The organism is Achromobacter marplatensis, assembly GCF_002209535.1.
Taxonomy (GTDB): Bacteria; Pseudomonadota; Gammaproteobacteria; order Burkholderiales; family Burkholderiaceae_B; genus Achromobacter; species Achromobacter marplatensis.
In genome coordinates this window covers 55605-113275 of record NZ_NJIG01000017.1, presented here as the reverse complement: position 1 = coordinate 113275, position 57671 = coordinate 55605, and the positions used below count along the sequence as shown (strand labels likewise).

Annotated in this window: 40 protein-coding genes and 1 pseudogene (1 of these 41 only partly in view); 13 read left to right on the top strand and 28 right to left on the bottom strand. The window is 66.9% G+C overall.

What is annotated here, in order from left to right; genetic code table 11:
* A protein-coding gene (locus CEY09_RS26545; protein ID WP_088590900.1) for an ABC transporter ATP-binding protein crosses the window boundary here: on the top strand, positions 1-190 show its final stretch. It extends 605 nt beyond the left edge of the window; 190 of the gene's 795 nt are visible here — the last part of the coding sequence; its start codon lies off the left edge, out of view; its stop codon occupies positions 188-190.
* Positions 191-201: 11 nt separating this feature from the next.
* Entirely contained in the window at positions 202-645 is a 444-nt protein-coding gene (cynS, locus tag CEY09_RS26540; RefSeq protein ID WP_006222009.1) for a cyanase, read from the top strand.
* A gap of 28 nt (positions 646-673) precedes the next feature.
* On the opposite strand, the gene pdxK is transcribed toward cynS, so the two are convergent.
* From pdxK to CEY09_RS26465, 15 genes are all read right to left on the bottom strand, one after another.
* The gene (gene pdxK / locus CEY09_RS26535) at positions 674-1537 is read right to left on the bottom strand and encodes a pyridoxine/pyridoxal/pyridoxamine kinase (protein WP_088590899.1); all 864 of its coding nucleotides are present in this window, start codon (positions 1535-1537) and stop codon (positions 674-676) included.
* Between the two features lie 77 nt (positions 1538-1614).
* Positions 1615-2124, bottom strand: coding sequence for an RES family NAD+ phosphorylase (locus CEY09_RS26530; RefSeq protein WP_088590898.1), 510 nt, complete (start codon positions 2122-2124; stop codon positions 1615-1617).
* Positions 2121-2618, bottom strand: coding sequence for an MbcA/ParS/Xre antitoxin family protein (locus tag CEY09_RS26525; RefSeq protein WP_088590897.1), 498 nt, complete (start codon positions 2616-2618; stop codon positions 2121-2123). The genes CEY09_RS26530 and CEY09_RS26525 overlap by 4 nt, the downstream gene beginning before the upstream one ends.
* Positions 2554-3615, bottom strand: a complete 1062-nt coding sequence (locus tag CEY09_RS26520) for a peptidylprolyl isomerase (protein ID WP_088590896.1) — start codon at positions 3613-3615, stop codon at positions 2554-2556. Before CEY09_RS26520 ends, CEY09_RS26525 begins: the two co-directional genes overlap by 65 nt.
* Before the next feature lie 73 nt (positions 3616-3688).
* On the bottom strand, positions 3689-4186 hold the full coding sequence (locus CEY09_RS26515) for a YbjN domain-containing protein (RefSeq protein WP_088590895.1): 498 nt from the start codon (positions 4184-4186) through the stop codon (positions 3689-3691).
* 44 nt (positions 4187-4230) lie between these two features.
* Positions 4231-4923 carry a DNA repair protein gene (locus tag CEY09_RS26510; protein WP_234818412.1) on the bottom strand — a complete coding sequence of 231 codons (693 nt, stop codon included), beginning with the start codon at positions 4921-4923 and terminating at the stop codon, positions 4231-4233.
* An 11-nt stretch (positions 4924-4934) separates the two neighbouring features.
* Complete coding sequence (locus CEY09_RS26505; RefSeq protein WP_006222016.1) at positions 4935-6629, bottom strand: putative porin; 1695 nt, start codon at positions 6627-6629, stop codon at positions 4935-4937.
* Positions 6630-6665: 36 nt separating this feature from the next.
* On the bottom strand, positions 6666-7379 hold the full coding sequence (locus CEY09_RS26500; protein WP_006222017.1) for a TonB C-terminal domain-containing protein: 714 nt from the start codon (positions 7377-7379) through the stop codon (positions 6666-6668).
* 17 nt (positions 7380-7396) lie between these two features.
* Positions 7397-7816, bottom strand: coding sequence for an ExbD/TolR family protein (locus CEY09_RS26495; protein WP_006222018.1), 420 nt, complete (start codon positions 7814-7816; stop codon positions 7397-7399).
* Between the two features lie 9 nt (positions 7817-7825).
* Entirely contained in the window at positions 7826-9748 is a 1923-nt protein-coding gene (locus tag CEY09_RS26490; RefSeq protein ID WP_088590893.1) for a DUF2341 domain-containing protein, read from the bottom strand.
* A 38-nt stretch (positions 9749-9786) separates the two neighbouring features.
* Positions 9787-11424 (bottom strand): ShlB/FhaC/HecB family hemolysin secretion/activation protein, encoded by a 1638-nt coding sequence (locus CEY09_RS26485; RefSeq protein ID WP_088590892.1) that lies wholly within the window; start codon positions 11422-11424, stop codon positions 9787-9789.
* Between the two features lie 329 nt (positions 11425-11753).
* Positions 11754-24317, bottom strand: a complete 12564-nt coding sequence (locus CEY09_RS26480; protein WP_088590891.1) for a filamentous haemagglutinin family protein — start codon at positions 24315-24317, stop codon at positions 11754-11756.
* A 111-nt stretch (positions 24318-24428) separates the two neighbouring features.
* Positions 24429-25457, bottom strand: coding sequence for a FecR family protein (locus tag CEY09_RS26475; protein ID WP_088590890.1), 1029 nt, complete (start codon positions 25455-25457; stop codon positions 24429-24431).
* Positions 25448-26017 carry an RNA polymerase sigma factor gene (locus CEY09_RS26470; RefSeq protein ID WP_088590889.1) on the bottom strand — a complete coding sequence of 190 codons (570 nt, stop codon included), beginning with the start codon at positions 26015-26017 and terminating at the stop codon, positions 25448-25450. The genes CEY09_RS26475 and CEY09_RS26470 overlap by 10 nt, the downstream gene beginning before the upstream one ends.
* On the bottom strand, positions 26007-26684 hold the full coding sequence (locus CEY09_RS26465) for an STN domain-containing protein (RefSeq protein ID WP_088590888.1): 678 nt from the start codon (positions 26682-26684) through the stop codon (positions 26007-26009). Before CEY09_RS26465 ends, CEY09_RS26470 begins: the two co-directional genes overlap by 11 nt.
* 228 nt (positions 26685-26912) lie before the next feature.
* On the opposite strand from CEY09_RS26465, the gene CEY09_RS26460 reads away from it, so the two are divergent.
* Positions 26913-27281, top strand: a complete 369-nt coding sequence (locus CEY09_RS26460) for a hypothetical protein (RefSeq protein WP_088590887.1) — start codon at positions 26913-26915, stop codon at positions 27279-27281.
* 10 nt (positions 27282-27291) lie between these two features.
* On the opposite strand, the gene CEY09_RS26455 is transcribed toward CEY09_RS26460, so the two are convergent.
* The 5 genes from CEY09_RS26455 to CEY09_RS26435 all read right to left on the bottom strand — a co-directional run bounded on the left by CEY09_RS26455 (position 27292) and on the right by CEY09_RS26435 (position 30744).
* Entirely contained in the window at positions 27292-27657 is a 366-nt protein-coding gene (locus CEY09_RS26455) for a cupin domain-containing protein (protein ID WP_006222026.1), read from the bottom strand.
* Positions 27658-27701: 44 nt separating this feature from the next.
* The gene (locus CEY09_RS26450) at positions 27702-28256 is read right to left on the bottom strand and encodes a helix-turn-helix domain-containing protein (RefSeq protein ID WP_006222027.1); all 555 of its coding nucleotides are present in this window, start codon (positions 28254-28256) and stop codon (positions 27702-27704) included.
* An 86-nt stretch (positions 28257-28342) separates the two neighbouring features.
* Positions 28343-29125 carry an aldolase gene (locus CEY09_RS26445; RefSeq protein WP_088590912.1) on the bottom strand — a complete coding sequence of 261 codons (783 nt, stop codon included), beginning with the start codon at positions 29123-29125 and terminating at the stop codon, positions 28343-28345.
* A gap of 10 nt (positions 29126-29135) precedes the next feature.
* Complete coding sequence (locus CEY09_RS26440) at positions 29136-29777, bottom strand: glutathione S-transferase family protein (protein WP_088590886.1); 642 nt, start codon at positions 29775-29777, stop codon at positions 29136-29138.
* Between the two features lie 4 nt (positions 29778-29781).
* The gene (locus CEY09_RS26435) at positions 29782-30744 is read right to left on the bottom strand and encodes a Bug family tripartite tricarboxylate transporter substrate binding protein (RefSeq protein ID WP_088590885.1); all 963 of its coding nucleotides are present in this window, start codon (positions 30742-30744) and stop codon (positions 29782-29784) included.
* Positions 30745-30974: 230 nt separating this feature from the next.
* On the opposite strand from CEY09_RS26435, the gene CEY09_RS26430 reads away from it, so the two are divergent.
* Complete coding sequence (locus tag CEY09_RS26430; RefSeq protein ID WP_088590884.1) at positions 30975-31442, top strand: ester cyclase; 468 nt, start codon at positions 30975-30977, stop codon at positions 31440-31442.
* A 189-nt stretch (positions 31443-31631) separates the two neighbouring features.
* Here CEY09_RS26430 and CEY09_RS26425 read toward each other — a convergent pair whose 3' ends face one another.
* Positions 31632-32597, bottom strand: coding sequence for a Bug family tripartite tricarboxylate transporter substrate binding protein (locus CEY09_RS26425; protein WP_234818411.1), 966 nt, complete (start codon positions 32595-32597; stop codon positions 31632-31634).
* 147 nt (positions 32598-32744) lie between these two features.
* Here CEY09_RS26425 and CEY09_RS26420 point away from each other — a divergent pair, with 147 nt between their 5' ends.
* The 6 genes and pseudogenes from CEY09_RS26420 (at position 32745) to CEY09_RS26400 (ending at position 45522) form a co-directional block, all read left to right on the top strand.
* Positions 32745-33701, top strand: coding sequence for a helix-turn-helix domain-containing protein (locus CEY09_RS26420; protein WP_088590883.1), 957 nt, complete (start codon positions 32745-32747; stop codon positions 33699-33701).
* Between the two features lie 107 nt (positions 33702-33808).
* Positions 33809-35176: a glycolate oxidase subunit GlcF gene (gene glcF, locus CEY09_RS26415; protein WP_088590882.1), complete on the top strand. Its 1368-nt coding sequence runs from the start codon at positions 33809-33811 to the stop codon at positions 35174-35176.
* 7 nt (positions 35177-35183) lie between these two features.
* On the top strand, positions 35184-36710 hold the full coding sequence (locus tag CEY09_RS26410) for an FAD-binding oxidoreductase (protein WP_088590881.1): 1527 nt from the start codon (positions 35184-35186) through the stop codon (positions 36708-36710).
* Between the two features lie 83 nt (positions 36711-36793).
* Positions 36794-37846 carry an asparaginase gene (locus tag CEY09_RS26405; RefSeq protein ID WP_234818410.1) on the top strand — a complete coding sequence of 351 codons (1053 nt, stop codon included), beginning with the start codon at positions 36794-36796 and terminating at the stop codon, positions 37844-37846.
* A gap of 164 nt (positions 37847-38010) precedes the next feature.
* A pseudogene (locus CEY09_RS32805) lies at positions 38011-38115 on the top strand (ESPR domain-containing protein); the annotation flags it as partial.
* 30 nt (positions 38116-38145) lie between these two features.
* Positions 38146-45522, top strand: a complete 7377-nt coding sequence (locus CEY09_RS26400) for an autotransporter domain-containing protein (RefSeq protein WP_234818409.1) — start codon at positions 38146-38148, stop codon at positions 45520-45522.
* A gap of 97 nt (positions 45523-45619) precedes the next feature.
* Here CEY09_RS26400 and CEY09_RS26395 read toward each other — a convergent pair whose 3' ends face one another.
* Entirely contained in the window at positions 45620-46525 is a 906-nt protein-coding gene (locus CEY09_RS26395) for a LysR family transcriptional regulator (protein WP_088590878.1), read from the bottom strand.
* A 142-nt stretch (positions 46526-46667) separates the two neighbouring features.
* On the opposite strand from CEY09_RS26395, the gene CEY09_RS26390 reads away from it, so the two are divergent.
* Positions 46668-48056 (top strand): MFS transporter, encoded by a 1389-nt coding sequence (locus tag CEY09_RS26390; RefSeq protein ID WP_234818408.1) that lies wholly within the window; start codon positions 46668-46670, stop codon positions 48054-48056.
* Between the two features lie 50 nt (positions 48057-48106).
* Here CEY09_RS26390 and CEY09_RS26385 read toward each other — a convergent pair whose 3' ends face one another.
* From CEY09_RS26385 to CEY09_RS26375, 3 genes are all read right to left on the bottom strand, one after another.
* On the bottom strand, positions 48107-49702 hold the full coding sequence (locus CEY09_RS26385; protein WP_088590877.1) for an aldehyde dehydrogenase (NADP(+)): 1596 nt from the start codon (positions 49700-49702) through the stop codon (positions 48107-48109).
* Between the two features lie 107 nt (positions 49703-49809).
* On the bottom strand, positions 49810-51144 hold the full coding sequence (locus CEY09_RS26380) for an MFS transporter (protein WP_088590876.1): 1335 nt from the start codon (positions 51142-51144) through the stop codon (positions 49810-49812).
* Positions 51145-51245: 101 nt separating this feature from the next.
* Positions 51246-52382 (bottom strand): iron-containing alcohol dehydrogenase, encoded by a 1137-nt coding sequence (locus CEY09_RS26375; RefSeq protein ID WP_088590875.1) that lies wholly within the window; start codon positions 52380-52382, stop codon positions 51246-51248.
* Between the two features lie 108 nt (positions 52383-52490).
* Between CEY09_RS26375 and CEY09_RS26370 the strand changes: the two genes are divergently transcribed.
* On the top strand, positions 52491-53453 hold the full coding sequence (locus CEY09_RS26370; protein ID WP_234818407.1) for a LysR family transcriptional regulator: 963 nt from the start codon (positions 52491-52493) through the stop codon (positions 53451-53453).
* Here CEY09_RS26370 and CEY09_RS26365 read toward each other — a convergent pair.
* Complete coding sequence (locus CEY09_RS26365; RefSeq protein WP_088590873.1) at positions 53443-54687, bottom strand: arsenic transporter; 1245 nt, start codon at positions 54685-54687, stop codon at positions 53443-53445. The two genes, CEY09_RS26370 and CEY09_RS26365, sit on opposite strands and share 11 nt — an antisense overlap.
* Before the next feature lie 16 nt (positions 54688-54703).
* Positions 54704-55939, bottom strand: a complete 1236-nt coding sequence (locus tag CEY09_RS26360; RefSeq protein ID WP_088590872.1) for an MFS transporter — start codon at positions 55937-55939, stop codon at positions 54704-54706.
* A gap of 260 nt (positions 55940-56199) precedes the next feature.
* Between CEY09_RS26360 and CEY09_RS26355 the strand changes: the two genes are divergently transcribed.
* Positions 56200-56568, top strand: a complete 369-nt coding sequence (locus CEY09_RS26355) for a VOC family protein (protein WP_088590871.1) — start codon at positions 56200-56202, stop codon at positions 56566-56568.
* Between the two features lie 85 nt (positions 56569-56653).
* On the opposite strand, the gene CEY09_RS26350 is transcribed toward CEY09_RS26355, so the two are convergent.
* The gene (locus tag CEY09_RS26350; RefSeq protein ID WP_088590870.1) at positions 56654-57625 is read right to left on the bottom strand and encodes a Bug family tripartite tricarboxylate transporter substrate binding protein; all 972 of its coding nucleotides are present in this window, start codon (positions 57623-57625) and stop codon (positions 56654-56656) included.
* Positions 57626-57671 lie beyond the last annotated feature (46 nt).

Here is a 57671-nt window from a genome sequence, read left to right as displayed (position 1 = left end):
CGAAGCGATCCTGCTGTCGGACCGCATCCTGCTGATGAGCGCGGGCCCCTATGCCCGCATCGCCGAATCCGTCAGCGTGGATCTGCCGCGCGACCGGACCCGGGCCAGCCTGCACCACGAGCCCCGCTACTACGAAATCCGCAACCATCTCGTCGACTTCCTGGTCGACAAGGCATCCCACAAGGAGTGAATTCCATCATGATGTCCCGCGCTGAAGTCACCGAACTGATCGTCACCCGCAAGCTGGAAAAAAAGCTAACGTGGACCGCCATCGCCGAAGCCGTCGGCCAGAGCAAGGAATGGACCACGGCCGCGCTGCTGGGCCAGATGACGCTGACCGAGGAACAGGCCCTGGCCGCCGCGCGCGTGCTGGACCTGCCCGCCGACGCCGTCGTGCAGTTGCAAGTGGTGCCCTACAAGGGGTCCCTGCCGACGTCGGTGCCGACGGATCCGCTGATCTACCGCTTCTATGAACTGATCAGCGTCTACGGCACCACGTTCAAGGCGCTGATCAATGAAGAGTTCGGCGACGGCATCATGAGCGCCATCGACTTCAAGATGGACCTGTCGCGCGAGGCCGACCCCAAGGGCGACCGCGTGCAGATCGTGATGAGCGGCAAGTTCCTGCCGTACAAGACGTACTGATGGGAGAGGCCCCATCCGGGGCCTGGCCTTAGTCTTCCACCGCCAGCTCTTCCCAGGCCAGTTCGCGCGTGCGCTCCAGCGTTGCCGTCACCTGGGCGGCGGCCTCGCGCACCGCTTCGGGCAGGTCCTGCCCGGTCAGCAACCTGGCCGTCAGGCTGGCCATGAACACATCGCCCGTGCCATGCACGGACGGCGGGATGGCGATCTCGGGGTGGGTCACCACGCTGACCTTGTCCCGCGTCACCACCGCCAGCTGCAAGGTGCCGGAGGCGGCTGCCATCGGGGCAGCGCTGGTCACGACGATCCATTCAGGCCCTTGCGCGATCAATTCACGCGCCGCCTCCACCACGTCATCGATCGACGCCAGGGGGCGGCCCACCAGCAGTTCCAGTTCGAAGTGGTTCGGCGTCATGCCGTCGGCCAGCGGCACCAGCAAATCGCGGTATTGTGCGACCAGGCCGGCGTCCACATACAGGCCGTCGTTGCGGTCGCCCATCACGGGGTCGATATGCACGCGCAGATCCGGGCGCGCCGCGCGCACCGTCGGCAGCCAGCGCGCCAGCAAATCGGCTTGCCCCGGCTGGCCCAGATAGCCGCAGACGACGGCGCGCGCCACCTTGGTCACGCCGCGCTCGTCCAGCCCCTTCAACAGGCCTTCGAACCAATCCAGCGGCACCGCGCCCCCATGCAGCGTGGGGTAATGCGGCGTGTTGCTCAAGATGACGGTGGGCACCGCGATGGCCCGCAGGCCCGCGCGGCGGAAGATCGGCATGGCGGCGTTGTTGCCGACGTAGCCATAGACGACTTGGGACTGGATGGAAACGATGTCCACCTGCGTGGTGTAGGCGGGCAACGCTGCGCCCGGCGCGGGGGCAGCGGAGATTGCGGTCATACGGCGGGCTCCTGACGGGAACGGGTTGCCAGCCGGCGCAACGCCGGCTGTGCCTCATTCTAGGGCCATAACCGGCCCTAGTCCCGTCCGCCGTCCCGTCCGCCCTCTCGGCCCGCCGCCACCAGCCACCCCGCCCCGTCCAGCACCGCGTCCGCAATACCTGCCAGATGCGGCGCATAGGGATACGCCACCGAAGACACGATCTGGCATAGCGCCAGTTGCGGATGAGCGGCGTTCAACAGGTATTGGAAGCCGCCCGCCGGCGATGGCACCCGCAGCAGCAGGGTGTCGCCGCGCGCCAGCCAGGCATCGCCCACCGCCCGGGTACCGGGCAGGTCGGTCTCCCAGTGCAGGGGCGGGTCGGCATCGCTGACGGCATGGTCCGGCGCCATCACCTCCAACAGGAAATAGTGGCTGGGCAACGCCCGCGGATGCCCCACTTCCGACAAGGCCAGCCGCGCGAATACGGCCGCTGCCGGATTCGCGTCCAGCACCACCACCGGCGCGCCGGCGCCATGCCAGCGGCCCGCCGGCCGGGCCCGCGGCTGCAGGTCCTGGCTATTGCTCAAGCGCCACAGCGCAATCATGGGCCGTTTCCTTCATCGATGTTGACGAGCCATTGTTCGATCATCACGGCGTGCCGCCCATGCTGGCATAGCGACAAGGGCACCCGCCCAAGCAGGCGCCGCTTGGGGCTGCAAAGCCACTGGCGCGCCTGCTCCCGGCCGCCAAACACCAGTTCGGCCAGCCAGGTCACCCGCAACGCCCGGTACAGCACCCGCAAGTCCGACAAGTCCAGCCCCAATTCGCGTGACACGTCGCGAGCGCGCACCGGTGCCTGTTCGGGCACCAGCGGAAACCAGCGCCCCAAATCGTCGGGATAGGTCTGCCGCAGCGCCTGCAGCAATGCGCCGGCGCACTGCAGGCTGGCGGGCGGCTGGGCGTCGCCCAGCGCCAGCTTCAGCCGGGCATCCAGCCGCCGGCCGATGGCCGGCGCAAACTGCGGCGCCGTCGCGTCATGGGGCGCGGGCGACGGCCGGGTTGGCCGCCGGGGCGGCCGCGGTTTGTTCAAACGCGGCATTGAGGGCCGCGCCATCGATGCTGACGGTACCGGCATTCAACAAGCCCTCCAGATAGGCCCGCGCGGCCAGTTCCTGACGTTGGGAGCGCAGCGCGGCGCGCAGTTCTTCTTTCACCTGATCGAACGGCGTGACGCTGGCCGGCCGCAAAGCGGACAGCTTCAGGATGTGAAACCCTGCCGCCGACTGCACCGGCGCCGACACCTCGCCCTCTTTCATCTGCTCGATCACCGGTCGCATCTCGGGCATCAACTGCGCCAACGGCACGAAACCGATGTCGCCGCCCTGTGCGCGCGACGTGTCATCGCGCGAGTAGTTCTGCGCCAGCGCCGCGAAATCGGCCTTGGGCGCCTGGGCCCGCTTGACGAGGTCCTGCGCCTGCTTGCGTGCCGCAGTGACCGCGTCGGCATCGCCCAGCGCGGCGGGCAGGAAGATCTGGCTGACCCGGTATTGAGCCGGCACCGCCAACTGCGGCTTGGCCCGCTCATACGCGGCTTGCAGATCGGCCTGGGCCGGATAGTCGTCCGGCGCCCGGCTGACCGATTCCAGATAGCTTTGCAGCACGATCCTTTCTTGCGCCGCCTGGAACGCGCGCTTGAGCTCCGGCTTGTCCTGCCAACCTTGCGCACGCGCCTGCTCGACCAACGCCTTTTCGGCCAGGCGGGCGCGCAGCCATTGGTCCAGGCCCGTCCGGTTTTCCTTCAACTGCTCGCGCGCCTGCGGCGGCATCGCCTGCAATTGGCGCAGCAGTTCGTCGCGATCAACCTGGACCGCGCCCAGCGTGGCGATCGCGGGTGGCCGGCTGGCGGGCGCGGCGACAGGCGCGCTGGCCGAGGCCGCTGCGGACGGGGTGGCGGACGCCACCGCCTTGGGCGGCGCGGCCTCGCTGCTTTGGGCGTCTTTGCCGCGCATCAGCGCGATGGCGCCGGCCAGCACGGCAATGAACAGCACCGCGGCAGTCAGGCGCAGCCGGTTGGAAGCGCTCAGGGACTTGGTCATGATGGAAACCTCTGTATGGCATCAGCGCGCCGCCGGACGCGCATACATCCGGCGGCGCGCTGCGGGGGGCGCGTTACGCGGCGACCGTCGTTTCGGCCGTCTCGGCCTCGGCGTCCTGCGGCGCTTCGGCGGGGGCGTCAGCAACATCCTGGGCCGACGCATTGGCACGCAGGAACAGCAGGAATTCCTGCAGCAGGCGATCCCACAGTTCGGTAGTGGCGCGCAGATAGTTCTCCGACACGCCGCCGGCCACGATCACGTCCAGCTCCAGCACCAGGAACACGCCCTGCACCGACAGGCGGGCGAAGCGCTTTTCCACGTTCCAGCGGTCGGCCAAGCCGGCCGGCAGCTCGCCTTGCACGCGCAGCGCGCAGCTCAGCGTGTAGTCCAGATAATGGTCTTCCTGCTGGGCAGGATTGCCCAGGCGGGCGGCAAAGCCCACGCCTTGGCTGGCGCTCAGCAACTGGACCATGCCATTCTGTTCGGACAGGGTCACGCGGTAGCCCAGGGATTGCAGCAGCGCCTGCAGGCGTGCGGCGTTCACGTCGAGAATCAGGCTGGTTTCGGTCATTTCGGTATTTCCTGGATAAAGAAAAATGGCAATCGGGGGACAGACTACGGGTTGGACGTTGCAGCAGCTTGACTCCGCGGCACCTGCGCGTCGTACAGCTTGTCGCCATACGCCTGCGCCTGCTCTTCGAACTTGACGCGCGCCTTGCCCGCGAAAGGTTGCTTGAGCGCCAGGATGTCACCGGTGCTGATGCGTTCATAGGCGGTGAGGATTTCCTTGCCCGCCTCGTACATGTCGCGGTTCTTGGCCACGCAAACCTTGACCTCTTCGTCGCGCTGCGCCAGGTTGCGGGCCAGCGTCTGGCGTTCCGCTTCCTTGGCGCGCGTCAGCGTCAAGAGCTCGTCGTACGCGCCCTTGAACTTGCCCAACTGCGCATGGCTGGCCGCGATTTGCGCCTGGGCGCTTTCCATCACTGCGCCCTGCTGCTCGGCCAGCTTCTCGGCCTGCCCGCGGCTCTTGGCCAGTTGCCCGCGCAGCGACTCCAGTTCCTTTTGCGCGGCGTCGCGCTGCGCTTCGGCCGCGGCTTTCGCCGCATTGACCTGCGCCTGCTCGCTTTGCAATTGCTGCAGCTGCTGCGTGGTGCTGCGCAACTGGGCGCGCAGGCGCTCTTCCATGCTTTCGGCCTGCGCGCCGCCGGCCAGGCTCAGCCCGGCCGCGCACAGGGCCACGGCGGCGGCGAACCGCCGGCCGCGACCCGCCGCGGGCGAATGGCGGGTTTCATCCCATACGATGTGCATGTCCATGGCCTTTAGAACCTGGCGTTGATTTCGAACTGCATCGTGTCGATGGCCAAGGGCGCGCCGTAGATCTCCTTGGTGCTCATCCAGCGGAAGACGCCGTAGACGTTCTTCTCGAAGGCGTAGCCCGCGCCGATGTAGTAGCCGCGCGCATTCGTGCCGCCCTGGTGGAACGACGAATCGTTGAACGCGTCGGGCAGCGCATCCGGCTGGATGTATTTGTAGCCAACGAAGGCCAGCCAATCGCCCTTTTCCTTCAGGTCATACGACCGGCCCAGCGTGGCTTGCAGCATCCAGGCGTTGGGGCCGCTTTCGATGTCGCCGTTCTCGCCGAAGTTGTTGACGATGTAGCCCTGCGAGCGGCTGGCCATCTTGCTCTTGCTGTAAGCCAGGTTGCGGATGTAGTTGCCGTTCAAGCGCAAGCCCAGGCCGTCGAACACGCGCGTGTCCCAACGCAGATTCAGGTCCAGCAAGTCGAACTTGGACGCCAGGCCCACGTACTGCGGCTGCGGCGTGTCGGCCGGGTTGAGCGGATTGGGCGCGATGTTGCGCAGCAGGAAGAGCGTATTGCCCTTCTGCATGAACGCCGGGCGCGACCAGTCGGTGTCGCAGTTCTCATCGCCCGCCCAAGGCGAGCAGGAGCTGGAGCGCTTGCCCGCGATGTTGTCGAAGTGGTAGTAGGCCAGCGCGCCGCGCAGGCTGTTCTGGTTGTTGATCTTCCAGTCGGCGCCGACCTGCGCGCCCAGCAGCCATTTGTTCTCGGTGCTGCCCTCGCTCAGCGACGACGAGTTCCAGCCGTTGTTCGCGTATTCGGTGGCGAACGCGCCCAGCGTGCCGAACAAGGTCACGTCGCGGCCTTCCAGGGGGTGCTTGAAGATGGCGGCGACCCCGTCGAAGTTCAGATCGTTCGAGAACAGCGTGTCGGTCGATTCGAAGGGGTTGGCGATGCGCCCGCCCGTGACGGTAGCCCACTTGGCGGGGCGGTACGTCAGGTAGGCCTGGTCCAGCCAGATGTCCTTCTTGCCCATGCCGCCGCCCAAGGTCTGGGAGGTGGACACCGGGCTGTCGTCGCTGCCCGTGGCCAGCCGGATGCCGGCCGTCCATGCTTCCGAGAGTTCGGCGCGCACGCCCAGGCGCGCACGGATGCGCAGTTGGTTGCGGCGGTCTTCGCGCGTATTCAGCATCGGCGGGTACCCGCCGTTGGTGTTGGGGTTGACGTCGTACGGGCCCTTGGCGTTGAGCTTGGCGAAATCGGTGATTTCGTTGCTGTTGCCGCCGTTGTAGAAGCGCGACTCATCGCGCACGCGCACGTCGCCTTCCACCGTGATGCGCGACACCCAGTCGGGGAAGGTATTGGGCTGCGCCCAGTTCTCTTCCTTGGCCTGCACCATGACTTCGGCCTTGACCTCGTCGCGGATCTGGTCCCGCACGGTCTGCGGGATGTAGGGCACGCGCACGTCGCCGGCTTGGGCCACGGCCGCGCCGCGGTCGGGGGTGGCCTGGCGCGCGGTCTTGGCTTCGGCTTCGGCCTGCGCAACCAGCGCGTCGGCCTGTTCGGGCTTGAGCACGCCTTGCTGCACCAGCAGGCGGATCAAGTTGATGGTGGCGTTCTCGGACGGCGCGGGGGCGCTATGGGCCGGCAGCGCGGCGGCACTCGCCGCGGCCAGCGCCAGCGATGCCGCCAGCCGATTCAGTTCGAACTTCATTCTGTAGTCACTCCGGGATCAGGTCTGTTCGGGATTTCAAGACGGCCGGCGGCCGGTCAGCGACGCGCGGATGGGCATGTTGGCCGAGGCCGGCGGGCGCTCGTCCAGGCCCGGCACGGCACGCAAGGCGGCGACCACGCGCGCGTCGACGTCGGCGTCGCCGCTGCCGCGGGTCAGTTCCACCCGGGTGATCTGGCCCGATGCCGTGAGCCAGATGTTGGCTTGCAGGCGGAAGGTCAGATTGCGGGTGCGCTCGTCTTCACGCAGGATCTTCTGCAGCGCGTAGGCGAGGTACTGGCTATAAGTGGCGTTGCCAGCGCGGCCACCGCCGCCGCCCGCCATGCCCTTGCCCTGCCCCGCGCCGATGTTGAACGCGTCGCTGCCAGCCTGCGCATCGCCGTCGATCTGCATCGGGTTGGCCAGGTCGTCGGCCGGGCGCGGCGGCGCTTCGTCCTGCGGCTTGGGCGGTTCGGGGGTGGGCTGCGGCTCGGGTTCGGGCGTGGCCACGGGTTCTTCCTTGGGCTGCTCGGGCTCCGGCGGCTTCTCGGGTTCGGGCGGCGGCGGCGGGGGCGGCGGCAACGGGATGATGGCCGTGACCTTGGGCGCATCGCGCCGGACGCCGGACATGTCGTTGGCCCAGCGCCATAGCGCGTAGGCCGCCACCGCCGCGGCCACCGCCACGGCCGCCAGCTTCAGCCAGCGGCGCGCCGGATGCGGGACGCGCGAGGAATCGGATGCGTGTTGCGGCATGACGTTGGTCCCGGCCCCTATTGCGGCTTGCCGGTAACCAGGCCGACCTGGGCAAGTTCCAGGCGGCGCAGCAGATCCAGCACTTCCACGACCTTCTGGTACTGCACGGCGGCGTCGCCGCGCACAATCACCGGGAAGTCGGGGTTCAGCGCTTTCTCCGTGCGCAGCCGGTCTTCCAGCTCGGGCAAGGTGACCGGATAGGCGTCCAGGAAAACCTGGCCGGCATCGTTGACGGAAATCGCCTTGGTCTTGGGCTGCGACAAGGCCATGGTGGAGCTGGCCTTGGGCAGATTGACCTTGATGCCGGCGATCTGCGCGGTGGCGGTCAGGATGAACATGACCAGCACGACCATCAGCACGTCGACCAGCGGCGTGATGTTGATGCCGTCCACGGGCGCGTCGTCGTCATCGTCCTGGGATGCGGATACGGAAGCCATGGATGCTCCTTATGCCTCGGCGGGCGCGGGTTGCGCATCGCGCGCGGCCGGGCGGCTGGCCGCCGGCGCACGCATTGCGGGGTGGTGGGCGGCTTCCTGCGCCTGCGTCTCGCCGTGTACTTCGGCCAGGCGCGTCACGAATTCATCGACGAACACGCGCATGTCGGCGCTGACTTCCTTGTTGCGCGAGACCAGGCGGTTGTAGCCAAACAGCGCGGGGATCGCGACGAACAGGCCCATCGCGGTGGCCAGCAAGGCCGCGGCCATGCCGGGGGCGATGGCGTTGATGTTCACGTCGCCGGCCATGGCCGTGCCCAGGAACACCACCATGATGCCCAGCACCGTGCCCAGCAGGCCGATGTACGGGCCGCCGGCGATGGCGTTGGACAGCGAGCCCAGCTTGGCGCCCAGCGCCTGGTTTTCCTTGGTGCGCACGGCGTCCATCGACGCGCGGATGGCTTCGATGGTGGCCGCCGAGATCGATGTCGTGTCGGCGCCCTGGGCGCGGCGCGTGCGGATCTCGTTGACGGCCACGCGGTACAGGCGCCACAGCGAGGCGTGCTCCAGGCGTTGGGCCAGGCCGGCGTCGTCGGCCAGCATTTCCAGGCGCTTGCCGACATTGGCGAAGGACTCCCGGAAGGCTTCATTGGCGCGCGCCAGGCGGGCCACGTTGCGGCTCTTCTTGATCATGATGATCCAGGACTGCACCATCATCAGCACCAGCACGCCGATGATGATCCAGGCGTCGATCGGCACCGCCTTGAGCAGGAAGCCCAGCCCGCCGAAGCCGAAGCCCGACTGCTCTTCGTCGGCGCCGTAAGCAACCAGGCGCGATTCCGCGCCTTGCGAGCTGGCGTCGGCGTAGATCAGCGCCGCGGGACGCGCCACCTTGGACAGGCGCACTTCGTCGATGGCGCCCACGAACGGCGCGTAGACCGGATGCGGGGCGGCAACGGGTGCGGCTTGCTCAGGCACCGAGCCGTCCGCAGCCGGCGCAGCGGCAGGCGCCACGGTCGCGGCCGGCGTGGGCACATCGCCACCCAGGGCGGCGGTCGTGCCAAGCGGCGGCAGGCTGGCGGCCAGCGACGCGGTCGCGCGGCCGTTCACGTACAGGTGGACCTGGCTGCCGTCGGCCGTCACGGCCAGGTGCTGCCAGGCGGCGGGCGTCAAGGGCTGGCCGGGCTGGCTGCGCTGGCCGTTCACTTCGACGAAGGGCACACCCTGGTTGATACCGATCAACAAGGCGTTGCCGGCGTCGCGGCGGGCGTAGATGAGTTGTTCGCCAGCCGGTTGGTCGGCGCGGACCCAGGCGCTGAACGTGAAAGCGCCAGCGGCGGGAATGGCCAGCGACGGGCTGGCGGGCAGCATCAGCGGGGCTGCGCCCGTAAATTGCGCGGCACGGCCGATGACGCCATCCACGGCGGCGCCCGTGGGGGTCTGCCCGTGATTGCTGTAGGCGGTGGTGTCGCGCGGCGGCGCGCCGGCCGCGCCGTCGAAGTGGTAGACCAGCGTGTAGTTGGGGTCGAACGTCAGTTGGCCATTGGCCGAGGCCGGCGCCTTCTGGTTGCCGTAGTACATCCAGATGTCCTGGCGTTGGCCGTCAGCCACTTCAGGCACGTCCACCCACACCAGCGCCATGCCCAGCAAGGGGTCGAAGGATTCCAGCTGGTGGTTCAGCACGGTCTGGTCGTCGGCCGCCACGAAGCGGATGTCGGCGCCCTTCTCGTTGATACCGTCAAAGGTGAAGTTGCCGGTGTGCAGGCGCACCAGCAGCGGCGTGCGGCCGGCCGAGCCGCCCAGCGGCATGCCCTGCGCGGTGCTGTCGACGGTGATTTGCTTGCGGTACTGCCAGTCGGGCTGCCACCAGGCTTGGGCGACGGACGGCAATACACCGGCCAGCACGGTCAGTAGGAGCATCAATAAGCGTTGCATGGTCAAGACTCCGGGAAGAATGCGGGTGTCGCGTGCGCTCAGAAGCTGGCGCGTACGCTGAAGTTCAGGCGGGGATCGTGTTTGCGGGTGTTGGGGCCGTCCTTGAGCGGATAACCCCAGTCCAGCGAGCCGGACAGCCAATCCAGCACTTGCAGGCGGGTGCCCAAGCCGACGCTGGCAAGCGAATAGCTCGCGTCCTGTTCGGGCAAGGGGTCGCGCAGGCGCAAGGTGGCGGCGTCGGCAAAGGCGTAGAAGCGCCATTCGTTGACGTTGGCGCCCAGCCAACGGGCGAGCGACGGCGTGCGCCATTCGACCGAGCCCAGCAGGCCGTCGTCGCCGGTGCGCTCGGCCGCCAGGTAGCCGCGCACGCTGGTCGCGCCGCCGGCCGAGAACTGTTCGTTGGACACCAGGGCGCCCGAGGCCAATTGGAACGAGCCGCGCAGGCCCAGTTGCCAGTCGCCGAACAGGTTCTGCGTATGCGTGCCGTCGCCGCGCAGCAAGGCGAAGCTGGGGCTGGCCCGATAGCGCTTGTCGTCGAATTCCTTCCAGCCGCTACCTTGATTGAAGAAGGAACCGCTGGCGCCCACCACGGACAGGCCCAGGCTGCTTTGCGACGACTCGGAATAGCGATAGCCGTTGTAGGCCAGCGTGAACGGCAGGTACTTGATCGGAACCTGGTCTACGTTGGCGCCGAAGCGCGTGGACTCGTCGAACTTCTTGTAGTCCAGGCCGATGGACAGCGAATTGCTCCAGTCGCCTTGCGGTTCCATCGTGTAGATGGCGGACAGGCCGAAGGAGTAGCCCTTGCCCAGCACATTGGTGCCGCCGATGGTGGCGACGTTGCTGTCGCTCTTGTAGCCCGAGAACTGCAGGCCCCAACGGCTGGAAAGCGGCATGGAATACGAGCCCGACCAGACCTTGGCGTTGTCAGTTTCCTGCGGCGCGGTGAAGAAGGTCAGGCTGACGGAGTGCCCCAGCTGCCACAGGTTGTCGTAGCCCAGCGACGCCGTGCTGCGCAGGCGCGTGGTGTCAGCGCTGTAGTCGTTGTTCAGGCCCACGCTGGCGTGCCAGGGGCTCTTGTCTTCGACTTTCAGGTCCACATCCATCGTGCCCGGCATGCGGCCTTCCTTCACCAGCGGCACGACCTGGCGGCTGGCGCCCTTGTTCAGGCCGGTCAGCTCGGCCTGCGCGCGGTTGAAGTTGGGCACCTGGCCTTCCTGCAATGCCGGCACCTCGTCGCGGATTGCCAGCGGGGAATAGTGCTGCGCGCCCACCACCCGCACGCGTCCGACCTTGGTCTCGGACACTTGCAGGAACACAATGCCGTCGGCCACTTGCTGTTCGGGCAGGTCCACATACACCGACTGGTAGCCACGTTCCTGGTAGATGGTCTGCAAAGCTTCGCGCGCGGACTCGATGTCGGCCAGCGTGCGGTCCGGCCCCAGGTAGGGATAGACGGCGCGTTCGATGTCGCGGGCTTCAAGCACGGTGTTGCCACGCACGATGTACTCGTTAATGTTGACGCGGCGCGCGTCGGCGGCCGGGGCCGGGGCCGCTTCGGGCGCCGGCGCTGCTTGCGCCCACGCCGCGTTGATGGCGGCCGTCAGAACGAAGGCTTGCGGCGCGCGACGCAATATGGCGCGCAACGCGCTGCCCCTACTTTCGAAATCATGCATAGCGATGCACTCGGTTCCTTGTGTGAAAACCGGTTGGTACCGGCCGCTGCCGTGCCGTGCGCTTCGCGACAATCCCGTTACGGTTTTTGCCTGCTATCCCGCGTCCACAGCTTCTGCTTGTTACTAGACGTACTGGGACACCCAAGACCGCGCGTTGTAAGAAAAACTTCATGAAAAAGAATCGGAGCGGCCGCGGCGGGGGCCGCCCGGCAGGAATTCTGGCCGGGCAAGATGACGGCGCTGGCATGCAAAGCGCAAAAAAAAACGGCCAGTGAATACTGGCCGCTGCATGACATTGCGATGACCGCCGGCGGCTTGCCGGCGCACCGTCACATCGTCAGCTTGCGCCGTTCCTCCTCACGCAAGGCGCCGGTCTCGCTGGCATTGAGTGGCCCCGCGCCCAGCACCTGCACGGCGCTGGCAGCGTCATACGCGGGCGCAGACGCCGACGGGCTGCCTTGTGGCGCCGGGGCGGCGCCGGCCACGGGTTCGTCGCCGTATCCCAGGATCTGCACGTTGATCACCGATGGCTGGTTCTGGCGCGCCTGGCTTTGTGCGCGCTGCGCGGAGTCCTGCGCCGCATTGACCGCCGAGGTAGCCGCCGCGCTGGCCGAGGACAGCGCACCGGTGTTGACGGAGGCCGCGACCGGCACGCCCGCGCTGTCGCCCTGCGCCTGGATGTTGGCCGCGTTCACCACCTGCAAGGCCGCGATGTTCACGTTGCCCGACACGCGGATGCCGGCTTCGCCCGCATCGATGGTGCCCAACGGCGCATACAGATCCACGTCGCCCGCCGGCACCTCCGGCAGCGGCGCCAGCGTCGCGATGCCCGCGCCCGTGCTGGGGGCGTTGGGCGACAAGGTCACGTTGCCGAACGCGTCGTAGACACGCTTGGGCGGCGTGTACAGCACCGTCGTCTTGGAACCGCGGCCCGCGTTGATGTCGCCCTGCGCCGACCACGCCGTGATGCCGCCGCCAAACGTCGTCATGACGCGGCTTTGGCCCAGCAGGATGCTGCCCAGCGCATACAGCTGGATGCTGCCCTCGCCCTGCGTGATGATGCCCGCGGATGCCGGCGGCGCGACGCCCTCCACGCCGAACACCTGCTGCCCGCCCGGCGTCATCAACTGGATATCGCCGCCGAAGGCGCTGCGGATGCCCGACGCGCCATACAGCGTGATGTCGCCTTGATACGCGCCCGGCGCCGTCTCCGGGAACAACGCGGCGATCGCCTGGCGGCCCCGCAGGTAGCTGCCGCTGCGCGGACTGGCCTTGTCGTTGTATTCCCGGCCGCCCGACCGCAGTTCGGCGAAATACACCTGGCGGGCGAAGATGCGCTGCTGCGCCGCCGGCAAGGCGGCAAAGTAAGCGCGCGCGTCGTCGGTGCTGCCGGCAAAGCCATAGCGCTGCGTCAACCACAGCAGCAGTTCCGCCTCGTACGTCTTGAAAGCAAGGCCCTGGTCCACCAGCGGACGGCTCGGGTCCGCCGCGTTGGTCGGGTCCAGATACCGCGCCAGGAAGCCCGCGTAGTCCGGTCCCTTGGCGCCCACGCCCGCCTGCACGGCGATCGATGCGCCGGGACGATGGTCGCCCGGCAGCACTGCGCCCAGGCTGTTGATCGACGCCCGGTCGCCCATCAGCACATGGCGGCCGGCGGTGACTTCCAGCGCGCCGGGGCCGGCCACCTGGAAGGAACTGTAGAGAATGTCACGGCCCGCCGACACCCGCGACACATCCCGCGCATCGCCGTGCAGGAACAGATTGCCGGACGAGGTAGCCGAGGCCACGCCCGCGGCAAAGTAGTAGCCGTTGGTCGTCGGCACGTTCAACTGCGCGCCGTTATCGGTGCCGGAGGCCACGATGTCGCGTCCGGCCATCATCCACACCGGGCCCGCGGCCTCGTACCAGGTCTGCCCCAGGTTGGGGCCCGCGATGATCGCCAGCGTTTCGCCGCTGCGCAGCCCCACGATGTCGCCGTCGCGGGCATACAGGCGCGTGACCTGGCCTGACCCGGCCGCGCTGGCCGTGGGCGCATCGAAGTAGAACAACGGGAAGTGCGTGTTACGGGTGCCGGTGATGCCGTTGGCACCCTGGTTGCTCAAGGTGACGGCACTGGTGGCCTGCGAGGTATAGCCCGCGAACGCCGGTGCCAGCACGTTGGCCACGCTGGCCGGGTCGGCCCCCGAGCGGTTGATGGCGTAGCCGCCCGCGTAGATAGAATTGCCCGCCAGCAGCTCGAGCTGGCCGCGCGCGCCGGGCGCCAGCGTCAGCGAATACGGCAGGCCGCCGTCCTCGGCGTTCAGGTAGCCCGCCGAGACGCCCGCGTAGATGCTGCCGTCATACGCGGTGGCGCGCAGGATCGAGGGGTACAGATAACGCGCATCCGACGCGGACGTGTTGCGGCCGGTCTGCAGCGCCAGGCCCTGGGCGCTGTGCGACGTCTGCCGGCTGGGCGTCAGATTACCGCCCGCGCTGGACAGTTCAATGGCGGTGTTGGCCGTCCACATCGAAAACCAGCTGTAGCCGCCGCCATCGATCTGCGTGCCGTCGCGCAACCGGAACGGCGTGCTGTTCTGCAACGCGACACGGCCGGGATCGCTGGCGCCGCCCACTACCAGGTCGCCACGTGTGTCCACCCGAATCACCGCATCGCCCGGAATCAGCGCCAAGCCGCCGGTGGCGCTGGCCAGCGAGGATTCATAAGGATCGTAGCCTCGGCTGTCCTTGGCGTCGCGCAGGGCTGGCTGGCTGCCATAGCGCAGATCCAGTCCGCCGATCGCGCCGCCCGCGAACTGCACACTGCCGCGCAGGTTGATCAGCGCGCCTTGCATGTCGATGGCGGGATCACCGTAGTACGGCGTAGGCCCGGAGGTCGACGACACGCCGCCTCGGGCATTCTGCGTGGGGTTGAGCGCCCCGCCGATGCGCAGGTCGATATCGCCGCCACCGGTCAACGTCATGCCGCCGTCGGCCGCAATGCGGCCGGTGCTGCCCACCGCCACGACCAGTCCCTGGCTGCGCGGGTTGCTACGCGAACCGCGCGCCTCGATGTTGCCGGCATCGCCGTCGGTGCGCACGCTGACATTGCCGCCGCCCAGCGCGCCAAAGCCGGTAAAGCCCACCAGCAACGGCGTGTTGTCCTTGAAATCTGACGGTGCCTGGGTGTAGCTGCCAAAGTTGATCCACCATGCGGTCGGCGTATCGCCCCCGTTTGCGCTGCCCGTCCCCTGGCGCCATAGCCAATTGCCAACGCCCACGCTGGCATCCACCCTGCGGGCGTCGTACGTGCTTTGCGCGGTCAGGCCCCACGCGTCGCCGCGCAATGCGCCGCCTGCGTACAGGCTGAGGTTACCGCCGGCTTCGGGATACCAGGCCTGGTAGCCGCTGCCTGCCGTCACAAACGGTTCGTAGGTCGTCGCATGGTCGTCGCCCAGCACCGTGGCGCCGAAGCGGCCGCGCGGCAATTGGTAGGCGGACGCAATGTTCGCCGACTGCGTACCGGCGGTGTACACGCCATAGGCCGACATCAGGCTGATATCGCCCCCCGCGTTCAGGTCCAGATCGCCGGTGCCGGTGCGCAGCACGCTGAAATTCTGGGTATGCGGCGTCACCGACACCCCGTTGGCGTCCCCGCGCTCGCAGAATCCTTCGATCACGTCGCACAACCAGGCCATATCGTCCGGCACCGGCGTACCGGGCTCAAAGCCTGACTGCTCGGCGTCCGGCCCCCAGACCCACCCGCCGCCCTGAACCAGACTGGCGTTGTAATGCGTGTCCGCCAGCGTCAACTTGCCGGCGGTCGGCCCGGTCAGCACCCGGCGCGGATCGGCCGCGTCCAGGTCGGCGCCGGCTACCAATTGCACCGACCACGACTGGCTGCCCGCGGGCAGCATCTGGGCCACAGCCCAATTGCGCCGCTGGTCTGCCGACGTGCCGGGCCGCAGGTCCACATAGTCGGTGCCAGCCGGAAATACCAGCTTGGTCTGCGACGGAATGAACGCGCCTTGCTTGAGCGTAATGGTGCCTTCCATCAGCAGCACGTTCGGCTCGTAGCCTTGCGTCGTGTACAGATTGGGCAGGGCCACGTTCGCGGGCCAGGTGAACGACTGCAGCGACGTGCCGTCGACCAGCAGCGTGCCCGCCCCGAGGCGCGTGCCGGCGGGCAGGTCCACCGCCTGGCTCAGCACCGTGCCAGCGCCGTACAGCAGTTGGCCGGACGCATCCCGCACGTCGCCGGACAGCACCGTGCCGCTGGCCAGGGACAGCTCCTGGTCGAGCGCGGCCTCCACCGGCAAACGGGTGCCCGCCGCCAGTTTCACGGCCTTCAGGGGCAAGGGGTAGTTCAGCGTCTTGCCGCCGGGGAACTCGGTGCCGTCCGCAAGCGTGACGCCGCCGCGCGGCAACACCACGTCGCCGCCAAACGGCTGCACGCCGGGCGTCAGCACCCAGCCGTGCTCGTCGTCCGGCGTGGCGGCCGGCGGCGCGAAGCCGTCGTTGATGCTGCCGTAGACATCCAGGTTGCCCTTGGCGCGCAGGATCAGCGCGCCGGCCTCGCCCGAGCCGTATACCCCCGTCAACGGCGTGCGCGGGTTCACGCCTGCGTAGCGGTAGCGCGACAGGTCCAGGTCGCCCTGCACCACCAGATCGCCGTCGGCGGTCTTGCTGACAATTTCCACGCCCGGACGCAGATGGAAAACGTCACGATAAGTGGCGTTGTTCAGGCCCACCAGCTTGCCGTTGATCAGGTTGCCATTGACCACCGCTCCGTCCATGAAGGCGGTGCTGTCGTCGTGCTTGGCTTGCAGGTAGGCCTGATTGATGATCTGGTAATAGCGGCCGTTGGTCCGGTCACCCGGATTGCCCACCTCGGCATCGTCATAGCGCTGCATGGCGGTCAGCGTGATCGACTTGGCGCCGTCGATCGCAAGCGGGCCGCGCGCCTCGATGGCGATGTCGCCATAGCGGGCGGCGGACCCCGGCGCCCCGCCGCCGTTGATTTCCGAGTTGCCGGAAGCATCGATGCGCGGCGCCAGCAATTCCAGCGTGCCGCGTTGCACGCCGTCGAGCTGCCCCGCGGCGGCGGTACCGTGGCGCAGGTCGATACGCGCGCCGCTGGCCAGGGTCAGCACGCCTTGGCCTGAATTCAGTTCCACCACCGCGCGGTTCGGTGCGTCGATGATCTTGCCGTAGCTGTCCACGCGCAGCACCGTACTGTGCGCATCCAGCACCGACGTCCCCGACAACGTCAAGCCGTCGCGCGCCGCCAGGCGGATGCGGCCTACCCGCTCGCCGCTGGCGTCCACCCGGCCCACCACCGTCAGGCTGCCGCCGTCGATCGACAGGTTGACGTCGTTGGCGCGCAGCGTGTCGCCGACCGTCAAGCTGCCCTGCTTGATCTGGAAGCTGCGCGCCCCGAGCACGCCGCCGTCGTTCAGGCGTTGATTCAGCGCGTCGAAATCGGCGTTCAAGGCGCCCGCCGCCCCCAGCCGCTGCGCGCGGATGTCGATGCTGCCCGCGCGATACGGCACCGCGGTGCCGCCGGCGTCGTAATGGCCCGAGCTGGCGCCCAGGATGCGGCCCAGCAGCTCCACCTGGCCTGCGCCTGGCGCCAGCGCCACGGCCCGCAGGCTGCCCGCGTTGTTCTCCAGGGCCGACAGATCGATCACCGAGCCAGCCTCTTGCCGGATGCCGCCCTGGCTGCTTTCCAGGATCAGGTCGCCGCCCCAGCTATAGCGCAACACGTCGTTGAAGGCGATGGCGCGGCCGGCCACGTCCAGTTGCGACGTGCCGCTCAGCACCACGCTGTCGCGGCCTTGCAGCGTCAGCTTGCCGCTGGGCAGCACGATGGCGCCGTCCACGCGCACATTGGCGCCCGCCAGGCTCAGTTCCGCGCCCAGTTCCTGCACGGTTGCCGCTTGCGCGCCCGGCAGCGCCGCCACGCGGACGTCGCCCCCGGCCGTGATCTTGTTCACGGACCCCGCCAAACCGGTCAACAGCGGCGTGTTCAGGTCGAGATTCCCGCCGCTGTAAGCGTAGCCGCTGCCGCTGGCATACGCGCCTTGCGATTCATATACCGCCAGGCTGCCACGGTGATTGGCCGTGATGCGTTCGCTGGCGTTCAGGTTGACGCTGGCAAAGCCCAGGGCCAAGCGGTCGTTATCGTCCAACCCGCTGGGCTGCGCGCCCTGACCGTAGGCGAACTCGATGCGTTCGGCCTCGATGCGCAGCACACCGTGGCCCGTGCCGGCCCCGCCGGCCGCCACCGCCCCAGGCGCCTGCGTGGCGCCGTTCCAGATCAGGTTCTGGGTGCGGATGCTGGCCTCGTCACCGGCCGCACCGTAGCCGTAGATGGCCGGCGTGCCCAGGGACAGCGTGGACAGGCTGTATTTGCCCGTGAGCGGGTCGCGCGTATCCAGCGCGACCGTGCCGTAGAAATTCATGGACTCGCGCGCCGTCAGCGTCAGCCGCTCCAGCGCCGGGGCGCCGGTGCTGGTGTCGCCACGCAGCAGACGGCCCAGGATGTTCTGGTTCAGCGTCAACCCGTTGGGCAGCACGCCACGCGCGGCCGCCTGCGCCAGCGCATCGGCGGTGCCCGCGTTGATCGCCCCGACCGCCAGCGTCAGGTTGCGGGTGCCATACAGCACCTGCTCGCCCAGGTCGAAGGTGCCGTTGGTGGCTGCGGCGATCGTGCCTTCGGAATACAGCCGCGTCACGCCCTGGCACGGCAGCGCCGCGCAGGTGCCGACGCGGATCGCGCCCGTGCCCAGCGCATCGGGCGCCAAGACATCCAGGCGGCCGTTGGACACGGCCAACAACCCCCTGCTGCCGGGTTCGAACGCGTACCCGTCGGTGGAATCCACCGACGGCGCGCCGCGGCCCAGCGTCGAGATGCCGGTACCCGCTTCAAGCTCGATCGTCCGCGCCGAAATCAGTACCTCGGGCGCCGCCAGTTGTGCGCCGGCGCGCATCACCACATCACTGGCGTCGCCCTGGAAGGTATAGAAGCGGCCGCCCTGGCCGTACATCACCACTGGCAGCGCGCCAATCACCAACCGGCTGGCGCCCAGCGCCACCAGCGCATCGGCCTGCACCGACGCGCCCGCAAAACCCGCCGTGGGCGCCTGGCCTGCCGCCAGGATCTCCACATTCGAACTGCCGCCGCTAAGCGCCGCCGCGCCGCCAAAGCCGCCCTCCGCGGGCTTGAAATCGGCCAGGCCGTCAAAGCGCAGCGCCTGCCCGTCCTGCGAACCGGCATGGATTGCCAGGCGCAGGGTGCGGCCGTCGGCCGGCAGCATCGCGCGCGGCACGCCCCGCGTGGCCGCATCGGCGCGCACAAAGCTGGCGTAGCTGGTCTCGTTGTATTGCGAATAGGTGCGCAGCACGTTGGCCGGAGTCAGGATCACCGGGGTCGCCAGGCTGTCGGCCACCCGCGTACCCGCAGTGGACAGCGTGCCGCTGGCCGCCCACGACAGATTGCGCATCTGCGCCGGCGCCATGGCGGCGCCCGGCGTTGCACCGGTATTGATTTCGACGCGGAACGCGCCAGGCAACAACGCATAGGTCGACGGCATCAGCGTATAGGTGCCTGCCGGCAAGCCCGGCACGCCCGCGCCGATCGTGATGCTCTGCCCCAGGCCCGGGGCAGAGGCGCCGGCTTCGCCGCCGACCGGCGCATAGCCCGGCTGCACGCCCGGCACAATGGCATAGACCGGATTGGCCGCCAGCCCGGGCAAGGTGAAGCCGCCCTTGGGATTGTTGCGCACCAGCGGGGAATAACGCGCGTCGGTCGAGCCGCCGCGTCCGGACACGAAGCCCGCGCCGGTCAGTTCACCGCCACCAGACAGGTCCAGCACCGATCCCGGCAGCGCGTCCACATCGCGGAACCCCAGCGTGATGCCCGTGCGCAACGACGCGCCGCTTCCCGAGCCGGTGGCGCCACCGGCGCCTACCAGCGAGACTTCCGCGCCCTTGAACTTGTACGACACGCCATCGGTCGTGCCGCCGTAGGGCATCAACAGCCCCGCGCCGCTGACCGAGGTCACGCTGCCCGGCAACAAGGTCAGGCGCTGCGTGCCCAACACCGAACTCACGTCGCCCAGGACAATGGCGCCGAGCGGCGCACGCACCACACCGCCCTGCTCCACGTTGGTTGCCGCCAGGCGTAGCGAGCCAAATGCCGAATACGGCACGGCCGGCAACGGCACGGTGGCGTCGCCCGACCGGCCCACCCGCAGCGTGCGGGTCGGATCGAACACATTGACGCCGGATACCGGATTGCGGGTATAGCCCGCCAGCACCTCGGCCTCGGCGCCCGTCACCGGATACAACTGCGCGGCGGTCAGGTCCAGATCGCCTCGCGTCCACAGCCGGGTGCGCGGCTCGCTGTCGTTCTGCAGCAAGAAGCGCAGGTCGCTGCCGCTTTCCAGCGTCACCCGGTCAAAGCCCGCCCGCGCCACCGCCAAGAGGCCGCCCGCGCTGCGGTTGATGCTGCCCTGGGTGCCGAACGACAGGCTGTTGCCCACTTCCAGCAGATCGGCGGCGCGCACCGTGAAGACGCCCGCCCCCACCGACGGCGCATCGCCGAACAGCACGCGCGGCCGGATCACGCCGTTGGTGGCGGTGTACTTGCCCGGCCCGGACAGGCGCACCTGCGACGCCGCCAGGTTCACGCGTGTTGCCGCATCGGCATCCGGTGCCAACGAAAACGCGCCGGCGTACAGGCGCAGGCTTTGGCCGAGCGAGATATCGATCGCGCCGTCAAACGACATCAAGCCATTGGACAGCAGCCCCAACTGATCAAAGCCTCCGCCCGCCAACAGGCGCGAAACGTCCAGTCGGGCCTGTCCGTAACGCAGCGCGTCGGCGGCCTCGCCCGGTTTCAGGTCGGACGCCAAGGCGTCGCCTTTGCCTGCCGCCACTACCAGCTCGCGAGGCACCTGCACCTCCATGCTGGACGGGTTATCGCCCGCGCTGCGGTACAGCGGCGTTTCCAGCGCGATATCCAGGGCGCCGCCTGCGGCGCTTGCGCCGCCGGCCCGCGCGATGAAAGTGCCGTCCAGAAACAGGCCGTTGTAGGAGCTGAGCGCGATACGGCCGCCGTTGCGGTCCAGCTGCAAGGGACCCACCCCGTTCACGTCCACGGTCGCACTCGAACCGGACGCATCCAGCACGGCGCCCGGCCGGATGATGACGTAAGCGTCGGACGAGGTCGCCGTGGCGCGGTCATGATTGATCTCGCCGCCGACCACGATGACCCCGCCGGCGTCCGCCACGCCATAGCGGCGGCCTTGCGCATCCACACCGGTTTCCGCGCGGCCGGCCACGTTCAGCACCGCCTGCTCACCAATCCAGATCGACCGGTTGTGCACCTGGCCCGTGGCGGTCTCGATGGACTCCGCCACATCGATGTCGCCCATGCGCAGTTGGCGGATATCGATCTTGCCGCCGGCGGCCGTCAGCGCGCCCAGCACCGTGATCTGGCCCGCGCCGCGCAGTTGGATCGACTGCCCCGGGTCCACATTGATCTGCGCGCCGCGGCCGACAAGCAACGCCGCATCGGCGTCCGCCCCCGGCAGCGACAGGCTGCGGCCACTTTGCAGCGACAGGCTGGCGCCGCGGCGGCGCGTCACCGTGCCCGCCACGGGGTCGTGCAGGTAGACCGGCGGCTGCCAGGTTTCCAATGCCGCACGAGCCGGCGCGCCTGTCGCGAGCCCCATCGCATCACTTACCGGGCGGTACATCGGCATCGACACGTCGATGTGCGCGCCCTCGGCCACCGAGGCGCCGCCGCTTCCGGTGATCTCATAGCGCGAGAACCCCTGCTGAAACAACGGCGCCGCCAGCGCCAGCACGTCGTCGCCGGCGTCAGACGGTTTGGCGCCCAGCACGACCTTGCCCGCCGTCACGGCCAGCGTACCGCCGCCCTCAACACCGTAGCCCCGCAGTTCCGCGTCCAGCACCAGCCGGCCGCCGGTGGCGGTACCGCCCGCCACCGCTTCCACGGTCACGTTGCCGCCCTTGCCGCCCGTGACGTTGCCCTTGGCGCGCAGCGCGGCGCCCGAACCCACATCAATCACGCTGCCGGCTTGCAGGTCCATATCCAGGCTGCTGCGCAGCGACACGCTGCCGCCGTTCAGATATGGCATGGCGCCGGTCTGCCCCGGCGCCAGCGCCAGGTTGGCCCAAAGGCCCGACGTGTCCAGGCGCGCCCGCGCGCCCAGCGTCAGCCGGTCGTCGGTCAGCCCGCCGCCCGCGTTCGCCGCGCCCGCCGTGGTGTCGGCCATGCCGCTCGGAGTGGCCTGCAACAGCACATTGCCCAGCCGGATGCTGCCGGCGTTGGCCGTCAGCGCGGCGTCCACCACCAGGTTGTTCGCGAACAGCGTGATGTCGCCCGCCGGGGCCACCGTCAGGTCCGATTGCACCGCAATGTCGCCTGCGGCGATCTTTACGGCGCCCAGGCCAAAGCCATTGAGCCGCGTCGTATCCAGGTGCAGGATGCCCGTGCGTTCCTCGGGCAGCGCCGTGGCCAGGTCCAGACCGGCGGCAACTGCCGCCACCCGGTCGGACAGCACGACCTGATCGACCGTGCCGTCGCCGCGCCCCAGCGCGTACTGCAGCGCGCCCGTGGCCTTGCTGTAGTACGGCGTATAGGTGCCCACCACCAGTTGGGCGCCGCGCGCCACCGCGCGCTGCGATTGCTGGTAACCATCCAGGCCGGCCTGCGCCGCCGCGTTCTGCCGGTCACCCTGGAACGTCGTGCCGATCAGCTCGCCTTCCAGCACGGCACTGCGCGTGCCGATCACCAGACGGCCCGCGTCGCGCCCGACGGTATAGCCGGTCTCGAAACGCTCGCGCGGCGCGATCAGCGGGTTGTAGAAATAGCGCGTCTGCCCCCAGCGTTCACTGTTGGCCTCAAACCCCTTGTATAGCCCCGTATAGGCCAGGTCGCCCGGCGCCCGCGTCACCTCGTACAGCCGGCCATCCACCCCGCGCAGCCAGCTTTGGCGGACCATGCCGTCCTGCACGTCCAGCGTGCCGCCCGACAGGTTGATCTGCGAGCCGGCCCGCGTCACCACGTCGCCGCCGGTGAATTCGACGTTGCCGCCCTGCGCCATCCACTCGTTGACGGCATGCCCCTGCGTGCCCAGATAGCCGCTCACCTCCAGCAGGCCGCCGGCCGTGTACCAGCGGTCCGTGGCGTAGCCGTTCGTACCCGCCGGCACCAGCACCAGGTCTCGGATATCGACCCAGACGTCGTTGTTGTTGAGCTTGCCGCTGTCCCGGTTGACGGGGGCATCGCGCTGCTCGTTGCCCTGCACGTTGATCTTGAGACTGTTGTTTTCCATCGCGACGGGCACGCCCACCGCGCCCGACACGTCCAGCACCGCACCATCGCGCAGCAAACTGCGCTGCGCGGCCTGGACGGCGATCTGCCCGCCGGTGGCCAGCGTGATCGAGCCCGCCGTGAAATCCACCGTGCCCGAGCTGCTGATCTCCACCCGCGACAGTTCACGCCGGTCGGCCCCCGCCGCCAACAACGGCGAATCGCCTTGCGCCGCCGGCGGCACGCGCAGGCCGTCGCGCTGGCTGTCCAGCGCCAGGGTGCCGCTGCGGTCCAGCAGAATCGCCGTGGTGCTGTTCTCGGCCACCGTGATCCGGCCGTCCGCGCCCGTCGCGGTCAGGTGCACCGTGCCGCGCGTATCGACCGACGTGCTCGACAGCACCACGCCGCCCTGCACCACGTCGCCGCCCGTCAACGTCACGTCGCCCGTGGCAGCCTGGATCAAACCGGTGTTCACGACGCGCCCCGGCGTACCCGCGGGCGTCACCTCATTGCCCTTCGTCGTGGAGACGAGGTTGCCCGATGTGCCCTGACCGCGCTTGATCACGAAGCTGTCGCCGGCCGCCAACAGCGCCTGACCGCCCGGCGTGTTGATCGTGCCGGCGTTCGCGGCTTCCTTGCCCAGCAGCAGCACGTAGCCGCCGCCCGTGGTGGAGGAAATCGGCGTCGCAGTCTGGATGGCGGCGCCCGGCTGCACCTCGACACGGCCCAGCGCGTCCTGGAAAGTCGGTTGCGCGCCGTTGTCGACGTAAAGCCCCTTGTCTCGGAACTGTGCATCCGTGATCGTGGCAGCCGCTGCCACCAGGTTGCGCGCGTTTACCTGGCTGGTGCCAGTGAAGATCACGCCGTTCTGGTTCACCACCATCACGGTGCCGTCGGCCTTGATGGCCCCCTGGATCTGGCTGGGCTTGGCCGATGCGCCGACCACCCGGTTCAGCACCGCATCGTCCACGCCTTGCTTGAATTGCACCGTGGTGTTGCGGCCAACGTTGAAGGTGTCCCAGTTCAGGATGGCCCGCGATTGCGTCTGCTCGATGGTGACAACCTGCCGGCCGTTCTCCACGCTGGACTTGGCGGCTTTCGCGCCTTCCCATTTCGCAAGGCCGCCCTCGGCCGCCCATAGCCCGCCTTCGGTCAGGCCGTCCGGCACATCGCCGCCGGTAGCCGCCGCGGCGGCACGCGCCGCGGCCTGGGCGGCCTGCTGCGCGGCCACCGCTGCGGCAGTGCGGTTCAAGTTGTCCAGCGAACGCTGCAGTTGCTGCCGCGACTGTTGCTGCTGGCGCGCGCTCGCGCCGATACCCGCGACGCTGCCATCCGGCATGCGGCCCGTGCGTTGCGCGGTGGACTGCACGGCGTTCTTGTCGGAAAACCAACCGGGGCTGAATGCGCGCGTTTGCGCCTGCGCCGCGCTGCTGGCGCTACCCGCGATCAACAGCGCAGTGACCGCCTGCGACAGCGGCGTCGGACGCCAGTTCGGACGCCCGCGCCCCGGCGTACGCGCCCTGTTTCCCTTACCGCCCATTTCCGACATCCGTGCCTGCATGATCGCCATCCCTTGTTCCAATCGCGCGTGTTCGTCACCTAGAACAAGACAGACGGATGGAAAAATGCCGACCAGAACCCTGTCACAAATAATTCATCAAGGCACCTGGGCGGCGCCGGCCTACGACAGCAGCACGACACCCGCTGGCAAACGGGTCACGTGGGCGCCATACGCGTCACGGATCAGGCGTTCGGCGTCCGCCACCTGCGCCAGCGAAAAGCGCGCCTGCACCAGCCGCCTGCCCAGTTGTTCGTTCATCAGCACCAGGCGCCCCCGCCGATAGCGGTTCAACTCGTCCACCACCTGCGCCAGCGGCTGCTGGTTGAACACCAGCCAGCCCTGCCGCCAGGCGGTCACGACAGCCGGATCGACCTGCACGGGCGGCATCACCCGGCTGTCGTCGTAGCGCAGTTCACGGTTGGCCACCACGTCAAACACGCCTTGCTCGTGCGCCAGGCGCACCACACCCGACAGGCAGCACAGGCGCGCCTCGCCCCCGATGTACCGGACGTTGAACACCGCGTCCTTCGCGGTGATCCGGCCTTTGCCCGCCACCACGACGGCGGCCTGCCCCCCGCTGCGGATTTCGGCCTCCCCGTCGGCCAGCTCAATCACTGCGCCGTCGCCCCCGCTTGCGACATTGATGCGGGTCAGCGTGTTCATCTGCACGTCCAGCGCATCGCCCAGCGCCACGAGCCGCTGTTCGCCTGCCGCCGTCCGGTAATCCGCACCCAGCGTATCCAGGCCGGGCCACAGGCCCAGCGGCGGCTTGAAAGCCAGATACGCCGCCGACGCGGCCAGCGCTCCACCCAGGAACGCGCGCCTGCCGGTCATCAGCGGCTTGCCCGCTCCGTTGCGCGCCCGGTTGCGTGTCCGGTTCGGTGTCCGGTTGGGTGTCCGGTTGCGCGTCCGGTCATGCGCCCCCTCGGCCACCACCGCCTGCACTGCGGGCCCCAGGTCCTGCCACAGCTGCTTTTGCGCGGCAAAGGCCGCCTGACGCCGCGGGTCGGCGCGCAGCCACTCCCGGAACGCCTGGGCATCGGCCTCGGTTGCCCGCCCGGACGTCAGCGTCAGCAGCCAGGCCCGCGCCTCGCGCGCCGCCACGTCTTGGTTATGGTTGCTTCCGGGCATGCTCATCGTCAGTGCCATGGTTCTTCATCCCCGCCCGCGGCAAGGCCGGACGTTTCCGCCGTCCCTTTGCCCGCCACAAGCAGTTCCCGCGCGCAGTGTTCCAGCGCGCGCTTGAGTTCTTTGGAGACGATGCGTTCCGACACGCCGTAGCGCCGCGCGATTTCCGCGTGGGGCAATTCGTGTACGCGCGCGGCCAGCAGCATCTGCTGCGTGCGTTCGGGCAGCTTGCGCAGCGCGCGCTCGAAGGCATCCACCTGGCTACGGCCCTGCGCAATGCGCGCGGGGTCCGCGGCCTCGTCCGTGATGTGAATCAGTTCGCTGATCTCTACCCCCGTCAGCAGCCGGGAGTCCCTGCGGCGCTGGTCTTCGGCGATATTCAGCGCGACGCGGAACAGATACGCCGCAGGCTGCTGGATCGACGAACTGGCGGGCAGGTCATTGACCTTCAGAAAGGCTTCCTGCATGGCGTCATGCGCCAGGTCTTCCGAGCCCAGGCGCCGCTTGAGCTGATTGCGGAAATCGTTGTAGCGTTCCAGGAACAAGGACCGCAGCGAAGTTTCCGGTTTGCTATCCCGCACGGCCGGCTCCCGAAACCGCCGCGCACTCGGCTGCCCCGCGCGGCTCCAGCAAGACGGTCAGCGGCTGCGGCATGCCGGCAGGCAACGGGCCGATCACCACGCCGCGCAAGGCAGTCTCCAACCTGCCGTCCAGCGCCGGCGACCCGGTCGTCGCCACCCAACCCACGCGGCTGACCCGCCAAGCCTTGTCGAACCACAACTGCACCAGGGCCCGATAGCTGCCCGGCTGCGTCCCGGCCGCCTTGCACAAAGCGCGCTTGATGGCTCCCTGGACCACAGCCGCGTAAGGCGTATCGCGCAAGCGCTTGCCAGACCGCAGCGGGGTGGCCGCCTCTTGTTCCGTGGAAACCAGCGTGAACGACTGCGCGCTGGCATAGCGGATCGCCAAGGGCGACCCCGCCAGCAGCTTGCGCAGGGCATCGCCGGGGGCGTAGTTGCCGATGACCGCAGGAGCCTGCCGGCCGGCCGTCAACGTGCTGTCCACCAGCACCGTCAGCCCGCTGGCCAGGCTGTATTCGACCAGCGCCTGTGCCAAGGGCTGCGCCGAGATGGCAAACGCGATGGGCTTGGGCGGCGGCTCCGCGCGGCCCGCGGCCGCCAGCGTGAACAGGCCCAAGGCCAGACAGGCGCGCAGCGCCGTGCCGCAGCCCCTGAAGGCGCCGCTCATGAACGTGACCGCAATGGGGAAGTGCCTGACATGGCCGCAACACCAGGCGCCTGGGCGCCCGCCCTTACAAAAGCCGCCATGCTAGAGGCGCCGAATGACGCATTCGTGACACCTTTGCCGCACCGCCCCTGCCGCCGACACACAATGGTCACCTGCGCGGCCGCGCCCGTCCCTATACTTGATGGATCACATCGGCCGCCTCCGGCCGGAATTGCTCAAGGAGCGCGCATGCGCACGGTGCCCCTGGCCGCAGGCCGCATTGTTCTGCTATGCCTGACGGCCGCGCTGGCTGGGGCCCCCTCGTGGGCGGCCGAGCCCCAAGCGCCTGCCGCCCCAGCGCCAGGCGTGCAGAAACCCGCCGCGCCCGGCGGCGCTTGCATCGATACGGAAGTCAATGGATATCGGGCGCTGTCCTACGATTGCCTGAACCAGAAGATGGCGCCTGACACGCCGCACCGGCCGGCAACCGGACTGGAGTCCGAAGCCGTCACGCAACGCCCGCCCAACCAGATGGGCCTGCCCACGCCCGCCACGATCGGCAACCGCATGGGCAACACGTTCGGCACGTCGGCCTATCCGCAGCGGCCGCAGCCGTAGCGGCCGGGCCTCAGCCCAGGCGCGTGATGAAGTAGATCTTCTTGACGAACTGGTCCACTTCCCAGCGGCCGGTATAGCCTTCCGGCATGACAAAGGCCTCGCCCACGGTCAATTCGTGCACCGTGCCGTCCGGGTCGACCAGGCGCGCCGAACCTTCGACGATGTAGCCGAATTCGATGTAGCCCGTGGTGTTCGACTGGAACACGCCCGCGGTGCTTTCCCATACGCCGGCTTCGGCCTTGCCCGCGTTGCCCTCGAAGGCGGTCACGGTCAGAAAGGCCGCATCACCCGAAATCGGACGGCGGGGTTTGCCGGGCACCGGATCCTTCAGCGGGCCGGCATCGATGCGGACAAGCCGCGACTGGTCATGTTTCATGGGACACCTATGGATATTGTTGTGCGGTTTCCAGACGACGGCGCTCAATGCGCGGCCACCACCAGCACCTCGGCCATGGCCCGGCTGACGGTGCGCATGCGGTGCGGCAGTTCGGAATCGAAATAGACCGAATCTCCGGTCTCAAGGCGGAACTGGCGTTCGCCCACATGGACTTCGATGGCGCCCTTGAGCACCAGCAGGAATTCTTCGCCCGGATGCGGAAAGACCGCGGTCGCGTCCGGAAAGTCGCGCGGCGGATGCACCACAAAGGGTTCCATCGCCTTGACCTTGCGGCGCCCGGCCAGCGATTCATAATGATATTCGCTGCCCAGCCCGCCACGTTGCAGGGCCTCGCGGTCCGCCACGCGGACCACGCTGACCACTTCGTCCTGCGCGGCGTCATCCGTCCCCACCAGCTGTGACACGCCCACGCCGTAGGCCTCGGCCAGCCGCAGCACGGTCGAAATCGACGGCTCGCTCAAGCCGCGTTCCAGCTTGGACAGATAGCTTTTGGTCAGCCCCGTGCGTTGCGCCAGCTGTTCCAGGGACAGGGTTTGCTGACGGCGCAGGGTACGGAGGCGGTGGGGCAGGTCGATCATGGGCAGTGGGTCGAAAATCCGACCGGTAAGCATGCCCGAAACCGGCCCCGCCGTCGAGCCGCCCTACCCCGCCGGCTTGCGTTGCCTCAGGCCAGCACGTCGGCATGCGTGCGCAACGCACGCCGGGCGTAGTACGAAAAGCCCACTTGGGAACGTTTGGGCGTCAGGATCCAGTCATGCGCCTCGTGGCCCAGCGCCGGCGGAATCGGCTGGATCTTGCCGGCCGACATCGCCAGCAGCTGCATGCGCGCGGCGCGCTCGAACTGCAGCGCCAACACGCAGGCTTCTTCCACCGAACCCGCGGCGATCAACATGCCGTGGTGCGACAACAGGATGGCGCGCTTGTCCCCCAGCGCCGCAGAGATGATCTCGCCTTCCTCGTTGCCCACCGGCACGCCCGGCCAGTCCTTCAGGAACGCCACGTCGCCATACAGCGGGCAATTGTCCATGTGCGAGATTTCCAGCGGCACCTCCAGCATGGACAGCGACGCCACATGCAGCGGGTGCGTGTGGATGATGCAGTTCACGTCCGGCCGCGCGCGGTAGATCCAGGAATGGAAGCGATTGGCCGGGTTGGGCATGCCGCCGCCTTCCTGCACGCGCAGGTCTTCGTCCACCACCAGCAGATTGCTAGCCGTGATCTCGTCAAAGCCCAGACCCAGCCGCTGCGTGTAGTACCGGCCCGGCTCCGCCGCCCGCGCCGTGATCTGCCCGGCCAGCCCGGAATCGTGGCCGCCGTCGAACAGGATGCGGCAGGTCAGCGCCAGGCGCTCGCGCAGGCTCCATTGCGGCGTGTCGAACTGGCGCTGCATCTCGGCTTTCGCGCGCGCGATCAGTTCGTCTTTTCCCAAGTGCATCGTATCGGTCATCATGTCTCCGTCATGCCGTTTCCATCAACGGCGTAAACCCCGGCAAGGCGCGGATGCGCGCCAGCCAGGCAGTGATATGGGTAAAGGCGGACAGGTCGTAACCGCCCTGCTCCGCCATGCTGGTATAGGGGTAGAGCGCCACGTCGGCAATCGTCGGCGCGTCGCCCACCAGGTACGTCCGGCCATCCAGATGCGCGTTCATCAACGCCGCCGCTTTCATGCCGATGGCGCGCCAGGCGACCATCGCCGGATCATCCACGGCCGCGGTCTGGCGCAGGTGGATCAACAGCCGCGGCTGGGCGAAGGCATGCATATGCTGGGTCTGCTCGAAGCTCAGCCAGCTGCTGACCTGCGCTTGCGCCAGCCGGTCTTCCGGCAGCCAGGCCGTGCCTTGCGCCAGATACCACAGGATCGCCTGCGACTCGGCCAGCCATTCGCCCTCGGGCGTCAGCAAGGCCGGAACCTGCCGCCACGGGTTGATGCGCGCGAACGCATCGGTCTCGAGGTCGCCCTGGACAATATCGAAGGTACGGCGCCCAAGCGGCAAGCCCATGAAACCACAGGCAAGCCGGATCTTCCACGCATTGCCCGAACGCAGCGTATCGGCCAGTTCCAGCGGCTTACCCGCCAGGGGATGCATCGTCTGAGTCATGCGGTCAGTCCATTTTGATGTTGGCGCGCTTCACGATCTGGGTCCACTTCGTCTTTTCACCGGCGATGAAGCGCTGATACTCCTCCGGCGTCCCGGTGTACAGCTGGGTGCCCTGGGCCGCCAGCCGCTCCTTCAGTTCGGGCGAGGCCAACGTCTTCTGCAACGCCGCGTTCAAGGCAGCCAGCACTTCGGGCGGCGTGCCCGCCGGCGCGAAGAAGGCGTTCCACGAGCTGATCTGCAACTGCGCGTCGCCCACCTCGGTGCTGGCCGGCACGGCGGGCGCCGACGGCAGCCGCTTGTCCGCCGCCACCGCCAACGCGCGAAGCTTGCCAGACGCCACGTGCGGCATGATGACCGGGCTGGCATCCATCACCACGTCCACTTGCTCGCCGATGGCCGCATTGACCGCTTCGCTGCCGCTCTTGAACGGGACGTGCACGATGTCCAGGCCCGCCGTCAGCTTCAGCAGTTCCAGCCCCAGATGCGGCGAACTCGCATTGCCCGCCGACCCGAAATTCAAGCGCGCCGGGTTGGCTTTGGCGTAAGCCACGAACTCGCTGAACGACGCCGCCGGCAAGCCCGCCCGCACCGCCAGCACATAGGGCGACCCCGACACCATGCCCACCGGCGCGAACTTGTCCGCGTCATAGCTGAGCTTGCTGTAGATCAGCGGGTTCACCACTTGCGTGCCGACCGTGCCCATGAAGATCGTATAGCCATCGGCCGGTGCGGTGGCCGCCACCTGCGCGGCGATCATCCCGCCCGCACCGGGGCGGTTTTCAATCACGATGCTCTGGCCCAGCACGTCACCCATGCCCTTGCCCACCTGGCGCGCCACGATATCCGTGATGCCCCCGGCCCCAAACGGCACCACCAGCCGAACGGGCCGCTCCGGAAACGCCGCGTGCGCGCCTGCCCCCATTCCCGCCGCCAGCGCCAGCGCGGCCACCTTGCTCAGAACCTTCATGCCATTCCCCTTGACTGGGCCGTGTCAGCCCTAATGACACGAAGTGTCCTATAGAGCATTGATTTTCCGCAAGGACAATGTGATTGGGGAAATCCCTGAGAAAGGGGCATGCTGACTGACGTCCTCACAGCAAGAATCAGAGTTCATACATTTCGCCGACTGCCTATTCTGTTGTTCAGGTTGTCGAGCACGCTCGGCGGTCTACCCGAAACTACTGTGAGGATTTCATCATGAGCAAGGAAGCGCAAAACAAGGCAGTCGTCGGCCGCTGGTTCACCGAGTTCTGGGGAAAGAATCCGAACCTCGCCGTCATCGATGAAGTCGCCGCGCCCGACATGCTGCTGCAGTACTCGTTGCATGAACCGCGCCGCGGCCGGGAGGACATACGTGCCTTCATGACGGACTTTCGCAAGGCGTTCCCCGACCTCAATTTCTGGGGAACAGCGGAGTTGATTGCTGAAGGTGACTACGTGGTCGGTCAATGGGAAGGCGGTGGCACGCATACCGGACCGGCGCACGATGATTTCCTGATCGGTGGCCTGCCTGCCGCAACCGGCCGGAAGATGCACTTCACCGGCACCACGGTGTTGAAGGTGATCGACGGCAAGATCGTTGAAGAGCGCGGACTGGATGATGGCGTAACGGCGCTGACGCAACTCGGCCTGATCAAGCCGACGGCTCGGAATAGCGACGCCTAGGCGCCGCCACGGAGTAACACCGAGTCATCGCCCATGCCTCGCGCTCATCGCCCATAGACGTACATGCTGCTTGGGCCGGACGGAAAGTCATGCGCCAGCCTCGCGCCGGGCACGTTAGGGGGCCATCGTGGGGGCAAGCTGTACTTTAGCTTTCCGCTGGCCCCCCCGGCCAGGCCTCCCACCACGCAGTTACTGTACCGGCGCCAGGTTCGCCGCCTTGGCGGCCGCGGCATACATTGGAATCTCCCGGGCCATGGTGTCGGCCAGGACCTGCGGTGAACTACCGACGGGGTCGATGCCCAGCTCCAGCAAGCGATCGGCCACGGCGGGCTCTCGCACGGCGACGGACACCGCGGCCTGCAGCGTCTCAATGACGGCTGGCGGCGTGCCCGCGGGTGCGTACAAGGACGACCAGAATGACATCGCGAAGCCCGGCGCACCGGACTCCGCGACGGTGGGCACGTCAGGCAATAAGGTAAAACGCTTCGCGCCTGTGACAGCCAGCGCCTTCAGCCGGCCGCTGCGGATCTGGGGCAGTACGGCTGCCGTGTCGATCAGCGCGAAGTCGATCTCGTTGGCCAACAACGCCGCGACCACGCTGCCGTTCCCCTTGTAGTTGACGACCTCCGCTTCCAGGCCGACGCGTTTGGCGAAGAGTGCGGTAGCAAGCTGGAAAGAATTGGCGCCCGAGCCGGCGAACAGCGGCTTGCCGTTCTTCTTGCCCTGACCGACCAGATCCGCCACCGAACGCGCCGAACTGTCCGCCTTGACGGTCAGGATCATCGGAATGTCTCCGACCAGGGAGATCGGCGCGAAATCGGCGACGGGGTCATAGTCCAGGTTGTCGTAGATGGCCGGATTGACGGTCATGCCGCTGCTTGGCCCCACCAGCAGCGTGTAGCCGTCCGGCTCTGCCCGCTTGACGGCACTGATAGCAATGGCGCCGCTGGCGCCGGGCCGGTTTTCAACAATAATGGGTTGGCCCAGACGGCGCTGGAGCTGCTCGGCCATCACGCGGGCGAGGATATCGTTGCCGCCGCCAGGCGCAAAGCCCACGATCATTCGCACGGGACGCGCCGGATATTCTTGCGCCGCGGCGTAACAGGCCGACACCGCGAGCACCGCACCCGCCCACAAAGATAGAAACCGTTTCATGCCACGCTCCATTCGTTGAACATAGTGCGCCGTTACTGGGGAATGCACGGATGGCCCATTCTCCACCGCCTCGCTATATTGGGCACGACCCAACGTGCCAGCCGATGCCGCTGGCAGCGACAGCACGCGACGGACCTCGGAGCCGATATGGCACCTGAATGGCACAAATGGAGCACCCTCGATCACGGCCAGCACGCCCTGGCGTTCTGGCAAGACGCGGTCTGTGCCGGCGTGCTCGACTCCGAATTCCGGGCCGAACCGGACGCCGGATTCGCAGGCACGATGTCTAGCCAGAACCGCGCAGGGGTCCGGCTTGTGAACTTCGCGAGCTCCCCGCACATGATCCGGCGCTCGCAGCGGCAAGTCAGCCGTCTCAATGGCGATCACCTCATGCTCAGCCTGCAATTGCAGGGTAGCGCCCTGATGTCCCAGGGTGACGAGCAGTTATGCCTGCGGCCGGGCGCATTCGGGCTGCTCGACACCGGATCCGCGTTCGACATCACGTTCCCGGAAGCGACCTCGCGTCGGCTCGTCCTGCTGCCGCGCCACGCCTTGAGCGCGCGCGCGCCGGGTCTGCGTCGGCTGCGTGCGCCGGCCAGCCTGCCGGCCGATATGCCATTCGCGCCCGTGCTGACCGAAGCCATACGCCTGTTGACCGATACCGAGGTCAAACTGCTGGACCGTACCGTCGACACGCTGCTGGATACCGTCATCGAAATCGTCGCGCTGCATTGCACGTCCGTGGCGCAGGCCGCAGCGCCCCCTTCCACCGAACTGAGCTTCGTCAGCGTCAAACGCCACATCGATACGGCGATTGCCAACCCGGACCTGTCGCCCGCAACGGTGGCGGCCGCCTGCCGCATATCGGTCCGCACCCTGCACCGCCTGTTCGCGCGGCATGGCCTGCTGTCGTTCGAGGCCTACGTGGTGCAGGGCCGCCTGGCACTCGCGCATGAGCTGCTGGCGGCCGGCAAGACCCGCACCGTCAGCGAAGCCGCCTTCGCTTGCGGCTTCAACAATCTCTCCCATTTCACGCGACGGTTCTCCGAGCGATACGGCGAATTGCCCGTCAATTTGCTCAAACAAGGGCAGCCGCGCCGCTGACTGACGCCCTGGGCGGCGTCCGCTGGCGCGCTGGGCACAGCCCCGCGCGCCGCCTGGCGACAGAATGAGCTCCATCCCGGCCCTGGCCGGCAAGCTCACGTCGCACCATGCCCAAAACCATCACCATCCACCGACAAGAAGCGGTCAGCGCCGCCGCCGAGCGTTGCGTGCATTTCGGCTTTTGCACCGCCGTCTGCCCTACCTACGTGCTCGATGGCGAAGAGCTGGATTCACCGCGAGGCCGGATCGCGCTGGCGCGCGAGATGCTCGACAGCGGCGACGCACCCAGCCCGACCGCGGTGCGCCATCTGGACCGCTGTCTGTCGTGCCTGTCGTGCGAAACCACCTGCGCGGCTGGCGTCTCGTATCACGCCATCATCGACGGCGCGCGCGAGTACATCGAAAAGAGCAAGGCCCGCCCGCTGACGCAGCGCCTGCTGCGCTCAGCGCTGGCCCGGGTTCTGACGACCCCCTCGCTGCTGCGTCCCGCCGCAGCCATGGGCCGATTGCTGCGCGGCGCAGCGGGCCGGCTGGGCGGGCCGTTGGGCGCGTTGCTCTCCCTATCTGCCGCCCCCGCGCTCGCGGCGTTCGCGCCGCGGGCAGAAGCAGCTCCCCGGCCACCCGTGCACGCGACGCGCCGCGTGGCGCTGTTGGATGGTTGCGCCCAATCCGTGCTCGGCGCCGAGATCACAGACTCGGCCAAGCGCCTGCTTGCACGCGCCGGCGTCGCCGTCATCCCCGTGCCCGGCGTGCAATGCTGTAGCGCGCTTGAACTGCACATGGGACGACGCCAGGCCGCCACCCGCCACATGGAACAGGCCGTCCGCAGCTGGTCGGCCGCACTGCAGGCGGGGCACATCGACGCCATCATCAGCACCACCTCGGGCTGCGGTTCCGTGATCAAACGCTACGAGGAACTGTTGTCTGACCGCCCGGAACTGTCGGCCCAAGTGCGACGCGTGGTCGAGGCCACCCAGGACATCGCGCAGATCGCCGCCAGCCTGCCGTTGACCGCTAGCGGCGCGGCCCTGGGCCTGGCCGTTTCTTATCACGACTCCTGTTCGCTCAAGCACGGTCTGAAGATCGAACGGCCGCCCCGCCGCGCGCTGGGCAGGCTGGACATGGAAGTGCGCGACATCGCGGAATCGCACCTGTGCTGCGGTTCCGCGGGAACCTACAACATCCTTGAGCCAGCAATCTCGGATCGACTGGGCCAACGTAAAGCGGCCCACGCCGCGGCGGGCCAACCTGACGTGATCGCCGCGGGCAACCTGGGATGCCTCGTGCAGATCTCGCGCTTCACGCCCGTGCCCGTGGCCCACACGGTCCAGCTTCTGGACTGGGCCACCGGCGGGCCGCCTCCTCGCGGTCTTGAAGACTTCCGGCCCAAGCCGCCTCAGACGGCGGCCAACACTCCAACGCCGGCGGCCACGCCGGTTCCAGCAACCGCCGGCAGCGGCGATCTTCTGTGGTGAACGACGAATGCCTTCCAATGATCCTATCGTAGATTTCGCCAATGCGGCCGCGGCCGAACTTGGCGCCGACGCCATCACGCTGGGCGAGGACGTCCTGGGACGCTACGGCGAACATACCCTGCCCTGCGCCGACGTGCGGCCCGGCGCAGTCGCCTATCCGGACTCGACCGCGGCGGTGCAAACGCTGGTGCGCCTGGCCAATCGCTTCCGCGTCCAGCTCTATCCCATCAGCAATGGCCAGAACATCGGGCTGGGCACGCGCTCGCCCATCCGTCCCGGCCAGGTGGTCGTGGACCTGGGCCGCCGCATGAACCGCATCCTGGAGGTCAACGAGGCGCTGGGCTATTGCGTGCTGGAACCCGGTGTGAGCTTTCGCGCCATGCACGACGAACTGCAGCGCCGGGAAAGCAAGCTGATGATCTCGCCGACCGCAGGTCCGTCGCAGGGCAGCATCCTTGCCAACGCCCTGGACAAGGGCGGCGGCAGCGGCGCCTACGCCGATCATTTCGGCATGAGCTGCGGCATGGAGGTCGTGCTCGGCAATGGCGACGTGATCCGCACCGGCGACGGCAGCCTGGCCGGTTCCTCGCATCCCAATTGGCACGTTTCCAAGTACAGCTTCGGCCCGACGCTGGACGGCCTGTTCTCTCAATCCAACTTCGGCATCGTCACCCGCGTGGGCATGTGGCTCATGCCCCGGCCTCCGCATATCGAACCCTTCTTTTTCACCTTCCCCGACGACGAAGATCTGGGCGAGATCGTCGAACGCATCCGTCCGCTGAAGCTAAGCAATTTCGTGCCGACGCTGATCCGCGCCACCAACGACCTGTATCTGCTGTCGTCGGCCGCCACCAACCCGGAATACGCGACCAATGGCGGCAAGCGCTCGCTGTCTGACGAAGGCCGCGCCGCACTGCGGCGGCAATATGACCTGGGATCCTGGACCGTATCAGGCGCCGTGTACGGCGCCAGCCGCGCCGCCGTGCAACCCCAGATCGACCGCATCGCCCAACATTTCCTGGCCTCGGGCAAGGGGCGCCAGATTCCCTTGGAGGAGGCAGAAGAAATCGGCCCCCTGCACATCGCCATCAACTCCAACACCGGCGTGCCGACCGACAGCGAATTGAAGATGCTGGGCTGGCGCCCGGGCGGCGGCGCGATCTGGCTGTCGGCGGGCTCTCCCGTCGCAGGAGACATCGTCAACGACCTGCAGGCGCAGGCGCGCCGCATCTGCCAGGACCACGGGCTGGAATACCTGCTGTCGAACGTTTGCGGCGCGCGATTCGCCCGCGCCATCCACGCCATCATCTACAACCGGGAAGACGCCGACGAAACCGCCCGCGCGGACGCCTGCTACCGGGCGCTGGCCAAGTTGTTCGCCGATCGCGGAATCTTTGTCGGGCGCGCGCCGACCCTGTACCACGGGTTCCACCAGGCCCAGCGTATGCCCGAGTTTGTGCGCGCCTGCGCATCGATCAAAGCCGCCCTGGATCCGAATGGCGTCATTGCCCCGGGCAAATACGGCATCGAATGAAGAGGAACGGCCCCGGGGTGACTCGGCCCCGGGCACCTTCCTGACTAGAATAGGCATTCCGTTCACCATTCGGGAATCGTCTCATGAGCCTGCAACTACGAGTTCTTTCGCTTTTTGCAATGTGTGCGATGTCAGTCGGCGCCGCGGCCGAAAGCCTTCCGGTCGTCCAGTTCATTGCCACCGGCGGCACGATCGCGATGAAGGTGGATCCGGTCACCAAAGGGGTGGTTCCCGCCATCTCGGGCGACGATCTGATGCAGACGGTGCCCGACGCCTCCAAGTACGCACGCATCGAAGTCAACAACTTCTCGGCCATGTCGGCCAATTATGTCGAACCCAAGTGGTGGACGCGTCTGACCAAGTCGGTGGATGAGGCCTTGGCTCGGCCAGAAGTGGCCGGGGTGGTGATCGCCCACGGCACCGACACGATGGAAGAAACGGCGTATTGGCTTGATTTGACGGTGAAGTCCGACAAACCGGTGATTCTGATTGGCGCGCAACGCAATGCGTCTTCTGCAGATTTTGACGGCCCGCGCAACCTGCTCAACGCGATCCGGATCGCCACCGCGCCGGACGCCAAAGGCAAGGGAGTGATGATTGCGATGAACAATCAGATCAATGCCGCGCGCACGGCGACAAAGACCCACACCGCCGACGTCGAGACCTTCAAGTCTGGAGACTTCGGATTCCTTGGTGAGGTCTGGTCAGACCGCGTGCAATTCTCGCGCACGCCATTGCGGCGCCAACACATCGATATCGGCGATGGCGAGATGCCACGCGTGGAAATCCTGTCGATGTTCGGCGGCGCCGATGGCGATTTGCTGCGCTACGCGGTGGACCAGGGCGCGAAAGGCATCGTGGTCCAGGCTGTAGGCATGGGCAATATGAACGTCTCCATGTTCGAGGCCGTGAAGTATGCGCTGGACAAGGGCGTACCGGTCGTCATTTCGACGCGCGTGCCGAATGGGCGCACGATGCCGGTCTATGGATTCCCCGGAGGGGGAAAAACGACGTTCGACGCCGGGGCAGTCATGGCGGGTGACCTCAGCCCACAAAAGGCCCGATTACTGCTGATGCTGCTGTTGCATCAAGGGCAGCGCAGCAAGGAAGCGTTGCAGGCCGCGTTTGACCGGTGAAAGAAAACACCGCTATTGCCTCATTGCGGCGCTTTTCGGCATTGAAACTACCAAGTTTCAGTGATTTTTAAATTTTGTTACAGGATCTAAGATTATGCGTAATAACCCATTACAAACAGGCTGACTCAAGGGGAGCAGCCTACCTTCCCTAATAATAGGCTGCTGTGAATAAAACCTTCTGCTCCATTTGGAATCAGTCCCTGGGCGCCTGGGTCGCCGCGCCAGAAACCGCAAAGGTCAGGGGCAAAAGCACAAGCCGTGGAGCAGCAGGCCATATCGCAGGGCCGCAAACGCGCAGCATGCCGCGCAAGCGCAGTCTGGTGGTCGCCATGGCGGCGGTGTGCGCCATGTTCGGATATTTGCCCGCGGCGCAAGCCGCATGCAGCCCGGCATTTGGCTCGGGAGCGACGGTCGTCTGCACAGATACCATCGTCACCATCAATTTGCCCTACGACAATATGGACGTGACGGTCGCCCCTGACGCGCGGGTCAACGCGCTACTTGGCGATGCAAGTGCAATCTGGTTGACCGGCAACAACACACGCTTTAGCAACCAGGGCACGGTTGAGCCGGCGGGGGGCTTGACCCCATTCTTGACCTCTGGCGTCACCATAGGCAATGCCAACAACAGCCGGGTGGAGGTGGAAAACAGGGGGACTATCAATGGCACGGCGGGGCTGCTCAGCTCCTCCCTGCCTAACGTTCAGGGCGTGGCGCTGAATATCCAGAACGGCGCCTTTGGTAGTACCGAGGTCACCAATTCGGGGACGCTCTCATCGAAGCCCCAGATGGCGCAGTCTGTGGAGGCAGCTGATGCGCCGGTCGTGGCGATATCGGGGGGCGGCAAAGTCACCATGACGAACACCATCAACGGCACCATTACCGGCCGCATGGCGTTTGATGCATCGGCTGCCGGCAACGAATTCACCAACGCCGGCCAGATCGTAGGCGGTGTGTCACTGGGCGCCGGCAAAGGCGCCAACCGATTCAACGCGATTACGGGTTCATGGGTGACGAAAGGAGCCGGCACGGAGCCTGCCATGTCGGTGCAGAACTCGACAATGGAATTCGCGGCCGCCGGCGTGGTCGATGGCGGCGCCGGCGGCGGCAACACCCTGGCGCTGCAAAATGCCATCGGTGGCGGCACCGGCACAGCCGGCTTGGGCACCGTGGCAAACGCCAACTACGTCAACTTCAGCAACCTGATCGTCAACAGCGGCACCTGGAACCTGGTGGGGCCGGTCCTGACCGGCGCCGCCACCACAACCCAACTCAATGGCGGCGTTCTGACTGTCGACCATTCGGACGGGCTGGGCGCCGGCACGGTGACCGGCAACGGCGGCACGTTGCAAGCGGGTCGGGTGACCCTGGCCCTAAATAATGCGGTCGTGTTGGGCACCAGTGGCCTGACCGTATCCGGCGACAACGCACTCATCCTCAACGGCGAACTATCAGGTGCGGGCAAATTGACCAAGACCGGAGCCGGCAGCCTGGTGCTGAAGGGCGACAATACCTACGCTGGGATCACCACGGTGTCGGGCGGCACCCTGCAGCTCGGGACACTCAGCACGACCGGCAGCCTTGGCACGGGCGCCGTCGTGAACAACGGCCAGGTCTACCTGTCCCGCTCCAACGACATGACGCTCAGCAACGCTTTCAGCGGTACCGGCCGCATCCTTCAGAATGGTTCCGGCGTCGTATCATTAGTTGGCGATAGCAGCGCCTTTGCGGGATCGACCGATGTATCCAAGGGCGGACTGACTGTCTCGAACAAGTTAGGCGGCTCCGTCACCGCGTTTAGCGGCACCACGCTAGCCGGTTCCGGCACGATCGGTGGAGATGTCGGGGTGACGGGCGGCGTCTTGCAGGGCACGCAAGGCCAGACGTTGACGATCGGTGGCGATCTGACTCTAACGAACGCCCAGGTCAATGTGGCAGTGGGCGCCCCGGGACCGGCTGCAGCGTTGTTCGATGTCGGCGGTGAGCTGACGCTGATCAACTCCACGTTCAACGTGTCGGATATGGGCGGGCTGGGCACAGGTGTCTACCGCCTGTTCAACTACAGCAAGACGTTGACCGCCTCCTCGCTGGGCTTCGGGTCGATGCCCGCCGGGGTTGGCGCGGGCAGTCTGACGCTGCAGTTCATCACGGGCAAGGTCAATCTGGTGTCGACCGTCGGCACGGTGTTCGACTACTGGGATGGCAACACCGCCGGCACGCACGCCAACGGTGCCGTCAATGGCGGTTCGGGCGTCTGGAACGCCGCCAACAGCAACTGGACCACGTCCGATGGCGCGTCCAACGGCACGTTCGCATCGCCCTCCTTTGCCACGTTCAAGGGCACGGCGGGCGTCGTAACCGTGGATGCCACGGCGGGCGCGATCGGCGTCAAAGGCATGACGATCGGCACGGATGGCTATGTCATCCAGGGCGATTCCATCGCGCTGCAAGGCGGCAGCCAGACGACGATAGGGGTCGGCAACGGCACCGCAGCCAGCAGCAACTTCATCGGCACCATCAACGCGTCGCTGACCGGCGCAAGCAAGCTGTTCAAGACCGACTACGGCACCCTGGTGCTGGGCGGCAACAACACCTACGCCGGCGGCACCGACATTCAGTTCGGCACGCTGTCTGTCTCGGCTGACAACAATCTGGGCGCCGCCAACACCGATGTGGCCATGACCGGCGGCACGCTCGCCACGACCGCCAGCTTCGACACGAACCGCCGTATCGCGTTGACGCAAGACGGCGCCATCAACGTGGCCACGGGTATGCAGTTGGGCCTGACCGGCACGGTGTCGGGCACGGGCGCCCTCATCAAGCAAGGCGATGGCACGCTGGCGCTGACAGGCACAAACACCTACGGCAGCACGCGTGTGCAAGCCGGCACCCTCATCGGTGATAGTGCATCCATCCGTGGCAATCTGCAGAACGCCGGCACGGTCATCTTTAACCAAACGTGGGATGACAGCGTGTCGGGCATGCTGATCGGCTCCGGCGCCATCACTAAGCGCGGCGCGGGCATCCTGACGCTCAACGGCCTGAACACGCTGAACTGGAATATTGAGCAAGGCACGCTCGTCAGCGACGTGACCCGCTACACGGCCAACGCCGCGATCGGTGCCGCAGGCACACTGCGTTTCGATCAACCCACCGAAGCCGATTACGCCGGCCGAATTTCCGGCAGCGGCACCTTCGAGAAGACCGGGGCGGGCATGCTGAGCCTGAACGCGGACAGCAGCGCATTCACCGGCACGACGCGCGTCACGAACGGCACGCTGGTCGTGACCAACAAGCTGGGCGGCAACGCAGAGGTGTCCAACGGCCGCCTGCACGTTAGCGGCACCTTGAGCGGCAACGCCGCCATCGGCCACAACGTCATCCTTTCCGGCACCGGCACCATCGGCCAGAACGTCACGCTGACAGGCGGCATCCTGCAAGGCGCACAAGGCAAAACGTTGAAGATCGGCGGCAACCTGGCGCTGGACAATGCCAGCCAGGTCAACGTGTCGCTGGGCCGCGCCCCGTCCAACGCGCTGTTCAATGTGGGCGGCGACCTGGCCTTGGCCGGCACGCTCAACATCACCGACCAAGGCGCATTCGGCGCGGGCGTCTACCGCCTGTTCGACTATGGTGGCGCACTGACCACCAACACGCTGGCCATCGGTACCGCCCCCACCGGCATCACCGCCAACGACTTGCGCATCCAGACCGCCGTCAACGGCCAGGTCAACCTGATGTCCACCGCGGGCGCCACGCTGAGCTTCTGGGACGGCGGCGACGCTACGCGGCGCGATAACGGCGTCATCGATGGTGGCTCGGGCGCATGGCGCACGGATGGCCTGAACTGGACCACGGTAGACGGCACCCTCAACGGCCGCTTCCAACCTAACCCGACTTACGCCGTGTTCCAAGGCGCGGCAGGCACGGTGTCGGTGGACGCGTCAGCAGGCGGCGTGGGCGTGACGGGCATGCAGATCACGACCAGCGGCTACCGGATTCAAGGCGATCCGATTGCGCTGGCGGGCGGCGCGGAAACCATTCTGCGCGTGGGCTCGGGCGCTGCATCCGGATCGGAAATCACCGGCACCATCGCCTCCAGCCTGACCGGCGCGACCAAGCTTGTGAAGGCCGACTACGGCACGCTGGTGCTCGCCGGCAACAATACGTACACGGGTGGCACCGAAGTGCGCTCGGGCACCTTGTCCGTGTCATCGGATGAGAATCTGGGCGCGGCGGCAGGCGCGCTGACGCTCAATGGCGGCGCACTCAACACCACGGCCAGCTTTGATTCCGCGCGCGCCGTCACGCTGACGCAAACCGCCGGCATCACGGTGGCGGCCGGCAACTCGCTGGGCTTGCAAGGCGTCATCAGCGGCACGGGCAATTTGCAAAAGCTGGGCGCAGGCACCCTGACGCTGACGGGCGCCAACAGCTACGGCAACACGCAAGTGCTGGCCGGCACGCTGGTGGGCGATGCGGCATCCCTGCGAGGCGACCTCGCGAACAACAGCGCCGTCGTATTCAAGCAGGCCACAGATGCCACCTACGCCGGCTATATATCCGGCACCGGTTCGATGGTCAAGCAAGGCGCGGGCGAGCTGACGTTGACCGGCATCAGCGCTCAGGACTGGCGCATCGATGCGGGCACCCTCACAGCCCAGGCAGGGCGCTACACCGGCAATACGATGATTGCCTCAGGCGCGGCGTTGCGCTTTGACCAAACGGCTGGCTCCTCTTACGACAGCGTGCTGTCTGGCGCAGGCCAGCTCAAAAAGACCGGCGCGGGCACGCTGATGCTGACGGCCGACAGCAGCGTCTTCACTGGCAACACTGAAGTACAAGCCGGCACGCTGATGGTATTGAACAAGCTGGGCGGCAATGCGTCGGTCACGGGCGGGCTTCTGTACATTGATGGCGTGCTGGGCGGCAATGCGGCGATCAGCGGCGGCGGCTCGCTGTTCAACGGCGGCAGTATCACGGGCAACGCCACGCTGGCAGGCGGCGTGCTGATAGGCGAGCAAGGGTCCAAGCTTTCCATTGGCGGCGACCTCACGCTGGATAGCGCCAGCCAGGTCAACGTGTCTCTGGGCCGCGCGCCCGCCCCCGCCTCGGCCCTGTTCGATGTGGGCGGCAACCTGACCTTGGCCGGCACGTTGAACGTGACCGATAACGGCGGGTTTGGCGCGGGCGTGTATCGCCTGTTCGATTACGGCGGCAACTTGGTGGACCACGGCCTGGCGCTGGGCACCCGGCCTGCCGGCGTGGCCGCCAGCGCGCTGACGCTGCAAACCGCGGTGCGCGGCCAGGTCAACCTGGCGTCCACGTCCGGCGCCACGCTGAGCTTCTGGGATGGCGGCAATACAGCCCGACACGACAACGGCGCCATCGACGGTGGTTCTGGCACGTGGCGCGCCGACGGCCGCAACTGGGCCAACATCGACGGCACGCTCAACGGCGTGTTCCAGCCCAACCCCACGTTCGCCATCTTCCAAGGCACGGCGGGCACCGTCACGGTGGACAGCTCGGCCGGCGCGATCGGCGTCACCGGCATGCAGATCGTCACTCACGGCTACCGCATCCAGGGCGACGACATCGCGCTGCAAGGTGCTGGCGGCGAAAGCATCATCCGCGTGGGCGCGGGATCAGCGGCAGACGCCGCCATCACCGGCACCCTGGCATCCCGCCTGACTGGCGCCAGCAAGCTGGCCAAGACCGATTACGGCACGCTGGTGCTGACTGCAGACAATACCTACACCGGCGGCACCGATGTGCGCCAGGGCGGCTTGTCGGTATCCAAGGACGCGAACCTGGGCGCAGCCTCAGGGAGCCTGACGCTGAGCGGCGGCGTGTTGGCCACGACGGCCAGCTTCGATACGAACCGCGCTGTCACGCTTAGGCGGACGAGCGGCATCGATGTGGCGTCTGGCACGACGTTCGGTCTGGCTGGCGCGATGGCCGGCAGTGGTGATTTGACCAAGACCGGCGCAGGCATGCTCAGCGTATCTGGCGACGGCAGCGCCTATACCGGCAACGCATTGGTGCAGGCCGGCGCGTTGAACCTCGCGTCAACCGGCAAGCTCGGCGGCACGCTGACGCTGGCCAACGGCACGCTGCTGCAAGGTTCTGGCCAGGTCGGCGCGACCACGCTGCAAAGCGGTGCGATCCTTGCGCCGGGCAATGTCAACGGCACGCTGAATGTGGCGGGCGACCTGACGTTCATGCCCGGCTCGGTCTACCAAGTGGCCGCTGACCCGACATCGTCCACCAGCGCGCGCGTGGCCGTCAGCGGCGTGGCGAACCTGGCCGGGTCCGTCGTACACGTTGGGCCGGAAGGCGGGTTCGAAAGCACGCGCCAATACACGATCCTGACGGCGGGTGCCATCAACGGCCAGTTCAACACCGTGTCGTCCAACTACGCGTTCCTGGACCCGGCGCTGCGCTACGGCACGCAAGACGTCACGCTGCAACTCGGCCGCAAGCAGGTGCCGGTGGACCCCGCAACGCCCACCGCGCCTAACCGCCCGATCACGTTTGCAGACGCTGCACGCACCGGCAACCAGCGCGCCGTGGCCAACGCGCTGGATAGCCTGCCGTCGGGCAATGCGCTGCACGAGTACATCCTGACCTTGCCCGAAGGCGCGCCGCCTGCCGCCTTCAACAGCCTGTCGGGCGAAGCGCACGCAAGCGTCGCGTCCAGCCTGATGGGGTCCAGCACGACAACGCGCACGCTGCCGCTGTCTTATCTGCGCGCCAACCTCAGCGCGGGCATGCGTGCCGGCGCACCGACGGCGCAGGCCGGCGGCACGATGTCCGCCGCGGCGCTACCGTCATCGAACGCGCAGCCTGCCTGGGCGGAGCTCGTGGGCAACTGGCAAACCCAGAAAGCCACCGACAACACCGCGCAGGTCCGTCAGCACACGGGCGGCGTCTTCGCCGGCGCCGACCATGCCGTAGGCAATGGCTGGCGCCTGGGCGGTGCGGTCGGCTACACCGACAGCAAAATCCGCGTGGACGACCGCGCCTCGCAGGCCGATGTGTCTGGCTACAGCGCCGCCATCTACGGCGGCAAGGCCTTCGAGGCCGGCTCGGGCAAGCTGAATCTGCTGGTGGGCACGTCCTACACCTGGCACGACGTCAGTACCAGGCGCTACGCCACAGTGGCTGGCGACTCGCAGAAACTGACCGCCGACTACGGCGCCAGCACCACCCAGCTTTTCACCGAACTGGGCTATGCGCTGCCCTTGTCCGCCGGTGCCACGATCGAACCGTTTGTCGGCCTGGCCTGGAGCGACCTGCGCACGCGTGGCTTCTCGGAGTCGGGTGGGTCGGCCGCACTGCGGGGTCAGAGCAGCAACGATCAGCAAACCACCAGCACGCTGGGCGTGCGGGCGCAGACCGACTTCACGCTGGCTGGCGCTGAAGGCCGCTTGCAAGCCACGCTGGGCTGGCGTCATGCATTCGGCGATGTGCTGCCGCAAACCTCCATGGCCTTTGACGGCGGCCAGGCCTTCACGGTGTCGGGCTCGCCCATCGCTCGCAATGCGGCGCTGGCCGAGTTGGGCGCCGAACTGGCGGTGTCGCGCAATGCAACGATGGGCTTGAACTACAGCGGACAGTATGGCGGCGGTAACCGCGAACATGCCGGTTCGGTGAACGTGCGGTGGCGATATTGAGGGTGACTGGATGAGCGGGACGCGGACCGCAACGCATCGCTGAACAAGCGGTCTCGCCCCGAACGACGGGTGGCGGCCCCTCCGGCCCCTGCCCGTCTCAAAGTTCGTTCAACGATTTTTCCGTCAGGTTCTTCGCCAGATATTCCACCAGCGATCGCACTTTGCCAGCCATCAGCCGCTGATGGGTCATCAACGCAAACACCGGCCTTGGCGGGGTTTCCGTTTCCGGCAGCAAGGGTAGCAGCCGGCCAGCCGCGACATGCTCGGCGATGGCCCATGCGGGTGCGTAGACGATGCCCGCTCCCGCTGCCGCGGCGGCGACGACGCCATCCACCGTGTTCGAGCGCATGCGTGTGCGCATTCGCACGGTCGTGGGTTTGCCTTTTTCCATCAGCGTCCACATCTCTTCCGTCGCCAGGTGGCTGTAGACCAGGCCGTCGTGTTGCAGAAGGTCCTGCAGGCTGGCGGGGACGCCATGCCGCGCCAGGTAGTCCGGCGAGGCGCTCAACACCCAGCGGATGGATCCCAGGCGCCGGGCCACGAGGCTGGAACTGGGTTGCTCGCCCACCAGCACGGCCAGGTCTATCCCCTCCTCCAGCAGATTGACGGGGCGGTCGATCAAATGCAGGTCCAGCGTCACGTTGGGATGCAGCACCAGGAACTGTGCGAGCAGGGGTTGCAGGTGGACCCGTCCGTACAGGGTGGGCGCGGTGACACGCAAGCGGCCTGAGGGCTCGGCGGCCTCGATCTGCATGCTGCTTTCCAGTTCGTCCATCTCGGCCAGCAGGCGTTTGGCTTCGGTGTAGTAGCGCTGCCCCGCCTCGGTCAGCCTCAGGATTCGGGTCGAGCGGACAAGCAGCCGCGTGCCCAGGCGTTCCTCCAGCGCGCTGATGCGCCGGCTGACCGACGCCAGCGAGATCCCGCTCACGCGCGAGGCGCCGCTGAGACTGCCCTGGTCAACGGCTGCCACCAATAGCGCCATGCCTTCCGATCGCGTCACCATCCCCTCATCCTCGAAATTTTTCGCAGACGTTCCTGCCGTTCCAGTATTTCATATCTGCAAGGCTGATTTACGGATTTTGCTATTCACCGCAAGGATCGCGGCTTTCATACTGGGGGCCGATCTTTTTTCCCCGTGTGTCGTGATGCCTGCTTCCGCTCTTCCCTCTCCTACGCCGTTGACGCCCGCCACCCGCCGCTATGCGATGCTGGCCGTATCCCTGTCGATCTCGATGGCGACGCTTGATACCTCGATGACGAACACGGCGCTGCCGTCGATCGCGTCGCAGCTCGGCGTAAGCGCCTCGGACGTGATCGGTGTGGTCACGATCTATCAGCTGGTGATGGTGGCGACGATGCTGCCGCTGGCGGCACTGGCCGGCAAGATCGGGCATCGCCGGGTGTTCATGCCGGCACTGTGGCTATTTCTGCTGGCGTCGATCTGGTGCGGCGCGGCACCGACGCTGTGGTCGCTGGAGGCGGCCCGGGCGGTGCAGGGCCTGGCCGCCGCGGCGCTGATGGGTTGCAACATGGCGCTAGTCAGCGCCATCTATCCGAAAGAACAGCTGGGCCGGGGCATGGGACTGAACGCCATGATCGCGGCGGCCTCGCTGGCGGGCGGGCCGGTCCTGGCATCGGCGATGCTGACGGTGCTTAGCTGGCACTGGTTGTTCTATGTGAACGTGCCGTTCTGCCTGGTCGCGTTGGCGTTGGCGGGCAGTTATTTGCCCAGGTCGCCGGGCGACGGCAAGGCGCTGGATGCAGGCGCTGCCCTGTTGTGCGCGCTGGCCTTCGGCCTGACCGTCCTGGGCCTGGAGCGCGTGGCCCGGCCGGACTGGGGCGTCGCCCTGATCTGGGTGCTGGGTGGGGCGTGCTGGGTGCTGCTGCTGTGCCGCGAACGCTTGAGCCCGCACGCGATCGTGCCGCGGGACCTGCTGCGTCTGCCGCCCTTCTCGACGGCGGTGCTGATCTGCGTGCTGGCTTTCGCCGCACAAGGCGCCGCCATGGTGGCGCTGCCTTTCCTGCTGAACCAGACGCTGGGGCGCGACATCGCAGAAGTGGGAATGCTGATCGCACCGTGGCCGATCATGGGCGCGTGCCTGGCGCCGTTCTCCGGCAAATGGTCGGACCGCATGTCGGCCGGCTTGCTTGGCGTGATCGGCCTGGCGCTGCTGGCCACGGGCCTCTTGTGCGTGAGTTGGCTGCCGGCCGGCGCGCCGATGTGGACGGTGATGCTGCCGATGGCGCTGTGCGGCACGGGCTTCGGCCTATTCCTGTCGCCCAATCAGCGTTTCATCATGTTCAGCGTGCCCTCGCACCGTGCCAGCGTGGCAAGCGGCTTGTCCGGCCTGGCCCGGTTGCTGGGGCAGACAATGGGCGCCGCGTTTGTGGCGGCGTGCTTTACCTTCAACACCGACGCCGGCGCCACGTGGGCCTTGTGGGCGGCGGTGGCGTTTGCGTTGGCGGGATGCGTGGCCAGCGGCATGCTGGAGCGCATCACGCGCCACGCCAGGCACGCGTTGGCGGCATCGTGATCCAGGCGATAAGGCCGATTCGCGGCCTGCGCCTGGCCTGGACCGCCCCGTCAAATTCCCTGCGGCCGGGTCGGTACCCCATCGATCAGCCGCCAGACCGACAGCGGGTTCTCTCGTTGCAACGCCTGGGGCCGAAGTGCGTCCGGCAAGTCTTGATAGCAGACCGGGCGTAGAAAGCGCTCAATGGCGGTTGCGCCGACCGAGGTGTGCGCCGCATTGGACGTGGCGGGGAACGGCCCACCGTGCACCATGGCGTGACTGACTTCCACACCCGTCGGAAAGCCGTTGGCGAGGATACGGCCGCACTTGCGCTCAAGCACGGGGACAAGCTGGCGGGCCGCCGCCAGGTCCGGCTCATCGACCTGCAACGTTGCGGTGAGTTGGCCCTCCAGACGCTCCGCGACCTGCAGCAACTCCTCCAGGTTTCGCGCCTTCACGATCAGGGAGGCCGGGCCGAACATCTCGGCCTGCAATGCCTCGTTGCCCAGCAGGCTCTGGGCATCTGTGACGTACAGCGCCGCCTGGGCGGCATTGGACCGGACCTCGGCGGCGGCGCCACTTGCCACGGGTGCTACGCCCGGCACCGACTGAACCTGTTCGCGGCACTTGCGGTACGCCGAGGCAATGCCCGGCGTAAGCATGACTTGCGGCGCCTTGGAAGCCAGCGCCTGGCCCGCGCTGGCGATAAAGCGGTCCAGGTCGGGGCCTTCGATGGCCAGCACCAGGCCGGGGTTGGTGCAGAACTGGCCCGCGCCCAGGACAAGTGATTCGACGAAGCCCTGTGCAATCGCGTCCGTGCGGGTCGCGAGCGCGGCCGGCAACACGAACACGGGGTTGATGCTGCTCATCTCCGCATACACCGGGATCGGCTCCGGCCGGCCATTGGCGATCTTGACCAGCGCCAGGCCGCCTTGGCGCGAGCCCGTGAAACCTACCGCCTTGATGGCCGGATGTGCGACCAGCGCTTCGCCGATCTCGCGGCCGGCGCCGATCAGCAGCGAGAACACGCCTTCGGGCATCTCCGTGCGCCGCGCCGCCTGCTGCACGGCCCGTCCCACCAGCTCCGAAGTGCCCAGGTGCGCGCTATGCGCTTTGACGATCACTGGCGCGCCGGCCGCCAAGGCCGATGCGGTGTCGCCGCCCGCCACCGAGAACGCGAGCGGGAAGTTGCTGGCCCCGAACACGGCCACCGGCCCCAGCGGAATTTTCGCGAGACGCAGGTCCGGGCGCGGCAGCGGCTGGCGTTCGGGTTGGGCCGAGTCGACGGTCGCGCCCAGAAAGTGGCCATCCCGCACGACCTGGGCAAAAAGGCGCAGCTGGCCCATGGTGCGCCCCCGTTCACCGGTCAGGCGCGCCCGGGGCAGACCGCTTTCCGCATGGGCGCGCTCGATGAGTTCGTCGCCCAACGCCAGGATCTCGTCTGCAATGGCTTCAAGAAATTCGGCGCGGCGTACCAGCGGAAGATTGCGATAAGGGTCGAACGCGGCAGCAGCCAGTTGCGCAGCGCGCTCAACGTCCGCACGGGTACCAAGGCCGAAGACTGGCTCTGAAATCTCTGCGTTCAACGCCGGGTTGAAAGCGCGCTGGGTGCCGCCCGTGCCGCGTACTGTGGCATGGCCGATCAGCATCTCTCCAGTGATCTGCATGAAGGGACTCCTTGAATGGGGTTCTGAATGAATGGAGGTGCTTCGCGCACTGCCGGCGGCGTAGCGCCGCAGCGCGCGAAGAAGGATCGATGGAACAGCGGGATGGATCAGTCGTCCAAGGGCTGACCGCTGCGGTCGCGGGCCACCGCCACGGAAATGATGGACACGGCGGCGCACGCGGCCAGGAACAGCACCACGGGCACATAGCTGCCGCTGAAGTAGGCAATCAGCGCGGTGGCGATCAAGGGCATCGGCCCGCCGACAAGCGCGGCGCCGATCTGGTAGCCCAGCGACATGCCGGTATAGCGAATGGCCGGGGGGAACGCTTCGGCCAGCAGCGTGCCGATCATCGCGCCGTAGCTGGCCCAGATGACACCAAAGCCCACCGCGATCGCAAGCCCTGCAGCCCAGACCGACTTTTGGTCCAGCAACCAGAAGTACGGGAAGATCCACACCAGGAAGGCCACGCTGCCCCCGATGAATACCTTCTTGCGGCCGATGCGGTCGGAAAGATGGCCAAAGAACAGCATGGCCGGAAAGGCGATCAATGCACAGACCAGAACGATGTTCAGGATGGTCGAGCGGGCGAAACCGTGGTCCATCATGTACGAGATGGTGAAGGTGGCATAGAGGAAAAAGGTGGAGGTTTCCACGACCTTCGCGCCAATCGCGATCAGCACTTCCCGCCAGTGGTGTTGCAGCGTTTCCTTAAGCGGAATACGGGCACTGCTGCGGGTGGCCTGGATTTTCTTGAACGAAGGCGTTTCGCCCACGGCGTTGCGGATCCACATGCCGACCATCACCAGCACGATCGAGCCCACGAAGGGAATGCGCCACCCCCAGGCCTGGAAAGCGTCTTCGCTCATGCTGGCGCTGAGCAGCGAGGTAATGATGTTGCCCAAGGCAAGGCCCAGCACGGCCCCGGTCTGCGGGACGGCGCCGTAGAAGCCGCGCTTCTTGCGCGGGGAGTACTCCACAGCCAACAGCACCCCGCCTCCCCATTCACCGCCTAGCGCAAGGCCTTGCATCAGGCGCAGCAGCGTCAGCAGGATCGGCGCGGCCAGCCCGATCTGCGCATAGTTGGGCAAGAGGCCCATCAGCACCGTCGACAAGCCCATCATCGACAGCGTCATCGCCAACGTCTTCTTGCGGCCGATGCGGTCGCCGATATGCGAAAAGATCACGCCGCCCAGCGGACGGACCAGGAAAGCCAGGGCAAAGGTGGCCAGCGCCATCATCTGACTCACTAGCGCGTTGTCGCTGGGAAAGAACTGCTTGGCAAAAATAATGGACGACATGGTTCCGTACAGGAAATAGTCGTACCACTCGATGGTGCTGCCCACGGCGCTGCCCATGAGCGCGCGGCGGCGCTCGGATTCCGGGACCAGGGTTTCTTTATCGGCCGCCGAAAGTCCGGGGCTGTTGACGGATAGGGTGCTCATGTCTCCACCTCATTGGGTCTGTTCATGGAAAATCGCCATCCCATGCGGATGTGGGATGGGTCTTATGGCATATCGGGGTGCGCCCACTGGCGCTTGGCGCTTTACGTGGAGGCGCGCAGCATCGCCACGTAGTCGTCGGCACTGGCTTCGCGCGGGTTGGTGCGGTGGCTGTGGTCCGCCAGCGCGCCCTTGACGATGCGTTCGTAGAGTGCTTCGGTCACGCCCAGTTCACCCAGGCCCGTGGGCAGGTTCAGGGCACGCGACTTGGTCACCAGCGCCTCTTCCACTGACTGCGACGCGGGCAGGCCCATCGCCTGTTGCAGGCGGGCGATCTTGTCTTCACGCGCCACGGTTTCCGCGCCACGGTTAAAACGCACCACCGCCGGCAGCAGGATGGCGTTGAGGGTGCCGTGATGCAATGTGGGGTTGATGCCGCCCAGGGAATGGCTCAGGCTGTGCACACAGCCCAGGCCCTTTTGGAAGGCCAGCGCCCCCTGCAAGGAGGCGCTCATCATATTGGCGCGGGCGTCGATGTTGGACGGTTCGTTCACCGCCACTTCAATGTGGCGCCATGCGCGCCACAGGCCGTCAAGGGCAATGCCGTCGGCCGGCGGGTTGAAGGCCGGGGCAAGAAAGGTCTCGATGCAATGGGCGATGGCGTCCATGCCCGTGGCGGCCGTCAGGCCAGCGGGCAGGCCCAACGTAAGCTCTGGATCGCAGATGGCGACCTTGGGAATCACGTGCGGCGAAAGAATGCCCACTTTGCGCCCGTCTTCCAGGATGATGATCGCCCCGCGGCCGACTTCGCTGCCCGTGCCTGCCGTCGTGGGAATGGCAACGATGGGCAGCGTGGCGGCCGTGATGTTCTGCATGCCGCCTTCGATCAAGGCGAACTGGCGCAGCGCGCCCTCATGGCGCGCAGAAACGGCCACGGCCTTGGCCAGGTCGATCGACGAACCGCCGCCGACGGCAATAACGCCGTCGCAGCCCGCATCCTTCAGGCTTGCCACGCCCGCACGCACGGCCGTTTCCGACGGGTTGGGCGGCGTGTCGTTGAACACCGCGAAGCTGGCGCTTGCCAGGGCCGACTTCACGCGATCGATAATGCCGGCCGCTTCCACCCCCCGATCGGTCACGATCAAAGGTTTTGTAATACCCAGGCGGTGGCAGACCTCTTTCAGGTCTGCCAGGACGCCGGCGCCGAAGTGAATTTCGGTCACGTAATTGATAAGTGCCATGCTGCCGCTACTCCTCTCGTTCATCTCAACCGGATAAGAAGTGCGAGTCTAGGCATGAGGCCCGTTTCGGTACACTGACGAGTTTCCATACAGCTATAACTTTTGCTCATGGCAAACCTCTCGCCCAGCCTGAATTCCGTCATGTCGCGCCTCCATGCCAAACAGCTCAGGCTGCTCATCACCATCGAGGAATGCGGCTCCCTGCTGGGGGCGGCCGACAAAATCGGCCTGACCCAACCCGGCGCCAGCAAGGCCCTGCGCGAGCTTGAGCAGACCTTGCAAGTGGAACTGTTTGCGCGCACCAACCGCGGGTTAATCCCTACCGAGGCCGGACTGTGCGCGTTGCGCTTTGCGCGTCTGATCCAGGCAGACATCAACAAACTGAGACACGAACTGGATGCGATCGCCAGCGGCGCAGGCGGACGCCTGGCCATCGGCACCATCATGGGCGCCGTGCCGGTCTTGACCGATGCGGTGACGCAACTGTTGCGCCAGCAGCCGCGCATGTCCGTGGAAATCGTGGAGGACACCAGCGAAACGCTGTTGGGCCTGATTGATCGCGGCCGGCTGGACGCGGCGATCTGCCGATCTTCCGTCAGCCGCAATCCGGACGTCTATGAATCGCTTTTCGTGAAAGCCGAATCCCTTGCGGTGATCGCCAACGTGCGCCATTCGGCGATGGGTGCGGACGCGGTGGATCTGCGCGAATTGCAGGACAGCCGCTGGGTGGTCTATCGCGCCCACATGCCGATGCGCCGGTTGCTGGAACGGGAATTCCATGAAGCGGAGCTGAACTTTCCCTCGCACCTGATCGAAACCACGTCAGCGCTGGCGACCCTTACCCTGCTAAGCCGCAACACCGATCTGGTGGCGCTGGTGTCGGAAGACCTGGCCAACTATTTCTGCCACAACGGTCTGGTGGGCACGCTGGCGCTGACGCTCAAGTCACGCAGTGAACCCTACGAGTTGGTGTTTCGCAAAGGCACCCCGAAGAGTCCCGCGTTGGCGTTGCTGGTGGAGTCGCTGGTCCCCGATGGACAACCGGCCTCCCCAACCGGCATCAGCTCGTGAGATGCAGCGCCGCCAGGGCCAGCAGCAAGGCCGGCGGCATGACCACAAGTCCCAAGCGCAAGAAGCTGAGCGCACCAATATGCATCCCCTCGCGGCGCACGGCCATCAGCCAAAGCAAGGTGGCAAGCGAGCCGCTGACCGACAGGTTGGGACCCAGGTCGATACCGATGAGCAGTGCGGCGGTCGCCGAGCCGGACAGGTCGGCCATGCGGGCTAACGATCCTGCCATCAGCCCCGCCGGTAGGTTGTTGATGATGTTGCCCGACAGCGCCGCGCCGATCCCGCTGGTCCACAGCACGGCGGTATCGGGCAAGCCGCGCATCATTTGCGCCAGTGCTTGCAGCACGCCGCTGGCCGCCATCCCCTCGACCAGCACGAACAGGCCCGCCACCAGGGGCAGAACGCCCCAGGCGACGCCTTTGGCCAGGCGCCAGGGGCTGGACCGCGTCACGGCCAGCACCAGCAGCGCCGAAGCACTGCCGGCAGCCAGCGTCGGCAAACCCAGGCGCAAGCCCAGGGCCGACGTGATCAGCAAGGTGCAGGCGGTGCCCGCCACGCCTATTGCCGCGCACCGCAAAGCGGGCGTCATGGCGGGCAGCGGGGGCGAGGGCTTTAGCGGCTGCCGCAAGTCGTCGCGGAACACCCATCGCAGCGTGACATAGGTGGAACCGATAGCCAGCACGGAAGGCAACGCGAAGTGCAACAGCCACGGCGCCAGGGCCGGCATGCGGTCGCCGAACACGACCAGATTCGCCGGATTCGATATCGGCAACACAAAGCTGGCCGCATTGGCGATGAATGCGCACACGTACAAGTAGGGCAAGGGCGGCGCACCGACCACTCGGGTCACCGCATAGACGGCGGGCGTCAGCACGACCGCCGTGGCGTCATTGGACAACAACACGGTGACCACGGTGCCCACCAGGAACACCAGGTCGAACAGACGCCGCGCCGAGCCTGCCGCGTGATCGGCGGCTGCCACCGCCAGCCAGTCGAACAGGCCCGCCTGCCGGGCCACCTCCGCCACCAGCATCATGCCGACCAGGAACAGATAGACGTCAGTTCCTTCCAGGATCGCGTGGCCGGCTTGGGCGGGGCTGAGTAATCCCAACGCCACCAGCGCCACCGCGCCCGAACACGCCCATACATATTCCGGCAGTCGAAAAGGACGCAGAAGAATCGCCATGGTGGTTGCCGCGGCAATCGACCAGATCAAGACATTGGATAACGACATGCTTTCCAGGGTGAAATCAAGAAGACGAGGATGGGGCCGCGGCGGCCGATACGCCTGACGCGCGAGTCTCGGGCAAGATCAGCAGGGTCGCGCAGGCCAGCGCAGCAATCCCGGCCAGGGAAAGAAACGCCGCGCTGTATCCCGCATGCTGGACGATCACGCCGGCGACGCCGTTGCTCAGCGAGGCGCCGACGCCGAACACGGTGGTAACCGCGCCCAAGCTGGCATTGAATCGGCCCGTGCCTTGCGTCAGATCCAGCACCATCAAGGGCAGAACGGCCCCGAAGATGCCCGCGCCCACGCCATCGAGCAGCTGCACCGCCACCAGCCAGGCCGTGTCGTCGGAAAAGGTGTACAGCACGCCGCGCAAGGGCAGGATGGCGAATCCGATCAGCAGCAATTTTTTGCGTCCCAGACGGTCGGCATAGCGCCCCACCGCCATCGCCGCGGGAATCATGACGAACTGCGCCGCCACGATGCAAGCCGCCGTCAAAGGCGTGGCAAGCGCCGGGTTCGCCAGCGCCAGCTTCTGCCCGACAAGCGGCAACATGGCGGCATTGGCCAGGTGGAACAGCCCGCAGCTCAGGGCAAGGAGCAAGAGCGATCGGTGATTCAGCAACTGGCGCAGGGGAATGGGTTGCGCGTTTGGCGCCCCGACAGTACCGTCGTCCAGGCCACGCGCCCGGCCCAGATCGATATGCGCCGGAAGGTACGACGCGGCGGCCAGGCTGGCGAGCGCCATCGCTGCCATCAAGTAAAAAACAGCCACTGGCCCCCAGAGATAGGCTAGGCCGCCTGCCAGCAAGGCGGCGAAAGCGTTGCCGGCGTGGTTATAGGATTCGTTGCGCGCAATACGACGGGTAAAGGCATTGGCGGCGGTCAGCCCCAACGTGATGCCGGCGATTGCAGGGGCGAACACCGACGACGCGGCGCCTGCCAGGGCTTGCGTGATCGTGACCCAGGCAAAACTCGCATTGGCCAAGAGGGCCATGCAGGCCCCGGTCACCAGTACGGCCGCCGCGATCAACAAGGCGCGCTTGTTCGCCGTCCGGTCCACGAGAGCGCCTGCCGGCGTCTGCGCGACCAGCGCAGCAAGCCCGGATATCGTCATCACCAGCCCGATGCTGTCGGGCCGCCAATGATGCACCGCAAGCAAGTAGATGGCCAGATAGGGGCCGAGGCCGTCGCGCACATCGGCGACGAAAAAATTCAGCCAGTCCAGTGGACGCGAAGCAGAGGATGGAAGATGCAAAGTAGCCGTAAGAACCGTAGGTATCGATCAGGGTCGACCGTCAACGAACGCGAAGAACGCGTCCTTGCGTCACCATTTTCCATTCCTGCGCATCGATTGTCGGTGGGATTCACCAGACACCTGCACCGCCGGATTGTAGACAGCAAACCGGGCAAGCGTCACGGCCATTGGGCCATCCCGGTCAGCACTACACTGATCCGGTGCCAGCGACCAACAATCCCATTGACGGGCGGCAGGCCACCGCCAAACGGAGACAACGCATGTTCGATCACATCGGTTTCGGCGTCAGCGACATGAACAAAAGCCGCGAATTCTTCCTGCAGGCGCTAGGCCCGCTGGGCGTCCGCCTTGCCATGGAAGGCCCCGATAGCGTGGGTCTGGGAAAAAACGGCAAGCCTTCTCTTTGGCTGTACGCCGCCTCTTCGGTGCCGGCCCCTTTGCATATCGCCATTGCGGCGACGACACGGCAGGAAGTGGACGCCTTCCATCGGGCCGCCCTGGCTGCGGGCGGCCGGGATAACGGTACCCCCGGACTTCGTCCGCATTACCATCCCCACTATTACGCCGCTTTCGTATTCGGCCCGGACGGCCATAACGTGGAAGCGGTCTGCCACCGTCCACAAGAATAATTGCGCCCGACCAACGTCCAAAAGAAAAGCCCCACCAAAGTGGGGCCATCAAATCCGCCATCGCAGACGCGTCGCGCTCTACGATTCACAGCGGCTTCAGGTCCACCTCTTTAGCGATCTTGCCGAATGCGTCAAGGTCCGTCTTGACGCGGGCTGTCGTGTCGGCCGGGCTGGACGCGCGCGGGATCATCGCCAAGTCCAGCAAGCGCTGCTGCATGTCGGGTTTGGCGAATTCTCTTGCAATGGCCTGCTGAATCTTCTCCACAATGGCGTCCGGCGTGCCCTTGGGCGCCGCCAGCCCAAACCAGGCCACCGCGGAAAAGCCCGGCATGCCTGCCTGGGGGCCCGTCGGCACATCCGGCAGCGCCGCCACGCGCTCGGGGTTGGTAACAAACAGTGGCCGTACCTTGCCCGCCTTGATGAAAGGGGTTTGCACGCCGGTGTTGTCCAGCACGGCATCGATATGGCCGCCCAGCAGATCGTTCATCGCCGGACTGCTTCCTTTGTAGGGAACGATATTGATCTGGATGCCGGCGGCGCGGGCAAACATGAGCTGTGTCAGGTGCTGCTGGGTGCCCAGCCCGGCATTGCCGAACGTAATCTTGTTGGGGTTCTTGCGGCCGTAATCGATGAACTCTTGCAGCGTCTTGGCGGGAAACTCGTTGTTCGTCACCACCACGAAAGGCAGGTCCACCAGCACCGTGATCTGCTTGAAGTCTTCCAGCGGCTTGTATCGCAACTTGTAGACGTAGGGGTTGACCGCCATGGTGCCGCTGGCCGTCAGCGCCAAGGTGTAGCCGTCGGGCTCTGCCCGCGCGACGTGCTCGGTGCCCAGCACGCCGCCGGCGCCGGGCTTGGCCTCGACGATGACGGGTTGCCCCAGTTCGCTCTGCACCGCCTGGGCCGCAAAACGCGCCAGCATGTCGGCGGAACCGCCCGTGGCATAGGGCAGGATGATCGTGATCGGCTTGCTGGGGTAGTTGTCCGCGGCCGCCGCTTGCGAGGCAGCCAAGGCCGCAAAACAGGCAGCAGCCAAAAACTTCAGGTTCTTTATCATCGATTGATTACCCAAGTTGCGTGAAAACTGCGCAGGCACCCGGGCA

Bases quoted from the DNA above. Each gene is read 5' to 3' on its own strand.
- cynS (WP_006222009.1), top strand. From the start codon at position 202: ATGTCCCGCGCTGAAGTCACCGAACTGATCGTCACCCGCAAGCTGGAA.
- pdxK (WP_088590899.1), bottom strand. From the start codon at position 1,537: ATGACCGCAATCTCCGCTGCCCCCGCGCCGGGCGCAGCGTTGCCCGCC.
- CEY09_RS26530 (WP_088590898.1), bottom strand. From the start codon at position 2,124: ATGATTGCGCTGTGGCGCTTGAGCAATAGCCAGGACCTGCAGCCGCGG.
- CEY09_RS26525 (WP_088590897.1), bottom strand. From the start codon at position 2,618: ATGCCGCGTTTGAACAAACCGCGGCCGCCCCGGCGGCCAACCCGGCCG.
- CEY09_RS26520 (WP_088590896.1), bottom strand. From the start codon at position 3,615: ATGACCAAGTCCCTGAGCGCTTCCAACCGGCTGCGCCTGACTGCCGCG.
- CEY09_RS26515 (WP_088590895.1), bottom strand. From the start codon at position 4,186: ATGACCGAAACCAGCCTGATTCTCGACGTGAACGCCGCACGCCTGCAG.
- CEY09_RS26510 (WP_234818412.1), bottom strand. From the start codon at position 4,923: ATGCACATCGTATGGGATGAAACCCGCCATTCGCCCGCGGCGGGTCGC.
- CEY09_RS26505 (WP_006222016.1), bottom strand. From the start codon at position 6,629: ATGAAGTTCGAACTGAATCGGCTGGCGGCATCGCTGGCGCTGGCCGCG.
- CEY09_RS26500 (WP_006222017.1), bottom strand. From the start codon at position 7,379: ATGCCGCAACACGCATCCGATTCCTCGCGCGTCCCGCATCCGGCGCGC.
- CEY09_RS26495 (WP_006222018.1), bottom strand. From the start codon at position 7,816: ATGGCTTCCGTATCCGCATCCCAGGACGATGACGACGACGCGCCCGTG.
- CEY09_RS26490 (WP_088590893.1), bottom strand. From the start codon at position 9,748: ATGCAACGCTTATTGATGCTCCTACTGACCGTGCTGGCCGGTGTATTG.
- CEY09_RS26485 (WP_088590892.1), bottom strand. From the start codon at position 11,424: ATGCATGATTTCGAAAGTAGGGGCAGCGCGTTGCGCGCCATATTGCGT.
- CEY09_RS26480 (WP_088590891.1), bottom strand. From the start codon at position 24,317: ATGGCGATCATGCAGGCACGGATGTCGGAAATGGGCGGTAAGGGAAAC.
- CEY09_RS26475 (WP_088590890.1), bottom strand. From the start codon at position 25,457: ATGGCACTGACGATGAGCATGCCCGGAAGCAACCATAACCAAGACGTG.
- CEY09_RS26465 (WP_088590888.1), bottom strand. From the start codon at position 26,684: ATGAGCGGCGCCTTCAGGGGCTGCGGCACGGCGCTGCGCGCCTGTCTG.
- CEY09_RS26460 (WP_088590887.1), top strand. From the start codon at position 26,913: ATGCGCACGGTGCCCCTGGCCGCAGGCCGCATTGTTCTGCTATGCCTG.
- CEY09_RS26455 (WP_006222026.1), bottom strand. From the start codon at position 27,657: ATGAAACATGACCAGTCGCGGCTTGTCCGCATCGATGCCGGCCCGCTG.
- CEY09_RS26450 (WP_006222027.1), bottom strand. From the start codon at position 28,256: ATGATCGACCTGCCCCACCGCCTCCGTACCCTGCGCCGTCAGCAAACC.
- CEY09_RS26445 (WP_088590912.1), bottom strand. From the start codon at position 29,125: ATGACCGATACGATGCACTTGGGAAAAGACGAACTGATCGCGCGCGCG.
- CEY09_RS26440 (WP_088590886.1), bottom strand. From the start codon at position 29,777: ATGACTCAGACGATGCATCCCCTGGCGGGTAAGCCGCTGGAACTGGCC.
- CEY09_RS26435 (WP_088590885.1), bottom strand. From the start codon at position 30,744: ATGAAGGTTCTGAGCAAGGTGGCCGCGCTGGCGCTGGCGGCGGGAATG.
- CEY09_RS26430 (WP_088590884.1), top strand. From the start codon at position 30,975: ATGAGCAAGGAAGCGCAAAACAAGGCAGTCGTCGGCCGCTGGTTCACC.
- CEY09_RS26425 (WP_234818411.1), bottom strand. From the start codon at position 32,597: ATGAAACGGTTTCTATCTTTGTGGGCGGGTGCGGTGCTCGCGGTGTCG.
- CEY09_RS26420 (WP_088590883.1), top strand. From the start codon at position 32,745: ATGGCACCTGAATGGCACAAATGGAGCACCCTCGATCACGGCCAGCAC.
- glcF (WP_088590882.1), top strand. From the start codon at position 33,809: ATGCCCAAAACCATCACCATCCACCGACAAGAAGCGGTCAGCGCCGCC.
- CEY09_RS26410 (WP_088590881.1), top strand. From the start codon at position 35,184: ATGCCTTCCAATGATCCTATCGTAGATTTCGCCAATGCGGCCGCGGCC.
- CEY09_RS26405 (WP_234818410.1), top strand. From the start codon at position 36,794: ATGAGCCTGCAACTACGAGTTCTTTCGCTTTTTGCAATGTGTGCGATG.
- CEY09_RS26400 (WP_234818409.1), top strand. From the start codon at position 38,146: ATGCCGCGCAAGCGCAGTCTGGTGGTCGCCATGGCGGCGGTGTGCGCC.
- CEY09_RS26395 (WP_088590878.1), bottom strand. From the start codon at position 46,525: ATGGTGACGCGATCGGAAGGCATGGCGCTATTGGTGGCAGCCGTTGAC.
- CEY09_RS26390 (WP_234818408.1), top strand. From the start codon at position 46,668: ATGCCTGCTTCCGCTCTTCCCTCTCCTACGCCGTTGACGCCCGCCACC.
- CEY09_RS26385 (WP_088590877.1), bottom strand. From the start codon at position 49,702: ATGCAGATCACTGGAGAGATGCTGATCGGCCATGCCACAGTACGCGGC.
- CEY09_RS26380 (WP_088590876.1), bottom strand. From the start codon at position 51,144: ATGAGCACCCTATCCGTCAACAGCCCCGGACTTTCGGCGGCCGATAAA.
- CEY09_RS26375 (WP_088590875.1), bottom strand. From the start codon at position 52,382: ATGGCACTTATCAATTACGTGACCGAAATTCACTTCGGCGCCGGCGTC.
- CEY09_RS26370 (WP_234818407.1), top strand. From the start codon at position 52,491: ATGGCAAACCTCTCGCCCAGCCTGAATTCCGTCATGTCGCGCCTCCAT.
- CEY09_RS26365 (WP_088590873.1), bottom strand. From the start codon at position 54,687: ATGTCGTTATCCAATGTCTTGATCTGGTCGATTGCCGCGGCAACCACC.
- CEY09_RS26355 (WP_088590871.1), top strand. From the start codon at position 56,200: ATGTTCGATCACATCGGTTTCGGCGTCAGCGACATGAACAAAAGCCGC.
- CEY09_RS26350 (WP_088590870.1), bottom strand. From the start codon at position 57,625: ATGATAAAGAACCTGAAGTTTTTGGCTGCTGCCTGTTTTGCGGCCTTG.